This window comes from Kitasatospora sp. NPDC091335, from assembly GCF_044757205.1.
Classification (GTDB): domain Bacteria; phylum Actinomycetota; class Actinomycetes; order Streptomycetales; family Streptomycetaceae; genus Kitasatospora.
This window is the reverse complement of sequence record NZ_JBIVUM010000030.1, coordinates 1-56,470: the sequence shown is the minus strand read 5'-3', so window position 1 is coordinate 56,470 and position 56,470 is coordinate 1. Positions and strand designations below refer to the sequence as shown.

49 protein-coding genes and 1 pseudogene (1 of these 50 cut by a window edge) are annotated in these 56,470 nt (G+C 74.4%); 25 read left to right on the top strand and 25 right to left on the bottom strand.

The window, feature by feature from the left end:
• Positions 1-741, bottom strand: the start of a protein-coding gene (locus tag ACIQOW_RS37875) for a hypothetical protein (RefSeq protein WP_401092375.1). It extends 798 nt beyond the left edge of the window; only the first 741 of its 1,539 coding nucleotides appear in the window; it begins with the start codon at positions 739-741; its stop codon lies beyond the left edge, outside the window.
• 185 nt (positions 742-926) lie between these two features.
• On the opposite strand from ACIQOW_RS37875, the gene ACIQOW_RS37870 reads away from it, so the two are divergent.
• The 5 genes and pseudogenes from ACIQOW_RS37870 (at position 927) to ACIQOW_RS37850 (ending at position 4,966) form a co-directional block, all read left to right on the top strand.
• Positions 927-1,997 (top strand): IPT/TIG domain-containing protein, encoded by a 1,071-nt coding sequence (locus tag ACIQOW_RS37870; protein ID WP_401092374.1) that lies wholly within the window; start codon positions 927-929, stop codon positions 1,995-1,997.
• Positions 1,998-2,170: 173 nt separating this feature from the next.
• Positions 2,171-2,476 (top strand): annotated as a pseudogene (locus tag ACIQOW_RS37865) (hypothetical protein); the annotation flags it as partial.
• A 214-nt stretch (positions 2,477-2,690) separates the two neighbouring features.
• A complete protein-coding gene (locus tag ACIQOW_RS37860; protein ID WP_401092373.1) occupies positions 2,691-3,467 on the top strand; it encodes a LamB/YcsF family protein in 777 nt (258 codons plus the stop codon).
• Entirely contained in the window at positions 3,464-4,090 is a 627-nt protein-coding gene (gene pxpB / locus ACIQOW_RS37855; protein WP_401092372.1) for a 5-oxoprolinase subunit PxpB, read from the top strand. Before ACIQOW_RS37860 ends, pxpB begins: the two co-directional genes overlap by 4 nt.
• A 12-nt stretch (positions 4,091-4,102) precedes the next feature.
• Positions 4,103-4,966, top strand: coding sequence for a biotin-dependent carboxyltransferase family protein (locus ACIQOW_RS37850; protein WP_401092371.1), 864 nt, complete (start codon positions 4,103-4,105; stop codon positions 4,964-4,966).
• A gap of 49 nt (positions 4,967-5,015) precedes the next feature.
• Here the strand turns inward: ACIQOW_RS37850 and ACIQOW_RS37845 are convergent, their stop codons facing one another.
• Together ACIQOW_RS37845 and ACIQOW_RS37840 are read right to left on the bottom strand one after the other, a co-directional pair.
• Positions 5,016-5,939, bottom strand: coding sequence for an aminoglycoside phosphotransferase family protein (locus tag ACIQOW_RS37845; protein ID WP_401092370.1), 924 nt, complete (start codon positions 5,937-5,939; stop codon positions 5,016-5,018).
• 99 nt (positions 5,940-6,038) lie between these two features.
• Positions 6,039-6,824: an alpha/beta fold hydrolase gene (locus ACIQOW_RS37840; RefSeq protein ID WP_401092369.1), complete on the bottom strand. Its 786-nt coding sequence runs from the start codon at positions 6,822-6,824 to the stop codon at positions 6,039-6,041.
• 146 nt (positions 6,825-6,970) lie between these two features.
• On the opposite strand from ACIQOW_RS37840, the gene ACIQOW_RS37835 reads away from it, so the two are divergent.
• From ACIQOW_RS37835 to ACIQOW_RS37825, 3 genes are all read left to right on the top strand, one after another.
• Positions 6,971-7,504: a PadR family transcriptional regulator gene (locus ACIQOW_RS37835; protein ID WP_401092368.1), complete on the top strand. Its 534-nt coding sequence runs from the start codon at positions 6,971-6,973 to the stop codon at positions 7,502-7,504.
• Between the two features lie 207 nt (positions 7,505-7,711).
• The gene (locus tag ACIQOW_RS37830) at positions 7,712-8,407 is read left to right on the top strand and encodes a class I SAM-dependent methyltransferase (RefSeq protein ID WP_401092367.1); all 696 of its coding nucleotides are present in this window, start codon (positions 7,712-7,714) and stop codon (positions 8,405-8,407) included.
• Between the two features lie 259 nt (positions 8,408-8,666).
• Positions 8,667-9,509: an undecaprenyl-diphosphate phosphatase gene (locus tag ACIQOW_RS37825; RefSeq protein WP_188295514.1), complete on the top strand. Its 843-nt coding sequence runs from the start codon at positions 8,667-8,669 to the stop codon at positions 9,507-9,509.
• Between the two features lie 124 nt (positions 9,510-9,633).
• On the opposite strand, the gene ACIQOW_RS37820 is transcribed toward ACIQOW_RS37825, so the two are convergent.
• Positions 9,634-11,145 carry a HEAT repeat domain-containing protein gene (locus ACIQOW_RS37820; RefSeq protein ID WP_401092366.1) on the bottom strand — a complete coding sequence of 504 codons (1,512 nt, stop codon included), beginning with the start codon at positions 11,143-11,145 and terminating at the stop codon, positions 9,634-9,636.
• Positions 11,146-11,434: 289 nt separating this feature from the next.
• On the opposite strand from ACIQOW_RS37820, the gene ACIQOW_RS37815 reads away from it, so the two are divergent.
• Positions 11,435-11,989 carry a hypothetical protein gene (locus ACIQOW_RS37815; RefSeq protein WP_401092365.1) on the top strand — a complete coding sequence of 185 codons (555 nt, stop codon included), beginning with the start codon at positions 11,435-11,437 and terminating at the stop codon, positions 11,987-11,989.
• 91 nt (positions 11,990-12,080) lie between these two features.
• Here the strand turns inward: ACIQOW_RS37815 and ACIQOW_RS37810 are convergent, their stop codons facing one another.
• Positions 12,081-13,562 (bottom strand): hypothetical protein, encoded by a 1,482-nt coding sequence (locus ACIQOW_RS37810; RefSeq protein ID WP_401092364.1) that lies wholly within the window; start codon positions 13,560-13,562, stop codon positions 12,081-12,083.
• 495 nt (positions 13,563-14,057) lie between these two features.
• On the opposite strand from ACIQOW_RS37810, the gene ACIQOW_RS37805 reads away from it, so the two are divergent.
• A complete protein-coding gene (locus ACIQOW_RS37805) occupies positions 14,058-15,299 on the top strand; it encodes an aminoglycoside phosphotransferase family protein (RefSeq protein ID WP_401092363.1) in 1,242 nt (413 codons plus the stop codon).
• A gap of 28 nt (positions 15,300-15,327) precedes the next feature.
• On the opposite strand, the gene ACIQOW_RS37800 is transcribed toward ACIQOW_RS37805, so the two are convergent.
• The 4 genes from ACIQOW_RS37800 to ACIQOW_RS37785 all read right to left on the bottom strand — a co-directional run bounded on the left by ACIQOW_RS37800 (position 15,328) and on the right by ACIQOW_RS37785 (position 18,623).
• Positions 15,328-16,677: an acyl-CoA dehydrogenase family protein gene (locus ACIQOW_RS37800; RefSeq protein WP_401092362.1), complete on the bottom strand. Its 1,350-nt coding sequence runs from the start codon at positions 16,675-16,677 to the stop codon at positions 15,328-15,330.
• Between the two features lie 254 nt (positions 16,678-16,931).
• Positions 16,932-17,015, bottom strand: a complete 84-nt coding sequence (locus ACIQOW_RS37795) for a putative leader peptide (RefSeq protein ID WP_350526312.1) — start codon at positions 17,013-17,015, stop codon at positions 16,932-16,934.
• Between the two features lie 95 nt (positions 17,016-17,110).
• Positions 17,111-17,605 (bottom strand): hypothetical protein, encoded by a 495-nt coding sequence (locus ACIQOW_RS37790; RefSeq protein ID WP_188295628.1) that lies wholly within the window; start codon positions 17,603-17,605, stop codon positions 17,111-17,113.
• A 793-nt stretch (positions 17,606-18,398) separates the two neighbouring features.
• The gene (locus tag ACIQOW_RS37785) at positions 18,399-18,623 is read right to left on the bottom strand and encodes a DUF397 domain-containing protein (protein ID WP_317619965.1); all 225 of its coding nucleotides are present in this window, start codon (positions 18,621-18,623) and stop codon (positions 18,399-18,401) included.
• Positions 18,624-18,944: 321 nt separating this feature from the next.
• On the opposite strand from ACIQOW_RS37785, the gene ACIQOW_RS37780 reads away from it, so the two are divergent.
• Positions 18,945-19,484, top strand: a complete 540-nt coding sequence (locus ACIQOW_RS37780; protein WP_401092361.1) for a PTS-dependent dihydroxyacetone kinase phosphotransferase subunit DhaM — start codon at positions 18,945-18,947, stop codon at positions 19,482-19,484.
• 87 nt (positions 19,485-19,571) lie between these two features.
• On the opposite strand, the gene ACIQOW_RS37775 is transcribed toward ACIQOW_RS37780, so the two are convergent.
• From ACIQOW_RS37775 to ACIQOW_RS37765, 3 genes are all read right to left on the bottom strand, one after another.
• Positions 19,572-20,060 carry an NUDIX hydrolase gene (locus ACIQOW_RS37775; RefSeq protein ID WP_401092360.1) on the bottom strand — a complete coding sequence of 163 codons (489 nt, stop codon included), beginning with the start codon at positions 20,058-20,060 and terminating at the stop codon, positions 19,572-19,574.
• Between the two features lie 10 nt (positions 20,061-20,070).
• Entirely contained in the window at positions 20,071-20,622 is a 552-nt protein-coding gene (locus ACIQOW_RS37770; RefSeq protein ID WP_188295625.1) for a sugar transferase, read from the bottom strand.
• Positions 20,623-20,947: 325 nt separating this feature from the next.
• On the bottom strand, positions 20,948-21,220 hold the full coding sequence (locus tag ACIQOW_RS37765; RefSeq protein WP_401092359.1) for a hypothetical protein: 273 nt from the start codon (positions 21,218-21,220) through the stop codon (positions 20,948-20,950).
• Between the two features lie 404 nt (positions 21,221-21,624).
• Here ACIQOW_RS37765 and ACIQOW_RS37760 point away from each other — a divergent pair, with 404 nt between their 5' ends.
• Entirely contained in the window at positions 21,625-22,707 is a 1,083-nt protein-coding gene (locus tag ACIQOW_RS37760) for a polysaccharide deacetylase family protein (RefSeq protein ID WP_401092358.1), read from the top strand.
• Between the two features lie 355 nt (positions 22,708-23,062).
• On the opposite strand, the gene ACIQOW_RS37755 is transcribed toward ACIQOW_RS37760, so the two are convergent.
• Entirely contained in the window at positions 23,063-23,833 is a 771-nt protein-coding gene (locus tag ACIQOW_RS37755) for a glutamate racemase (protein ID WP_401092357.1), read from the bottom strand.
• An 18-nt stretch (positions 23,834-23,851) separates the two neighbouring features.
• On the opposite strand from ACIQOW_RS37755, the gene ACIQOW_RS37750 reads away from it, so the two are divergent.
• Complete coding sequence (locus ACIQOW_RS37750; RefSeq protein WP_401092356.1) at positions 23,852-25,039, top strand: glycosyltransferase; 1,188 nt, start codon at positions 23,852-23,854, stop codon at positions 25,037-25,039.
• A 42-nt stretch (positions 25,040-25,081) separates the two neighbouring features.
• On the top strand, positions 25,082-25,828 hold the full coding sequence (locus tag ACIQOW_RS37745) for an SAM-dependent methyltransferase (RefSeq protein WP_401092355.1): 747 nt from the start codon (positions 25,082-25,084) through the stop codon (positions 25,826-25,828).
• A 154-nt stretch (positions 25,829-25,982) separates the two neighbouring features.
• Here the strand turns inward: ACIQOW_RS37745 and ACIQOW_RS37740 are convergent, their stop codons facing one another.
• Positions 25,983-26,657: a thiol:disulfide interchange protein DsbA/DsbL gene (locus tag ACIQOW_RS37740; protein ID WP_401092354.1), complete on the bottom strand. Its 675-nt coding sequence runs from the start codon at positions 26,655-26,657 to the stop codon at positions 25,983-25,985.
• Between the two features lie 142 nt (positions 26,658-26,799).
• Positions 26,800-27,984, bottom strand: coding sequence for a glycosyltransferase (locus ACIQOW_RS37735; RefSeq protein ID WP_401092353.1), 1,185 nt, complete (start codon positions 27,982-27,984; stop codon positions 26,800-26,802).
• 446 nt (positions 27,985-28,430) lie between these two features.
• Here ACIQOW_RS37735 and mscL point away from each other — a divergent pair, with 446 nt between their 5' ends.
• The 4 genes from mscL (at position 28,431) to ACIQOW_RS37715 (ending at position 34,170) form a co-directional block, all read left to right on the top strand.
• Complete coding sequence (mscL, locus tag ACIQOW_RS37730; protein ID WP_401092352.1) at positions 28,431-28,877, top strand: large conductance mechanosensitive channel protein MscL; 447 nt, start codon at positions 28,431-28,433, stop codon at positions 28,875-28,877.
• A 409-nt stretch (positions 28,878-29,286) separates the two neighbouring features.
• Positions 29,287-30,090, top strand: coding sequence for a DUF6643 family protein (locus tag ACIQOW_RS37725; protein ID WP_401092351.1), 804 nt, complete (start codon positions 29,287-29,289; stop codon positions 30,088-30,090).
• Positions 30,091-30,366: 276 nt separating this feature from the next.
• A complete protein-coding gene (locus tag ACIQOW_RS37720; protein ID WP_401092350.1) occupies positions 30,367-31,242 on the top strand; it encodes an MOSC domain-containing protein in 876 nt (291 codons plus the stop codon).
• 483 nt (positions 31,243-31,725) lie between these two features.
• On the top strand, positions 31,726-34,170 hold the full coding sequence (locus ACIQOW_RS37715; RefSeq protein WP_401092349.1) for a right-handed parallel beta-helix repeat-containing protein: 2,445 nt from the start codon (positions 31,726-31,728) through the stop codon (positions 34,168-34,170).
• A 261-nt stretch (positions 34,171-34,431) separates the two neighbouring features.
• Here ACIQOW_RS37715 and ACIQOW_RS37710 read toward each other — a convergent pair whose 3' ends face one another.
• Complete coding sequence (locus tag ACIQOW_RS37710; protein ID WP_401092348.1) at positions 34,432-35,658, bottom strand: PLP-dependent cysteine synthase family protein; 1,227 nt, start codon at positions 35,656-35,658, stop codon at positions 34,432-34,434.
• A 157-nt stretch (positions 35,659-35,815) separates the two neighbouring features.
• Positions 35,816-36,991 carry an ROK family protein gene (locus ACIQOW_RS37705; protein ID WP_401092389.1) on the bottom strand — a complete coding sequence of 392 codons (1,176 nt, stop codon included), beginning with the start codon at positions 36,989-36,991 and terminating at the stop codon, positions 35,816-35,818.
• Positions 36,992-37,182: 191 nt separating this feature from the next.
• Here ACIQOW_RS37705 and ACIQOW_RS37700 point away from each other — a divergent pair, with 191 nt between their 5' ends.
• On the top strand, positions 37,183-38,385 hold the full coding sequence (locus ACIQOW_RS37700) for an MFS transporter (RefSeq protein ID WP_401092347.1): 1,203 nt from the start codon (positions 37,183-37,185) through the stop codon (positions 38,383-38,385).
• Positions 38,386-38,551: 166 nt separating this feature from the next.
• Positions 38,552-39,142, top strand: a complete 591-nt coding sequence (locus tag ACIQOW_RS37695; protein ID WP_401092346.1) for a HutD family protein — start codon at positions 38,552-38,554, stop codon at positions 39,140-39,142.
• Positions 39,143-39,239: 97 nt separating this feature from the next.
• On the opposite strand, the gene ACIQOW_RS37690 is transcribed toward ACIQOW_RS37695, so the two are convergent.
• Positions 39,240-40,124, bottom strand: coding sequence for an esterase/lipase family protein (locus ACIQOW_RS37690; protein ID WP_401092388.1), 885 nt, complete (start codon positions 40,122-40,124; stop codon positions 39,240-39,242).
• A gap of 188 nt (positions 40,125-40,312) precedes the next feature.
• On the opposite strand from ACIQOW_RS37690, the gene ACIQOW_RS37685 reads away from it, so the two are divergent.
• Positions 40,313-41,626 carry a PucR family transcriptional regulator gene (locus ACIQOW_RS37685; RefSeq protein WP_401092345.1) on the top strand — a complete coding sequence of 438 codons (1,314 nt, stop codon included), beginning with the start codon at positions 40,313-40,315 and terminating at the stop codon, positions 41,624-41,626.
• Between the two features lie 60 nt (positions 41,627-41,686).
• On the opposite strand, the gene ACIQOW_RS37680 is transcribed toward ACIQOW_RS37685, so the two are convergent.
• Positions 41,687-42,442 (bottom strand): acyltransferase, encoded by a 756-nt coding sequence (locus ACIQOW_RS37680; RefSeq protein WP_401092344.1) that lies wholly within the window; start codon positions 42,440-42,442, stop codon positions 41,687-41,689.
• Positions 42,443-42,747: 305 nt separating this feature from the next.
• Between ACIQOW_RS37680 and ACIQOW_RS37675 the strand changes: the two genes are divergently transcribed.
• A complete protein-coding gene (locus tag ACIQOW_RS37675; RefSeq protein ID WP_401092343.1) occupies positions 42,748-43,509 on the top strand; it encodes a maleylpyruvate isomerase family mycothiol-dependent enzyme in 762 nt (253 codons plus the stop codon).
• Positions 43,510-43,600: 91 nt separating this feature from the next.
• Here ACIQOW_RS37675 and ACIQOW_RS37670 read toward each other — a convergent pair whose 3' ends face one another.
• Positions 43,601-44,374: an enoyl-CoA hydratase family protein gene (locus ACIQOW_RS37670; RefSeq protein WP_401092342.1), complete on the bottom strand. Its 774-nt coding sequence runs from the start codon at positions 44,372-44,374 to the stop codon at positions 43,601-43,603.
• Positions 44,375-44,796: 422 nt separating this feature from the next.
• Here ACIQOW_RS37670 and ACIQOW_RS37665 point away from each other — a divergent pair, with 422 nt between their 5' ends.
• Entirely contained in the window at positions 44,797-47,106 is a 2,310-nt protein-coding gene (locus ACIQOW_RS37665) for a glycosyl hydrolase family 18 protein (RefSeq protein WP_401092341.1), read from the top strand.
• A gap of 101 nt (positions 47,107-47,207) precedes the next feature.
• Here the strand turns inward: ACIQOW_RS37665 and ACIQOW_RS37660 are convergent, their stop codons facing one another.
• Complete coding sequence (locus tag ACIQOW_RS37660; RefSeq protein WP_401092340.1) at positions 47,208-48,491, bottom strand: geranylgeranyl reductase family protein; 1,284 nt, start codon at positions 48,489-48,491, stop codon at positions 47,208-47,210.
• 256 nt (positions 48,492-48,747) lie between these two features.
• On the opposite strand from ACIQOW_RS37660, the gene ACIQOW_RS37655 reads away from it, so the two are divergent.
• On the top strand, positions 48,748-50,112 hold the full coding sequence (locus ACIQOW_RS37655; protein ID WP_401092339.1) for a dipeptidase: 1,365 nt from the start codon (positions 48,748-48,750) through the stop codon (positions 50,110-50,112).
• Here the strand turns inward: ACIQOW_RS37655 and ACIQOW_RS37650 are convergent.
• Both ACIQOW_RS37650 and ACIQOW_RS37645 read right to left on the bottom strand, forming a co-directional pair.
• Positions 50,088-50,960, bottom strand: a complete 873-nt coding sequence (locus tag ACIQOW_RS37650) for a DUF4184 family protein (RefSeq protein ID WP_401092338.1) — start codon at positions 50,958-50,960, stop codon at positions 50,088-50,090. The genes ACIQOW_RS37655 and ACIQOW_RS37650 overlap by 25 nt on opposite strands.
• A 102-nt stretch (positions 50,961-51,062) precedes the next feature.
• Positions 51,063-52,130 carry an NUDIX domain-containing protein gene (locus tag ACIQOW_RS37645; RefSeq protein WP_401092337.1) on the bottom strand — a complete coding sequence of 356 codons (1,068 nt, stop codon included), beginning with the start codon at positions 52,128-52,130 and terminating at the stop codon, positions 51,063-51,065.
• Positions 52,131-52,528: 398 nt separating this feature from the next.
• Here ACIQOW_RS37645 and ACIQOW_RS37640 point away from each other — a divergent pair, with 398 nt between their 5' ends.
• Positions 52,529-53,443: a PfkB family carbohydrate kinase gene (locus ACIQOW_RS37640; protein ID WP_401092336.1), complete on the top strand. Its 915-nt coding sequence runs from the start codon at positions 52,529-52,531 to the stop codon at positions 53,441-53,443.
• 127 nt (positions 53,444-53,570) lie between these two features.
• On the opposite strand, the gene ACIQOW_RS37635 is transcribed toward ACIQOW_RS37640, so the two are convergent.
• Together ACIQOW_RS37635 and ACIQOW_RS37630 are read right to left on the bottom strand one after the other, a co-directional pair.
• Positions 53,571-54,443: a C40 family peptidase gene (locus ACIQOW_RS37635; protein WP_401092335.1), complete on the bottom strand. Its 873-nt coding sequence runs from the start codon at positions 54,441-54,443 to the stop codon at positions 53,571-53,573.
• A gap of 288 nt (positions 54,444-54,731) precedes the next feature.
• On the bottom strand, positions 54,732-56,153 hold the full coding sequence (locus tag ACIQOW_RS37630; protein ID WP_401092334.1) for an acyl-CoA synthetase: 1,422 nt from the start codon (positions 56,151-56,153) through the stop codon (positions 54,732-54,734).
• Between the last annotated feature and the right edge of the window lie 317 nt (positions 56,154-56,470).

Here is a 56,470-nt window from a genome sequence, read left to right as displayed (position 1 = left end):
GACGGCGCGCATCCAGTCGACCGCCCGGACGTTGCGGCGGGTGGCGTCGAGGGCACGGCGCAGCGTCTCCGCGTACTGGACGGTGCGGTAGCGGGCCTGCTCGGCGGCGAGCTGGGCGTCGGCCAGGCGGCCACGGCGGATCAGCACCTCCAGCTTGACCTCGGCGGCGATCTGGGCCGAGGTGACGTCGGTGTCGAGCGCGCCGACCAGGACGTTGACCGCCTCGTCGGTGGTGCGCAGGTAGACGCCGCCGTCGGGGCCGGGGACCTCCTCGATCAGCTTGAAGTCGTAGTCGCGGCGGACGTACTCGCCGTCCGCGCCGAAGGTGCCGTAGACGGCGCGGAAGCCGCGGTCCACGCTGCCGACGTTGATCAGCGACTCCAGCACCCAGCGGGCGACCCGCTCGTGCTCGGTGGCGGGGCGGCCGGCGGCCTGGGCGGCGACCCTGGGCAGCATCCGGGCGAGGACTATCTCGCGGTCGGCCCCGGTGTCGAAGTCCATGTGCAGGGTGACCAGGTCGATCGCGGCGAGGCCGACCTCGGCCATCGCGTAGCCGCCGTACTCGCCGGCCAGGTTGACCTTGCGGTTGTCCAGGTCGTGCAGCGGGGCGGTGCAGGCCAGCGCCTTGAGCCGGCGGGCCAGGCCCTCGTCGGCGGCGGGGCCGGGCGCGGGGCGCACGGCCGCCGGGCCGGCGGGCGGTCGGAGGCCGGGCTCGGTGGGCGGGTCTGCGATGGCGGTCACGGAGGACAAGATTAGGGGTTCGCACCGACATCGACCGAAACGGGCCTTGCGGACGGGTGGAGCGGCAGGTCGGCGAGGGTGCGAGGGGCGATTTCGCAACGCGGTTTCGACGGGATTCCGCCATTCTCGAACCCGCATTCGAGAAAACCGTGAGGACGGCGCGATAGTTCGGTGATGATCGACGCATGATCACCCGACTGGCCAAAGCGGGCCTCGCCGCCGCGCTGTCCGTGACCACCCTCGCCACCGGCGCCGTCCTCGCCACCGGCGCCGTCCTCGCCACCGGTGCGACCGCCACCGCCGCCCCGGCCGGCACTCCGTCGGCCTCCGTCCAGCACGTGACCGTGTCGCAGGGCGGGAACTACCCCGGCGGCTTCTTCACCACCGGCAACATGTCGGTGGGCTGGACCACGTCCGGCACCGCGGACGTGACCGGGCCCACGCACATCACCCTCGACCTGCCGCCGGGCGTCACCACCGACGGCGCGATGTTCTTCCCCACGCCGCCGGACTACACCTTCACCACGGCCCTCTCCCCCGACCACCGCCACCTTGAGGCCGTGTTCACCGCCACCCGGGCTCCCGGGAGCTACAACTTCATGAAGCTCAACCTGGCCACCACGCCCGGCGTGCCGATCGCCGGCACGATCACCGCGACGGTCGCCAACCCGAACGACACCGACCCGACCGGGCACATCTCCGCCTACGACCTCGTCAGCAAGAGCCACCTGCCGGCGACCGTCCAGGCCGCCCCGGCCGTCACCGGCCTCGACACCGCCACCGGCCCGGCCGCGGGCGGCACCGCGGTGACCGTCAGCGGCAGCAACCTGGCCGGCGGCATGGTGCTGGTCGGCGGCCTCCCGGCGCCCGGCCGCTGCACCGACACCGCCTGCACGGTGACCACGCCCGCGGGTTCGGGCAACGCCCCGGTCAGCGTGGTGACGCCCGGCGGCACGGCCGCGGCGCCCGCCGCCTTCGACTACACCGGCACCCCGCCGACCCCGGCCGCGCCGACGATCAGCAGCCTGTCCCCCGCCTCCGGCCCGGCCGCCGGCGGCACCCGGGTGATCGTGTTCGGCAGCAACCTGACGTACGGGACGGTGGCCTTCGGCGGGGTTCCGGCCGCCCACGTCTCCTGCGGCCCGACCGCCTGCACGGCCACGGCCCCGGCGGGCGCCCAGCCCGGGCCGGTGGGCATCACCGTCACCACGGCGGGCGGGCCCAGCGCGCCGGCGACGTACACCTACACGGCGTAACGGCCGTCCGCGGCGCGCGCGCCGCCACCACCGGTGCCCGGGTTCCACGGAACCCGGGCACCGGTGCGTTCCGGGGCCTCCCTTCGACAGGCGTGTTGAACACGTTCAAAGATAGGTCTAGAGTCGGTTCCGCGCAGGCGTGACAAGGCTCCGCCTGCACTTCGACGTGCAACGAGCGCTACCCCTTCCTCGCCTACGGCACCGACTGGCTGGCCTTCGCCCACCTGGTGATCGCCGCCGCCTTCTGGGGGCCGCTCAAGGACCCGGTCCGCAACGTCTGGGTGATCCGCTGGGCCGTGCTCGCCTGCGGAGCCGTCATCCCGCTGGCACTGGTCTGCGGGCCGCTGCGCGGAATTCCGCCGACATGGCGATTCATCGACATGTCGTTCGGGGTCTTCGGCGTCCTACCGCTGCTGATCGTGCTGCGGGCGCTGCGTCCGCTGGAGCGCGCCTTCCGGGAATCGGCTCCCGCGCACTGAACCCGGGCGGCCCCGGCGCACTCACCGACCCGAGCGACCCCTCGCACCCCCTCACGACCCCGTACGGCCCCCGGGGCGGCCCGGCGCGGCGCCGCCCCGGGGCGTGCGCTCCCGGGCACACGCCGCAGCGCCCGCGGGGCACCGGGTCACGGACAACGGCCTTCATCCGCAGGCCCTACCATCTGGCTCAACAGCTGCTGGGAGGCGGACGGGCGTGGCCGATGCGGTGATCGATCTCAATGCGGACCTCGGCGAGGGGTTCGGACGCTGGACGCTGACCGACGACGAGGCGCTGCTGTCCGTGGTGACCAGTGCCAACGTCGCCTGCGGGTTCCACGCCGGGGACCCGTCGACGATGCGTCGGGTCTGCGCACTGGCGGCCGAACGCGGCGTCCGGATCGGCGCCCAGGTCTCCTACCGCGACCTGGCCGGTTTCGGCCGCCGCTCGATGGACGTGCCCCCGGAGGAGCTCGCCGACGAGATCGCCTACCAGATCGGCGCCCTCCAGGTGTTCGCCCGCGCCGCCGGTTCCAAGGTCTCCTACGTCAAGCCGCACGGCGCCCTCTACAACCGGGTGGTCGGCGACTCCGAGCAGGCCGAGGCCGTGGTCGCCGGCGTGCTGCGGGCGGGCGCGGTCTGCGACGGGCCGTTGCCCGTCCTCGGCCTGCCCGGCTCGCTGCTGCTGGAGGTGGCCGAGGGCGTCGGCCTGCCGGTGGTGGCGGAGGCCTTCGCCGACCGCGCGTACACCCGCGCCGGCACCCTCGTCCCGCGCCGCGAGCCGGACTCGGTGGTGGAGGACCCCGGGTCGGTGATCACCCGCGCCGTCGGCATCGCCAGGGACCACGCCCTGGAGGCCGCCGGCGGCGAACGGGTCGCCGTCGAGGCCCGCTCGCTGTGCGTCCACGGCGACACCCCGGGCGCCGCCCAGCTCGCCTGGCGGATCCGCGGCGCCCTGGCCTCCGCCGGAGTCCGGGTGGAGGCCTTCACGTGACGGTGGGGGCGGTGCACCGGGTCGGCGAGCGGGCGCTGCTGGTCGAGCTGCCCGGGACGGCCGAGGTGGCCGCGCTGTACGGCTGGCTGAGCGAGCGCAGGGAGGCGGGAGCACTCGGCGCGGTGGAGGAGCTCGTACCGGCCGCGCGCACCCTGCTGCTGGACGGCGTCGCGGACGTCGACGCGGTGGCGGCGCTGCTGCGCACCGCCCGGCCGGCCGCGGCCGGGGCGGCGCACGGGCCGCTGCTGGAGGTCCCGACCGTGTACGACGGCGCCGACCTGGCCGAGGTCGCCGCACTCTGGGGGGTGTCCGAGGAGGCCGCCGTCCGGATCCACACCGGACCCGAGTACGTCGTCGCCTTCTGCGGCTTCGCCCCCGGTTTCGGCTACCTCACCGGCCTCCGGGAACGGTACGAGGTGCCGCGCCGGGCCACCCCGCGCAGCTCCGTCCCGGCCGGCTCGGTCGCCCTGGCCGGCCCGTACACCGGCGTCTACCCACACCGCTCCCCCGGTGGCTGGCAGTTGATCGGCCGGACGGCGCTGCCCCTCTGGGACGCCGGCCGCGAGCCCCCGGCCCTGCTCGCCCCGGGCACCAGGGTCCGCTTCACGGCCGAACAGGACTGAGGGGAGGCGGAGTTGAACGAGCTGGTGGTGGAGCGCCCCGGCCCGCTGACCACGGTCCAGGACCTCGGACGGCGCGGGGTCGCCCACCTCGGGGTGCCCAGGGCAGGAGCGCTGGACGAGCCGGCGCTGCGCGCCGCCAACCGGCTGGTCGGCAACGAGCCGGGGGCCGCGGGCCTGGAGACCACGCTCGGCGGGGTCGCGCTGCGGGCCGTCGGGACGGTGGTGGTCGCCGTCACCGGTGCGCCCTCGCCCGTGCGGGTGGACGGCCGGCCGGCCGCCTGGGGCGCGCCGGTCGTGGTGCCGGCCGGGGCCGTGGTCGAGGTCGGCGCGGCGACGGCAGGGGTGCGCGGCTACCTGGCGGTGGCGGGCGGGATCGCCGTCCCACCGGTGCTCGGCAGCCGCTCGGCGGACCTGCTCGCCGGGCTCGGACCGGCCCCGCTGGCCGCCGGGGACCGGCTGCCGGTCGGCCCCCCACCGCCGTACCGGGCCCGGCCCGAACTGGTGCCGCTGCCCGCTCCCCCGGCCGAACTGGTGCTGCGGCTGCGGCTCGGGCCGCGCGCGGACTGGTTCACCGCGGAGGCGGTGGCCCGGATCGGCCGCGACCGGTACCTGGTCTCCCCGACCGGCAACCGGGTCGGGCTGCGCACCGAGGGGCCGCCGGTCGCCCGCGCCCGGGACGGCGAACTGCCCAGCGAGGGCATGGTGTCGGGCGCGGTGCAGATCCCGCCGGACGGGCAGCCGGTGGTGTTCCTGGCCGACCACCCGACGACCGGCGGCTACCCGGTGATCGGCGTCGTGCCGGCCGGCGACCTGCCGGCCGCCGCGCAGGCCAGGCCGGGGACGCCGGTGCGCTTCGTGCCGCTGCGGGAACACTGAGCCGCCTGGCCGGGGCCGGGGGGCGCCGAACCGCGCGCCGGCTTCGCGCTCAACGCCCCAACAGCAGTTCGGCGACGGCGCGTTGAGCCGGGTCAAGCCCCGTCTCGCCCTCCTCGGCCGCCCAGACCGCGTTCTGCAGCACCCGGGCGAGCGTCCAGGCCGCCGCCACCTCGCGGTCCAGCTCCAGCACCTCCGTCAGGAGGTCGAAGCGCCGCCGCAGCGCCCGGGCGAGGTCCCCGGTGGCCACCAGGTCCGTCCAGCGGTTGCGCAGCGCCGGGAGCAGCTCGAAGCCGGGGTGGCCGGCCAACGGCTTGGGGTCGATGGCCAGCCAGGGCGCCCGGCCACTGCCCGGGAGCGGCGCCAGCACGTTGCCGTAGTGCAGGTCCCAGTGCAGCAGCCGGTCGCCCGGCTCGGTGCGGGCCTCGCGCAGGGCGGCCGCGCAGTCGGCGAGCAGGCGCCGTTCCGTCGGGTCGGCGAGGGAGGCGGTGACCGCCGGGGCCGCCTCCAGCAGGCGGCCCGCCGCGTCCGCCAAGGTCCTGAGCCCGGACGGAGCCTGATGACTCGTCAGTTCGCTCAGAAGCTCGGCGACCACGCGCAGCGCCGCGAGGTCGTCGGGGAGGTCGAGCAGCGAGCGCGCCGGGTCCAGGCGCTCCAACAGCAGTGAACCGGTGGCTGGTTCGTGATCGAGCAGCCGGACGGCGCTGCCGCCGCCCCACGCCCGCAGGGCGAGCGGCTCGCCGACCGTCTCCTCGTCCACCGGCTGGAGCTTGAGCACGGCCGGCGTCCCGTCGGCACGCAGCACGGGCAGCACCAGCCCGACCACGCCGTGCGCGACCGGCCCGTCCGGGCGCAGCTCCCAGCGGTCGAACAACTCGGCCGCCAGAAGGGGCAGTCCGGCCGTCCAGGCGCGCCCCTCTGCGCCGAGGAACCCTTCCAGGGACGCGGCCAGCGCGGGTGGTACCTCGACGGACATCGGACGGGCTCCTCTCGGGCGGTTCACCTCACCCTACGGCGGACGGCGGCCGGCCCCGCCCGGTCGCCGTCCGCCCGAGCGCCCGATCACCCCGCCCGGTCACCCCAGCCCGAGCGCCTCCGCCGCCGCGGCCGCGAAGCCGTCCGGGTTGTCGAGCATGATGTTGTGTCCGCAGTCGGGCACCGCGACCACCCGCACGCCCGCTGCCCGCAGGGCGTCGGCGCCCGCCGGCTCGCCGTCCGCCACCGGGTGGAGGAAGGTGCGCGGGAGGTCAAGACCGAGCAGCAGCTCGCGCATGGACGGGGCGGTCGCCCGGGCGAGGTGGCGGGCGCTGCGGTGGACCGCCTCCGGACCGGCCAGCCGCATGGTGGACCACCAGAACGGGCCGACCCGCTCGGCGACTTCGTCCCGGCCGCCGGCCAGGAACTCCTCCTCGGTGTAGGCCGCGATGCCGCTGCTGCCGGGGCGGCGCCGGTCGGGCTCGATCCGGTCCAGGTTGGCGTCCACCAGGAGCAGCCGCTCGACCAGACGCGGGTGCCGGTGGGCGAGGACGATCGCGACCGCCCCGCCCATGCTGTGGCCCACCACCTCGACCCGGTCGGGCCCGGCGGCCGCGACCGCCGCCGCGACCGCGTCCGTGTGCTCCTCCAGCGTGTAGCCGAAGTCCGTCGGCCGGTCGCTGAGGCCGAAGCCGAGCAGGTCCAGGAGCAGCGAGCGCCGCCCGGCGAGCAACGGGTGGACGGCGGCGGCCGCGAAGTAGGCCGGCGAGCTGGCACCGAGCCCGTGCAGGTAGAGCCGGGCCGGCTCGGTACCGGGCAGTTCGGCACCGGGCAGCTCGACCCAGCGGATCCGGTCGCCGTTCGGGGTGACGGGGGCCTCGCGCATGCTCACACGCTCCTCTTTCAGGGGTCCCGGCACCGGCGGGCCGGCTCCGGGGGTTCCGGCGGACGAGCAGGACCATACATCGATCCCGAGGTATCGCGATAGCGATATACCCACGCCCCGAGGGACGGATCTGAGAGAGTGACCCCATGCTGAAGCTCGCGATCCTCGGATTCCTGTACGACCGGCCGCTGCACGGCTACGAGCTGCGCCGCCACCTCGCCGCGCTCACCGGCCACGTCCGCCCGATCAGCGACGGCACGCTCTACCCCGCGATCAAGCGCCTGGAGGCCGACGGCCTGCTCGTCCGCGAGACCGAGCCGGGCAGCGCCGCCGCCCCCCGGCACACCCTGCACCTCACCGAGGCCGGCCGCACCGCCCTGCTCGACCGGCTGCGCGAGCCCGAACCGCTCGACGTCAGCGACGAGAACCGCTGGTTCACCCTGCTCGCCTTCCTGCGGCACCTGACCGACCCGGCCGCCCAGGCCGCAGTGCTCCGCCGCCGGCTCGCCTTCCTCGCCGAGCCCGCCGGCTTCTTCTACGAGGGCGACCGCCCGATCCGCGCCGAGGAGTTCACGGATCCGTTCCGGCGCGGGCTGCTGCTGGTCGCCCGCGCCACCACCGAGGCCGAACTCGGCTGGCTGGAGGCGACCCTGTCCGACCTGGAGGGCGCCCCGCGCTAGAACGGCCACTGGTCGGCGTGCCCGTGCTGCTGGTGGTGCTCGTGCCGTGCGGGGTGTGCCATGTCATCCTCCGCTCGCCCCGGCGCCCCGTTCGACGCCGCCTCTCCTGCTCCGTCACTGGTCGAGTTATACCCCCATGGGGTATACCGCAATCCCGTTCCGACGCCCTCTTCCCCCGGCCCGCCCGTCCGTGTTCGGATGAACGGCATGGCAGACGAGCGACGCGAGGGCTACGACGGAACGGGCGAGGGCGCGATCACCCCGGACGGCTGCGCCGTCGAGGTCTGGAGCCGCCTCCCCGTGGGCGACGCCCCGGACGTGATCGAGGCCGCGGTGCCACCCGGCGCCCGCATCCTCGAACTGGGCTGCGGCGTCGGCCGGATGACGCACCCGCTGACCGACCGCGGCTTCACCGTGACGGCCGTGGACGAGTCCGCCGAAATGCTGGCCCGGATCCGCCCCGGCGTCCGCACGGTGCGCAGCCCGATCGAGGAGCTGGACCTCGGCGAGCGCTTCGACGTCGTCATGCTCGCCTCCTTCCTGGTGCACGCCGGTGACGTCGCCGTCCGCCGGGGCCTGCTGGAGACCTGCCGCCGGCACGTCGGCGAGGACGGCTGCGTGCTGGTGCAGCGCGAGGGTGAGGACTGGCACCGCAACGTGCCGCGGGAGAACCGGATCGGCCCGGACGCGTGGTCCCGGCTGGTCTCGGCCACGCCGGTCGGCGACGGCGTCGACTCCGTCCGCTTCGAGTACACCTTCCCGGACGGCACCTGGACCCAGACCTTCCTGTCCCGCCCGCTCGACACCGAGGCGTTCGAGCAGGCGCTCGCGGAGGCGGACCTGGTGGTAGAGCGCTACCTCACCGCGGACCGCACCTGGGTCCGCGCGCGGCCCGTGCTCTGAACCGGCCGCGTGCGGCCCGTGCTCCGAGCCGCCCCTGACACCGGCTCCGGACCGGGACCGGCTCCGCGCGCAACGGTCGAACACAGGGTGAACAAAGAACCGTCACCTTCACCCCGTACCATCAGCCGCGCGCCGTGCTCGCGCGCGGCCCGCGGGCCGGGCGGGCCGCGGCGGCCCCGCCCGCCCTTCCGACCCGCAAGGACCCGCCCATGCCGCCCCTGCCCCACGCCCGACGGATATCCCCGGCGCGTGTCCGGTGATCAACTGGTTCCACGGGGCCGTCCTCGGCCTGATCCAGGGACTCACCGAGTTCCTGCCGATCTCCTCCAGCGCCCACCTGCGGGTCTTCTCCGCCCTGCTGGGCTGGGACGACCCGGGCGCGGCCTTCACCGCCGTCACCCAGCTCGGCACCGAGACGGCGGTGCTGATCTACTTCCGCCGGGACATCGCCTCGATCATCAAGACCTGGTCGCTGTCCCTGTTCCGGCCGGCGCTGCGCTCGGACCCGGACGCGCGGATGGGCTGGTTCGTGATCATCGGAACCCTGCCGATCGGCATCCTGGGCAAACTGTTCCAGGACACCATCGAGACCCACCTGCGCGACCTGCGGATCATCGGCACCACGCTGATCGTCTTCGGCCTGATCCTGGCGTTCGCCGACCGCACCCGGGCCGTCCGCCACGCCCGTCCGATCACCGACCTCACGCTGCCGCACGCGGGCACCTACGGATTGGCCCAGGCGCTGGCGCTGATCCCCGGCGTGTCCCGCTCCGGCGGCACGATCAGCGCCGGCCTGCTGCTCGGCTACAGCCGGGAGGCGGCGGCCCGCTACTCGTTCCTGCTCGCCATCCCGGCGGTGCTCGCCTCGGGGGCACTGGAGCTGTTCAAGATCGGCGAGGGCCCGTCCCCGGCCTGGGGTCCGACCATCCTGGCCACCGTGATCGCCTTCGTGGTCGGCTACGCGGCCATCGCGTGGTTCCTGAAGTACATCTCGTCCCACAGCTTCATGCCGTTCGTGGTCTACCGGGTGCTCCTCGGCGTCCTGATCATCGGACTGGTCATCGGAGGCGTGCTGACCCCGGACGCGGGCGCGGTGAAGTAGAACCGGATTTCAGTACGAGGACCACAGAACGTACGAGAACCGCAGAGCGTACGAGGACCCGCGGAAACAAGTGGGCCGGGACACCGTGTCGGTGTCCCGGCCCACTGAACGTTGTGGGCCGACCCTAACGCCCGTGCTCCCGGGCGGCGGTCAGGCGGCCGCGTACGGCGGCGTGGACCTCGGCCTCCTCGGCCGGGTCGGCGGCGAGCCTGCGCAACCGCTCCAGCACACGCGCGTCGCCCGTGGTGGCGACATGGCGCGCGGCGAGCTCACGCGTGGACTCCTCGCAGTCCCAGAGGCACTCGACAGCGGGCCCCTCGGGAAAGTGCACATCGGTCACGGCGAGCGCGCGGGCGGCGCGTCCGCGCAGCTCCGAGGAGCCGGCCTCCCCGTAGACGTGGCGCAGGACCGGTACGGCGTCGGCGGCGACCAGCCGCCCCGCACCGTCCACCAGCGACCCGAGCCCGGTACCGCTGACCCCGCGCACGGAGATCCAGCGGCGCAGCCCGGCCACCACCAGCGGCGCGTCGCCCGGCTCGCCCGCGTCGGCGAGCAGCTGGACGGCGGCCTCGCCGAGCGCGCTGTCGGCACCGCCGGTGGCCGGGTCGGCCCAGCGGCGGGCCTGCGCCAGCACCTCGGGGCCGCGCATCCGGCCGAGCAGTTCCAGGGCGGCCCGGACGATCCGGTCGTCCACGTCCGCGGCGGCCGTCTCGATCAGCTCGACGGCGGCCGGGTCGCGCTGCTCGACCAGGTGGCGCAGGGCGGCCCGGCGGGCGCCGGGCAGGCCGCCGCGCGCGGCTTCCACCAGCAGCGGGCGGTCCTCGGGCCGGACCACGGCGGTCAGACAGCGGGCGGCCGCGGCGGCGCGGCGGTCCACCGCGTCGGGGCCGGACTGCGGGTCGGTGTCGCGCACGGGCTCGGTGCGGGCGTCGGGCCGGCCGAGGAAGGCACCGGCGCCGAGGCCGCCGAGTTCGCCCTGGTCGGCCCAGGCCAGCACGTCGGCGGTGGACCAGCCGGGGGTGACGCCGCTGCGGTTGATCTGGCGTTGCCACAGGTCGAAGGGTGACTGCTCGCTGGCCGCCGCCACTCTCGGGTGGTAGGAGGCCCACAGCCGCCAGGGCCTGGGCTCGTACGCGTTGCGGATGAACTCGCGCAGCTCGGCGTCGCCCTCGGGGCCCGGCGGGAAGTGGTCCAGCACGGCGGTCCCGAGCAGCAGCAGGCCGCGGTCGTCGTCGCGCAGCGCGAGTTCGTCGAGGGCCCAGGACCAGTTGGCGCCGGTGGCGGCGTACTCGCGCAGCATCAGCAGCGCGTCGCGCCGGCCGTACGAGGCGAGGTGGCCCAGGACGGAGAGGGCGAGGCCGGTGCGGCTCTCGTCGTCGGTGACCAGGTCCTCGGCGGAGTGGAGGTGGTCCTCGATGCCGTCGAGGGGGGCTTCCAGGTCCATGTAGATGCGCGCGTAGTAGAGGGAGCGACTCTCGACCTGCCAGTCGGCTCGCGGGTCCCTGGTGACACACTCCTCCAGCGCGGAAATGGCCTCGGCACGGTCGGCGGCCAGCGCGTGGAGCTGCCCGTCACCACGGCCTCGCTGAAGGAGGCCCAGGAGGCTGGCACTGGGTGCTATCACTGGCTCGAACATGAGGTCAGCATCCGTTGCGGCGGTCGTAGTGGCAACGGGATTTCCGTCGCCGGGGTCTCTGGTCGGGTACTGCGGTGGGCGCCCGGGCGCCGGAATCACCGAAGGTTACCGCCTCGGACCCCCGTCCGCACACAGGGCGACGACGGCTACTGCCACAGTGGCATATGCCAGGGGAACTTTGTCTGCGTTCTGTCCAAATCGCCCGCAAGGGTGACAACGCTGTGCGACAGTCTTCTCACCACCCGAACGGTCCGCACACCGTGGGCCGCGGCCGAGCGATGGGCCCGCCATGAACATGCCGTTAGGTGCCATCCGCCCGCCGGGCGCCGCCACGGTGGACGGCGCCCCGACGGGCGGAACCGGCACGATCGGCAGGGCCGACGGCGACACCTCCGGTGCCGCGGGCGGCGACGGCACGGGCGACGCCGACAGCGGAACGGACGGCAGAGTGGACGGCACGGCACAGGAGCCGTCCGGCCCCTACCTCGGCGACGGCGGCGACCACGACGGCATCGACGGCCTGCTCGGCTCCGCCGAATGGGACCTGCTGACCGACGGCGCCCACTGGAGCCCGGAGACCTACCTCCTCCTCGGCTGCGACCCGGACCACGGCCCGCTCAGCCTCGACCGGCTGCCGGACCGGCTCCCCGAGGCGGACCGGCCGCTGCTGCGGCGGATGATGACCGACGCCCTGGTGCACGGCCGCTCCGCCGCCGGCACCGTACGGATCCGCCGGTCCGACGGACGGCAGGAGGGCGTCGAGTTCGGGGGCGAGCCCGTCCTCGGCCCGGACGGCACCGTCACCGCGCTGCGCATGCTGCTCCGCCCGGCCCGGTCGGTCTGAGCGCCCCGCCCCGATCCCCGTTCCAAGCCCCGGCCCGAGGTCCGCGCATCAGGGGCCCGACCACCCGGGGGGCCGCACCGCGGGGCGCCCGTCAGCTCAGCCGCCGCCGGTTCTTGGCGTCCACCGCCCGCAGCGCCCGGCCCAGCTCCTCCCGCAGTTCGTCCACCACCGGCAGCCCCCGGTACCTGGCGGTCAGCCGGTACATCTCCCGCAGCCGGTCCCAGGTCCGGAGCGAGGAGTTCTGGCCGATCAGGTTCATCACCATCTTGGCCTGGAACCGCGCCGCGTCCGGCTCGCCGGTGATCAGGTGCACCGAGGCCAGGGTGATCCGGTCGAACAGCGCCGACCGCAGCTGCCCGGTGCCCTCCCGCAGGGTGATCACCCGCTCCGCGTGCCTGCGGGCCTCGGGGGCCACCGCCGGGTCGTGCTCGGACAGCGTGCGCAGCACCAGGGCCTGCATGCCGCGCAGTTCGGCTTCGTCGAACACCTGCATCCAGGACGGCGGCGGTTCGGGAGCCTCCTCGGCGAACAGGTCCTCGGCCTCGCCGAGCAGCCGGTAGGTGTCCTGCGAGTGCCCGATCGAGGCGTGCGCCCACGCCTCGACGGTGTTGAGCATGGCGCGCGTCCTGGGCAGCAGCCGCCCGCCGGCCGCCTTGGCCGCCGACATCAGGTCGAGGGCGTCGTCGGCCCGGCCCAGGTGCACCATCTGCCGGGCGGCCCGGGAGATCGCCTCGCCGGCCCGCGGCCGGTCACCGGCCTCCTTGGCCGCGTCGGCCGCGATCATGAAGTACTTCTGGGCGGTGGGCTCCAGGCCCACGTCGTGCGACATCCAGCCCGCCAGCACCGCCAGGTTGGCCGCGACCAGCCACAGCCGCTGCTCCACGGCGGGTGCGTGGCGGTGTGTCAACAGGCCGCCGACCTCGTTCAGTTGGCCGACCACCGCCTTGCGCTGCAACCCGCCTCCGCGGGCCGCGTCCCAGGCCCGGAACACCTGCACCGAGTGTTCCAGCGACTCCACCTCGTCGAGCCCGACCGGGCCCGCGTCGTACACGTCGACCACCGGGTGCGATCCGCTCCCGGCGACCACCTGTCGGGGCCCGGGGACGGAGGCCGCGTAGGCGACCGCGTCCCCGCTCAGCCAGCCCTTCAGCGAGTCGGCGACGACCGCCCCGGCCGTGAGCGCGGCTCCGGCGCCCACCAATCCACGTCGGTTCAGCATGAGGTCCATTCCCGTGAACTCGGTGAGGACCGCGGCTGTTCGATCCGGCGACCATGGCACTGCTGCGGACGCGTCCGCTCCGGACCTGGTGGGCCGGTGTCGTTCCAGACCGAGGTCCTCAGTGGTGACGACACGTCCGAGCCGCTCCGTGAACACGGCCGCCAGCACCCTCGGCACCGGATCGCGCGGGATCTCCCCCTGCTCGATCCAGCGCCGTACCCTCGACGTGTCGGTGGACAGCTGCAGCTGACCCATCGCGGCACCCCGACGGTTGACCAGCCGCGCGAGTTCGCCCTTCGACCATCCGGTCAGGACGAACATGTCGGCCAGTCGGGTGTTGGGTTCCCTGCTCAACGAAGCCCCCAGGTTCCTCGGCTGGTTCGAGGCTAGAGGCTCGGGCAAGTGCCGGGCGAGCATTCGCCACCGTTCGCCAGGGCCCGCCAGACTACTAAGCCAGTGCCCGACGGGTGTGTTGTAGGAGTGCGCCACCTCGCCCCCCGGGTCGGGCGGCGTCCCACCAGCGTCGGGGCCTTCCCCCGACGGTGGTACGGGGCGCTCCCGGTTCTCACCCGAGGGGGTGGCGCGGCCGGGTGGCGCGGGGGCGCCGGGCACGGCCACGGCAGTCCGGCCGACCGCATTCCCCAGGGTGCGGACGGCCGGAGCACTGCCGGACAGGGGTTCCCGACCCCGCGTCCGTGCCCGGCGCCCGCTCACCACCCGCCGCACCGCGCGTGCCGCACCGCAGCACCCGCAGGGCCGCCGTCACGCCAGGAAGCACACGGCACCGGCCCTCCCCCGCCCCCGCGGGGAAGCACCCGCCGACGGACCGGAAGGGACCACCCTCAGCCCATGTACTCCTCAGCGACGACCCCGACGCCCACCGCGACCCGCCCCGCGCTGCGCCCCCCCACCGCAGCCGCCGGCCGCCCCGGCCCCAGGCCGGTGCCGCCGACGAGCCGTCCGGTGGCCCCGCGCGGCGCCGAGGGCCGGGCCACGGACACCCGGGTCGTCCCGGCCGGCCGTACGGCGCTGGGTCCGGCCGGCCGTACCGCGCTGGGGCTGCGCGCCCCCGAGACCGCCCTGCCGGGCGGCGGCCGGATGCCACTGGCCCGGCAGGCCGACGGCCAGGTGCTGCGGGCCCGGCGGCCCGGCCAGCCCGGCGGCGGCCCGGAACGGATCGATCCCTCCGCGCTCCAGACCCCGGCGGTCCGGGCGGCGCTCGCCAGTGTCGCGTGGATATGTCCCGCGTTCACGCCGCGCCAGGTCCTGCGCGAGGGCAGCCGCCACATCCTGGTGGCGGGCACCATCGGACGGGCTCCGGTGGTCGCCAAGTGCCTGGCGCCGCAGGCGGTGCGGAGTGAGTACTTCGAGCAGCTGGTGGCCGACTTCCACCACGAGGTGGCGGTCTACCGGGCGTTCGTCCGGCACCGTCCGCCGGTGCGGCTGCCCCGGCTGGTCGCGGCCGACCACGACCGGTGCGTCCTGGTCATGGAGCGCGTCCCGGGGCGCCCGGCCGCCCGCGAGCGCCACCCGGTCAACGCGCCCACCCCGGGCGAGGTGCGGGCGCTGCTCACCGCGGTCCGCACGCTGAACCTGTGGCGGCCGCCGACCGACGTGTTCCAGCCCCGCCTGGACTACCCCATGGAGATCGCCCGCTACCACTCGGTGGGCCAGCTCACCGACCGGGACGCCGGCGACCTGCGCGCCCTGCTGCACGGCCTCGGCACCACCCCGCTCCAGCTCTGCCACGGCGACGCCCTGCTCAGCAACATGCTGCTGGCGCCGTCGGGCCCGGTGCTGGTCGACTGGGAGCAGGCCGGCTGGTACCTGCCGGGCTACGACCTGGCGGTGCTGTGGAGCGTCCTGTCCGGGGACACCGCGGCGCGCCGGCAGATCAGCCAGCTCGCCCAGAACGGCGGCACGCTGGCCAGGGACGCCTTCCTGGTGAACCTGGTGCTGGTGCTGATGCGCGAGATCCGGCTGTACGACGTGCCGGGCGCCGGCGAGGAGCAGCGGATCATGATCCGCCGGCTCTACGACGACGCGGCACTCGCCCGCCGGGCCGTCCGCGCCGCGGTCGGCACCCGCTGACCGGACGACAGGTACGACCCCGCGGCACTCACGGCCGGGCGCCCCGTTCCAGGGCCGCCCGGCCCGCGGCCTCCAGGACGGTCTCGTCCGGGGCCAGGTGCACCCGGCTGCTGAGCACGTCCCGCAGGTAGCGCTCCAGCGGGTGACGCCGGCTCAGGCCCGGGTTGCCGGTGAGGGCGACGGCCTGCTGGACCACCGCCGTCGCGGCCCGGGTGGCCAGCAGGTGGGCAGGACCGGTCCGGGCGACGGCCCCCGGCTCGCCCCGGTCCACCCGGGGCGCGAGGCCCTCGACCAGTTCCTCGGCGCCGATCAGCTGGGCCTCGATCTCGCCGAGGGCGGTCCGGTAGCGCGGCAGGGTGCCGAGCGGCTCGGTCAGGTTGGCCGGGGTGCGCTGGTTGAGGAAGCGGATCAGCCAGGCCTCGGCGGCCCTGGCGACGCCGATCGCCACCGCGGAGAGGGCCAGGTCGTGCCAGGCGAGCGAGAGTTCGGCCCCCGCGTCGGCATCCTGACGAGCCGTCCGGCGACCGGTCGTCAGACCGAGCGCGAGGTCGGCGGGCACCCTGACCTGCTCCAGCACCACGTCGTGGCTGGCACTGGCCCGCAGTCCGAGCTGGTCCCAGGTCGGGTCGATCTCCAGGCCCTCGCTCTCGCCGCGGACCAGGAAGGTGCCGACCCTCGGCACCTCCTCGTCGGTCCGCGCGGTCACCGCCATCCAGGCGAGCGCCTCGGCACCGGTGCAGTACGTCTTCCGGCCCGTCAGCAGCCAGCCGTCGCCGTCCCGCCGGGCGACCGTCGCGGGCAGTTCCCCCGGGTGGCCGCCGGGCTCCATCCGCAGCGTGTTGACCAGCGCGGGACCGCGCCGGGACTCGGTGAGCAGCCGCCGGTAGCCGGCCGTCGGCCAGTCCGCCCGGCGGGCCTGCTCGGCGTGCCGGAGCAGGGTGAAGGCGGTGACCACGGCCACCGAGGCGTCCCCGCGGCCGAGTTGGGACAGCACCCGGACGGTGTCGGCGAGCGTTCCGCCCGGCCCGCCGTACCGCTCGGAGACGGTGAGGGTGAGCAGTCCGGCCTCGTGGACGGCCTCGATCCCCTGGTAGGGGAAGGTCGCGTCGCGGTCGTGCTCCTCCGCGCGGGCGGCCAGCAGGTCGACCACCCGGGGCAGCCCGGCCAGCGCGGTCTCGATCGCGGTGCGGCCGGGTGCGGAACCGGACGTACCGGCGGTCGCGGCACCGACGGGTTCGGGATGGCCGGAATCGGACCGGCCGGAACTCGCCGACGGCGGGCCGGTCCTGGAGCGGCGACCGGCGGAACCGGTCCTGGCGGTGGTGCTCCTGGCGGTGGCGTCCGCCGCGGAACGGTCGCCGACGGGGAGTTCGCCCACGGGGGCTCCGTCGGCGGAGCGATCGTCGAACGGATGGTCCCCGGACGAACGATCGGCGGTCGAACGGTTGGCGGCGCGGGTCGTCATGATGCTGTGCCTCCGGGCGGCAGCGTGGGCTCGACGGATGCGGGCGGCACGCCGTACGGGCGCGCGGTACCGGTTGGCGGCCCCGGAGGCCAGCTCACAGCCCGCCCCCGGGATTCGGCGCCGACCGGGACCCGGCCGACCACCCGCCGCCTGGGGACGGATCCCCCTCAGCGACCCGGACACGCCGCGCTGGCGGTGCGCCGCAGATCCAGGTGCCTGCGACGGGTCAGCAACGGAAGACGGCACGGCATGTTCGCGACTGTACGAACCGTTGATCGATACCGTCAAGCAGGATCCGGCCACCGGGCGGAGCCGGTCCGTGCCGCCGGAATCGGCCCCTTCGGGGTCAGCCCTGCTGGAACATGTCCGCCGGGAGCGGCTTCAGCAGCTGATAAAGGTCGTCCGAAATCGGTCGGTCCCAGGACGCGATGGTGACCAGGACCCCGTCGCTGCGGCCGAACTGGGCGCAGAACACGCGCTCCTCGCTGACCTTGACCTTCTTCACGATCAGCAGGTCGTCCCCGAGCATCACCGGGAAGTCCTCGGCCGAGGCGAACTCGACCGGCTCGTCGTTCTCCAGTGCCGCGAGCAGCTGCCGCACCTCGAAGGGCACGTCGTCGCCGGTCTCCCGGGCGGGCGAGCCCTCGGGGAGGTTGCCGATGAACATCGCCGGGCCTCTGCCGCCGAACAGGTCGTAGCGCAGGAAGATCCCCTGGCAGGAGCCGTCCGGGCCGGTCATCATGGCCGCACCGAAGTCGCCGGGCCAGTCACCCGGGTCCATCGCGAGCACGTCGAAGTCCGGGCCGGCGGGCTGTCCGGAGCGACGGCGGAGAAAAGACATGGGAACATCGTACGTGTCCGGCACACCCCGCTCGCGAGGTGGGTGGGGCGCCGTCGGGGGGCGGGCGGGAGATCGACGCTCAGAGACCAATGTTGACTCTGAGCAACCGTCCGGGCTACGTTCGGTTCAGCACGACAGCCGTTCCGGGTTTCACCCTCCGGGGGGACGGCATGTCGCAACGCGGCCCTACACGCGTTTCCCTCACTGTGCACACGCGTTCCCTCACTGTGCACTTGTCGTGCCGAACTGCCGAGCACCCGTGCTTCGTCATCGCACACAGCACCAACACACAAGCCAACAGTTCCATGCATCACAAGCCAGATCCGCGGGGCCCCGGCCCGTCGCTCCCGTGGATCTGCTCGGGACGCCGCCGCGTGGGGGCGTGCGGGTCCCGAGCGTTCGGTGCCGTCTCCGAGTCGCTCTCGGTTCCGGCACCAGCCTCCCGGCGACTGCCGGCCCTTCACGGGGCCGGGACCGGCCGACGCACCCCGGTGCGCAGGGGATGACTGGGAGGATGGTCCGGCACCAGTGCCGGACCGCACAGCAGGCGCCGTGTCTGGCCGCGTGGGGGCGGTGGGCACGGCGTCTGCCCGTGCTCATACTCTGAGCTGCGTTTGTCTAACAGTCAACAGAAATTCTGACGGGGCACGCTCAATGGATCATCAGTTGTGATGTTCGGACCCGGAAGAACGCCTGCGGAGCGGGCCCCCTCGATGGGGGACCCGCTTCCGCGACGGGGGCCGGCTCCGTGCCGGGGGCCCCGCGAAGGACCCCCGGAGGGGCCCGGCGAGCCTCAGGTGAGGTCGAACTCGCCGTCCCGGGCGCCGAGCACGAAGGCCCGCCACTCCCCCGGTGTGAAGACCAGGACGGGACCGTCCTCCTGACGGCCGTCCCGCATCCCGATGTAGCCGTCCACGAAGGCGATCTGCACGTCTCCGACGCCCTGGCTGCTGCACAGCCACTCCGCCCCGGTGAAGTCCACCTTGGGCTTCCCGCTCGGCGCCAGCTCCGGCTGCACCTCGCCGGTCTCCGTGTCCGTCCCGCTGTTGGATCCCACTGACCGATCTCCTCCCGACTGCGTTCCCGGGTCAGCCTAGTCACACCTCGCGGCCCCGGTCAGCGGGTTGACGAGGACTCCTCCGGCCCGGGACGGGCATCGCCGGAGGAAGGGTCGAGGCGTGTCCCGACCGGCGGGGGCGGCGGGCAGCTGCCAGAGTGCTGCCAGGGCGCCGTCCTGGCGCCTCCCGGGCGCCGTCCGGGCCCGGGAGCGCGGGAGGGCGAGCCCGTCGGCCGTCCGGGAGCCCGAAGACCCCCACCGATCCGTTCAAGGGAGCAGCCGATGAGCCGCCGGGACGGCACCCGCGCCGACGTCATCCCCATCTCCGACGCCCCCTCGGCCCATCCTCCGGCTCCCCGCACGCCTCCCTCGCCCACCCCGTTGCCCCGGCCCGCCTCCGGCCGGCCCGCCGCGCACGGTCGGGTCGGGATCGTCCTGGTCTCGCACAGCCGGGAACTGGCCACCGCCGTACGGTCCCTCGCGCTGGCGTTGACCGGATCCGACTCCCCCGCGCCGGTCGCGGCGACCGGCGGCGACCTGCCGGACGGGCCCGGCATCAGCGCCGTCCTGGTGGCCGCCGCGACCCGCCGGGTGGACCAGGGCCACGGTGTGGTCGTGCTCGCCGACCTGGGCGGGGCGGTCACCACCGTCCGCGCGCTGCTGTCCGAGGCCGACGAGCACGGACTGCCGTTCCCGGTCCGGTTCGCCAACGCGCCGTTCGTCGAGGGCGCGGTGGCCGCCACCACGACCGCGACGGCGGGCGGGGACCTGGCGGCGGTGCTGGACGCGGCCGAGGAGGCCTACCGGCAGTACAAGGGCTGACCGGACGGGCCGTCGCAGAACCGCCGGCCCACTGGCAGGCGGGCCGGCGGCAGGCGGCAGGCGGCAGGACGCCGTCGGCAGGCGGGCTCAGGGGCGCTCCTTGCCCTCCCAGGTGAAGACCGCCGGACCCTCGCACTCCAGCGCGTGGCGCAGCCGTTCGTGCTCGCTCTCGATCATCGGCGGCAGCTCGTCCAGCCCGAACCAGCCGACCTCCAGCGACTCGTCGTCGTTCACCCGCGCCTCGCCGCCGACCGCACGGCAGCGGAAGGTCAGCACCAGGTACTGCGTCACATCGCCGTTCGGGTAGGTGACCTGGGGCGAGACCGTGACCGAGGCGAGCAGCTCGGGCACGGCCACCACCCCGGTCTCCTCCTCGCACTCGCGCACCACGCCGTCGGCGGGCTGCTCGCCGGGGTCGAGGATGCCGCCGATCGGCGCCCACCGGCCGTCGTCGGCCCGGCGGGCGAGCAGCACCCGGTCGCGGTCGTCCAGCACGACCGCGACGACGGCGCTCAGCCAGAGCGGGCGGGTGCCCACGAGGGCGCGGAGGTCGGCGAGGAAGGGGGGAATGGCCATGGACCGCAGCCTATCGGGGCGGTTCCCGGCCGACCCGGTGCGTCCGGCCGGTGTCGGGGCGCAGCAGGGCCAGCACGGTGCGCCCGAGGATGTGCAGGTCCAGCCGGAGCGAGCGGTGCTCGACGTACCAGAGGTCGAGTTCGGCCCACTCGGGGCGGCTGAGCGGGCGGCGGGTCCGGCCGCGGCCCACGGCGTGCAGCTGGGCCCAGCCGGTGAGTCCGGGCCGTACCGCGAGGCGGCCGTGCTCGCGGCCCGAGTAGCGCACCGCCTGGTCGGGGCTGACCGGCCGCGGCCCGATCACCCCCATCTCGCCGCGTGCCACGTTCCACAGCCGGGGTAGTTCCTCCAGGCCGGTGCGGCGTAGCAGGGCGGGGAGCCGGCCGTCACCGCCGGTCCGGAAGCGCAGGATCTGGAACTCGCGGCCGTGCCGGCCGGTCCGGGTCCGCCGCTGGAGGACCGGGCCGTCGTTGGTGCAGCGGAGCAGGACGGCGATCAGCAGGGCCAGCGGCAGTGCGACGATCGCGGCCAGGGCGGCGACGGCGAGGTCGCCACCGCGCCTCATGAGGCGGCCACGGCACGATCCGGCCTGCCGACCATCGCTCCCCCTCCGCTGCGCTTCGAGCCGGAAGAACGCATTCACAGTAGAGGCGGGATGAAGTCTTCGTCCGGAAATGGTGAAAGAAGGGGCCCAGGGATTGTCGGACTGGACGATATTCGGTCGGTCTGACTAATTTCGCTCGGTCCGCGTTTCGAAATTCCGAAAACGATCGACATAAGGGTGGGGGGACCCCCGGTCGAAACGTGCCTTCCGCACGACCTTCCGCGCGGACCTCCACACGGCCTTCCGCACGACCTTCCGTACGGCCGGTACGCCGGTACGGCTGCCGTCAGAGCGCGGCGCGGCGCCGGTCGCGGAACACGCCGAAGGCGATCCGGCCGAGCAGCAGGACACCGGCGGCCAGGCAGCCGGCCACCGCCATCACCCAGGCGGGACCGTCACTGTCCGGCACGAACACGGCGACCAGGATGCCGAGAGCCAGGCAGGCCAGGCCCACCACGGTCAGCGGGAGCTGGTGGGTGACCAGTGCCCCGCCGCTGCACGCCCGGGCCATCCGGGAGGCCCCGTGGAGGTGGAAGGGGTCACGGTCCGCATCTGCCATGAGCCCAAGGTACCCCGGGGCGGCACCGGAGGCAGCCCGCAGGGAGTGAAGGCCCGGGCACTCTCGGCGACCGGGGGATCGGGGCTGGTCAGGGGCTCGCCGCGGTCAGCCGAGAATGTGTCCAAGGCGTCCGCACGGGCATTTCGGCTCCACAATCAGTCCACGAAAAATCCTCGTCCCCCCGGTACAACCATCCGCCCGGTGCAGCGGTCTCAATGGCATTGAGTGATCCAGGAGCCGTTCGAGGGACGGGTGTGACTCCCCCACCGAGAACAGGAATATCCAAGGGCGGAGCCGCCGCCCCTGGAGTCGGAGGCCGGGCTCCGTCCTCCGGCGGTACCGCCACGCCGCTCGGCGAACGAGGGGGAACCGTGCCGCAGTCCCAGTCCACTACAACGATCTCCATGGCCCGCGCCCGGTCGGTGACCGGCGTGCGCGCCCTGCCGCCGCCCATCGGGTGGGGGGCGGACCGGCACGACGTCGGCCGAGCCGCCGACCGGGTGTACGGCGAGCACGTCCGCAGCGACCGGCGGCACGGCGGGGGCCGTCGCCGGGCGGCCGTCGAACCGGAACAGCAGGACGCCCGGGGCGAGTGGCTGCGGTTCGCCCCCGTCCAGCCGCTGTTCCGGGCCCGCGCGGCCCAGCGGCTCGCCGTGCTCGCGTACCACGGGGTGACCGACCACCGCTCCTTCGGCGCCCAGCTCGACCGGCTCCGGCGGCTCGCCACACCCGTCTCGCTCGGCGCGGTCCTCCAGGCGGTGACCGAGCAGCGGCCGCTGCCGCCCAGGAGCGTCCTGGTCACCTTCGACGACGCCGACCGGAGCGTGTTCACCCACGCCCTGCCGGCCCTCGACGCCCGGGGCATTCCGGCCACCGCGTTCGTCATCTCGGAGCTCATCGGCACCGAACGGCCGTTCTGGTGGCACGAGGCCGACTTCCTCGCCCGGCACGGGGGCCGGGCCCGCTCGCTCGACTGCGGCCACCCGTCCCAGGTGCTCCGCCGGCTCAAGGCCATGCCGGACCCGGACCGCCGGCGCAGCCTGCACGAGCTGCGGGCCAGCGCCGACCGGCGGCCGCCCCGCCAGGAACAGCTGACCCCGGACGACCTGCTCGCCCTGCGGGACGGGGGTGTCGCGATCGGCAACCACACCCAGGGGCACCCGTGCCTCGGGCGCTGCGACGACGACACCGTGCGCACCGAGATCGCCGGCGCCCACGAGGCCCTCACCCGCTGGCTGGGCGAACCGCCGATCGCCTTCGCCTACCCGGACGGCGGGCACGACATCCGTGCCGAAACCGTCCTGCAGGAACTCGGATACCGCCTCGGTTTCCTCTCCGACCACCGGCTGGGCCCCCGTCTCCCCTCCCACCCGCTCCAGATCAGCCGTCTCCAGGTCGACTCCACCACCAGCACCCGCCGGTTCGACACCATCCTCTCCGGCCTCGAACCCGCCTACCGCCGCTGGCGCCGCCAGGCAGTCGCGTAGCCCGGGCAGCGCTCCGCGACGAGGCACACCGCCGGTGGGCGGGGAGCCGGCCCGGGCCGGCTCCCCGCCCACCGGCGGTTCCGGACGAAGGCGGACGGCCAGGGGACGACGGCGCGATCCGCCACGGCGCGCACCGGAAGTCGGCCGGGCCGACTTTCTGCGCTTGAGTCCGGGCGGGCGCTTGTGACCAGCGATTCTTCGGGAGCCGGGCACCGGAAGACCGGCCCGGTCGACTTCCCGCGCGCCGCACAAAAGGTCGGCCTGACCGACTTCTCACGGGCGATGGATCGGACGCGTACTTTCGGGCGGGGATTTATCCGCCACCGGGAGGTCGACCTGTCGACTTCCCGCCGTGTCAGCCGATGAGCGTCGCGAGGGCGTTGCCCTGGGGGTAGCGGGCGGCGGCCGGGGGGAGCTCCGCGCGGGCACCGGCGTGGAGGACCGTGAGGGTGCCGCCGCCCGTACGGGTGGGGTCGGCGACGCGGCGCAGCGCCTGGGCGGCGACGGCGCCGGCGGAGCCGTACAGGGTGAGCGCCGGGGAGGCGGTCGGGGCGACGGCGGCGCGGATGCGGTCGTCGACGAGTTCGTAGTGGGTGCAGCCGAGCACGATGGCGTCGGTGCCGGCCGGCGTACGGGCGGCGGCGTCGGCGATGGCTGCCGTGACGGCCTCGTCGTCGCCGTGCTCCACCGCGTCCGCGAGGCCCGGGCAGGCGACCTCGGTGACGTCCGCCGGACCGCCGAAGTCACGGATCAGCCCGCGCTGGTAGGCGCTGCCGGTGGTGGCCGGGGTGGCCCAGATCGCGACCCGGCCGCCCTGCGCGGCGGCGGGCTTGATCGCCGGGACGGTGCCGATCACCGGCAGCCCGGGCTCCAGCTCGGCCCGCAGGGTGGCGAGCGCGTGGACGGAGGCGGTGTTGCAGGCGACCACCAGGGCATCGGGTTCGAGCGCGGCGGCCGCCCGGCAGCAGCCGAGCGCCAGCTCGGTCACCTCTTCGGGCGTGCGCGGCCCCCACGGCATCGAGGCCGGGTTGGAAGAGAGCACCAGATCCACGTCCGGGCGCAGCTTCCGAAGGGCGGCGGCGGCGGCCAGCAGGCCGATTCCGGAGTCCATCAGTGCGATCTTCACGGGTCAAGACTTTAGTCGATGCGCCCGCCCCGCCCGGTTCTGCGGCAGACTGCCGGGGTGACCGTCCTGCTGTGGATCGCCGCGTTCTCCCTGCTGGTCTGGCTCTGGTTGGCGTGCTGCCACGGCTCGTTCTGGCGCACCGACGTGCGGCTGCCGCCGCGCCGCCCGCCGGTCCGCTGGCCGCGGGCGGCGATCGTGGTGCCGGCCAGGGACGAGGCCGCGGTGCTCCCGGTCAGCCTGCCGACACTGCTCGCGCAGAAGTACCCGGGACGGGCCCGGGTGATCGTGGTGGACGACCACAGTACGGACGGCACCGGCGCGCTGGCGGCGCGGCTGCGGACGGTCGACGGGCTGGAGCTGACCGTCACCACCCCTCCCCCGCTGCCCCCGGGCTGGACCGGGAAGCTGTGGGCGCTGCGGCACGGCGTGGAGCTGGCCGGGCCGGACGTCGAGTACCTGCTGCTGACGGACGCCGACATCGCGCACGGCCCCGACTCGCTCGCCGAGCTGGTGGCCGCCGCCGAGAGCAACGGGCTGGACCTGGTGTCCCAGATGGCCAGGCTGCGGGTGGAGACCGGCTGGGAGCGGCTGATCGTGCCGGCCTTCGTGTACTTCTTCGCCCAGCTGTACCCGTTCCGCCGGAGCAACCGCCCGGGGGCCAGGACCGCGGCCGCGGCCGGCGGCTGCTCGCTGGTGCGGCGCGAGGCGCTGGAGCGGGCGGGCGGGGTGGCGGCGATCCGCGGCGCGGTGATCGACGACGTGTCGCTGGCCAGGGCCGTGAAGTCCACCGGCGGCCGGACCTGGCTGGGCCTCGCCGGCGAGGTGGACAGCGTCCGCCCGTACCCGCGGCTGGAGCAGCTGTGGCGGATGGTGTCGCGCAGCGCGTACGCCCAGCTCGGGCACTCGCCGCTGCTGCTGCTCGGGACGGTACTGGGGCTGGCGCTGGTGTACCTGGTGCCGCCGGCGGCGACGGTGGCCGGGCTGGCGGCGGGAGCTCCCGCGGTGGCGGTCGCGGGCGGGGCGGCCTGGGCGCTGATGGCCGGCACGTACCTGCCGATGGTGCGGTACTACGGGCAGCCGGCGCCGGCCGTGCTGCTGCTGCCCTTCACCGCGGGGATGTACCTGCTGATGACGCTGGACTCGGCGGTGCAGCACTGGCGCGGCCGGGGCTCGGCCTGGAAGGGCCGGACCTACTCCCGGGCCTGAAAATCCCCTGCGCGCCGGACCGCCCCGACCCATACTGCTCGGATGGACCGTCAGCAGATCTCCCGCCTCGCCCATGCCCACCATCCGATCGCGGCCCCGCTGACGGACGAGTCGGTGGCCCGGCTGCTGGACCGGGCCACGGCCGGGACGGAACAGGGCCTGGCGCTGGACCTCGGCTGCGGCGAGGGTGCCTGGCTGGTCCGGACGCTGGCCGCCCGCCCTGGCTGGCGGGCGGTGGGGGTGGACCTGGACGCGGCGGCACTGACCCTGGCCCAAGAGACGGCGACCACGCTGGGCGTCGTCCGCCGGCTCGGTCTGCACCACCTGGACGCCCGGACGTTCACCGCGAAGGAGCCCTTCGACCTGGTGCTCTGTGTCGGCGCCACCCATGCGTTCGGCGGCCTGCTGCCGACGCTCGCCGCGGCCCGCGAACTCCTCGCCCCGGGCGGCCGACTGCTGGTCGGCGAGGGGTTCTGGAAGCGCGAGCCGTCCCAGGCCGCGCTGGACGGGCTGGGAGCGGCCCGGGACGACTACGCGGACCTGGCGACGACCACCGACCGGGTCCTCGCGGCCGGCTGGACACCGGTGTCCGGGTACGTCAGCAGCGAACAGGAGTGGGACGACTACGAGTTCTCCTGGACGGGGGCGCTGGCCGAGTGGGCGCTGGACCTCCCGGACCACCCCGACGCGGTGGCCGTCCGGGCGGCAGCGGACCGGCACCGCGCCGAGTGGCTGCACGGCTACCGGGGGACGTTCGGCTTCGTCACGTACCTGCTGCGCCGCGACTGAAGCGGCTGAAGCGGCTGAAGCGGCGGGGACGACCGAGGCGACTCGATCCGCCGAACCGGATGAACCGCCGGAACGGCATGAACCCCATGAACCCGCCGAACGGGTCACCCAGCCCCCAGAGCACCAGCGTGGGCGGCTGGTCGGCGCGCAGCCCTCAGTACTTCTTCGCCTGCTCCTGCTGCACCAGGTGGTCGAGCGCCTGGGGCATCCCCTCCACGCCGCCGGCCGTACTCGGCGAGGCCCGGTGGTCGCCCTGGACGATGACCGTCGGCAGTTCCTTGATGCCGTTGTCGATGAACGCGGCCGCCGCCTGGTCGACCGACTTCGCCACCCCGGCGGAGCGGTAGGCCTTGCCGAACTGCTGGGCGTCGACGCCCTGGCGCGAGGCCCAGTCGGTGGCGCCGGCCTCGGTCGTGAGGTCGAGCCCCTCGTTGTGCACGGCCCGGAAGGCACCGACCTGGAGGCGGTCGACCAGGCCGAGGCGCTCCAGCGTGTAGTACAGACGGGCGTGGCCGCGCTGGACGGACTCCTCCCGGCTGCCAGGCCAGATCCCCGGGACGCGGCGCAGCGTGACGTCGGCCCGGTGCTTCTCCGCCCAGGCCTGTAGGGGCTTCTCCAGCGCCTGGGAGTGGCCGCAGTCGTACCAGAAGAACTCGACCGCCTCCGTGCGGGCGTTCGCGCGCACCGGTTTCGGATGATCGAGCTGGACGAACTGGAGGCCCTCGGTGGGGGTTTGGTGGGTCAGCGCACCGGCCTGGACGGGGGACGCGGCAATCCCGGCGGCGACGGTGAGCAGGACGGTGGACCGCAGCAGTGACTTCGAGTTCACACCGGGCAGTGTGCTGGCGACGTTTCGCTACCGGCCGGTTGTCGCCGTGCCGACCGGGCCGGATTCGCCCGGACGGCGCAGCGGTCCGGGCGAGCGCGCCGGGGTCGGTGCACTCGGACGGCCCTCGCCGGCGTCGGTGCGGTCAGCGGTCGGCCACCGCGCCCGCCGTCCACACCTCGGCGACCAGCCGCTGCCAGTCGTCCACCACCGCGCCCAGCTCGAAGTGCTCCAGCGCGTGCGCCCTGGCCGCCGCACCGAGGCCCGCGCGGTTGACCGCGAGCACCTTGCCCAGTGCCTCGGCGAGGGCGAGCGGGTCCCCGGGGGCGACCAGCGCGCCGGTGGCACCGTCCCTGACCACCTCGCGCACCCAGCCGACGTCGGTGGCGACGGCGGGCACCCCGGCCAGCGCCGCCTCGATCAGCGCGCCGGGCACGCCCTCGCTGTCGCTGGTGAGCAGCAGCGCGTCGGCGGCGCGGTAGAGCGGGGCCGGATCCGGCAGCGGGCCGAGGAAGTGGGCGCGGGCGGCGGCCGGGTGACGGGCCAGCGTCTCGCGCAGCGGGCCGTCCCCGGCGATCGCGAGCCGGACGTCGGGCAGCCGGTCGAGCACGTCGAGGGCGAGGTCCAGCCGCTTCTCCGGAGCTATCGCCCCGATCCAGGCGACCAGCAGGACGTCGGCCGGCAGGCCCAGCGCGTGCCGCGCGGCGCGCCGGTCGTCCCGGCCGTCGGCGGGCGGATAGCTCTCGGCGGCACGGGAGTTGGAAATCACGTGCACCTTGCCGTCGGGCAGCCGGAACTGCCCCTCCAGGACGTCTCGCGCCTCGTCGGTGAGCGTGGTGACGGCGGCCGCGCGGTGCATCAGCGCGCCGCCGCGCACCCGGCGCAGCCGGTTGGCGGTCCAGTAGCGCGGGTGGCCGACCGAGACGTAGACGAAGGGCGTACGGGTCCCGGCCAGGGCGAGGGCGCAGGCGGCCAGGGTGTCGGAGCCGTGGGCGAGCACCACGTCGGCGGCGCGGGCGGTGGAGCGCAGCGCCCGCAGCGTACTCGGGCGCAGTCGGCCGGGGCCCAGCACGGCGGCGGAGCGCAGACCGGAGGCGTCGGAGCCGTCCTCGGGTCCCTGACCTGCGGAAACTGGGGCCGACTCGACGGGGCTCGGGCGGGCGGCCGGATGCGGGGCGAGGGCGCACAGCGCGGAGGACTGGCCCCGGCGGCTCAGTTCCCGGTGGAGGTCACGGGCGAAGTTCTGCGCGCCGCCACGGCGCGAGTCGCTGATCAGGTGCAGGACACGCGGACGGTTTCCGGCCGGATCGGCCGACATATGGTCGGGCATGGACCGACCTTGGCACAGTGCTCCGCCCGGTACATCCCCTTCGCGCAACCTGGTGGTGGCCCATCCGCCCGCGCCCGTACACCCGATGTGCGCCACGGGCCCGCCGTCGTGCGCCGGATGCGACCTCCGTGCGCCCCGTCTCGCCCCCTGCCGCGCTCCGGTTCACCCCGTCGCGCCGGGTCGGCGCCCACCGCGGACCGGCGCGTGCCGGTGTCAAGTCCGGTTTCACACCACCGGGTTGCCCGAACTGTTCGAGCGTCGAAAGGCCGGTACGCGGAGGGCCCTGGCGCTGCCCGGCCGGACACCGCGGGGCAGGCCGGCCGTTCCCCGGATCGGGTGAACGCGGTTGGACCTCGGCCCCGGCCGGTCGGCAGGATGTCCGGCCGGGGCAGCGCCCGCCGCGCTGCCCCATCTCCCCCTTCCCCGTACGGATTTGGAGTCACCCGGTGTTCAAGGGATTCCGCAGCTTCCTGCTGCGCGGAAACGTGGTGGACCTCGCGGTCGGCATCGTGATCGGCGCGGCCTTCACCGCGGTCGTCACCGGGTTCGTCAGCGCCTTCCTCACCCCGCTGGTCGGTGTCGCCTCCGGCGCCGTCGGCGACTTCACCCAGAAGACCTTCGAGGTGGCCGGCACCCGGTTCCCGTACGGTCTCTTCGTCAACGCGGTCATCGGCTTCGTGCTGACCGCCGCCGTCATCTACTTCGCCGTGGTGCTGCCGGTCGGCAAGCTCCAGTCGCGCTTCGAATCGGCCAAGCCGGAGCCGGCCGCGAAGGCGGACTGCCCGGAGTGCCTGAGCTCGATCCCCGCGGCCGCGACCCGGTGCTCCTTCTGCACCTCCGAGGTCGGCAAGCCCGGCCTGCCGGCGCAGGCCCAGGCGGCCCAGTCGCACTGACCTGCGTCAGCAGCCGACGTCACCGGCTGACGGTGCAGGTCGGGGCGCAGGTCGAGGGCCTGGACCGAGTACCCGGAGAGCTGACGGGAACTTTATTCCCGAAACATTCACGAGCCCCCGTCGCACCCTCGGCGGGGGCTCGAACGCGCCCGCGCACGCCGTGTCCGCGAGAAGTTTCTCCGCGGGGCCCCCGACCGTCCACCGGCCGGTCACCGCACGGCCTCCAGGGCCCTCCGTCCGGCTACTGTTCGACCACTGACGGGGCGCCAAGGTTGTCCGGAACCGGACGCCGGAATGTCCGCCTTTCCTACTTTCGAAACCTTTGTGCGAGCGAAGACTGTGTAAACAGTCGAACTGCTCCCCCTCCCGCTCTCCTCAGCAGGCGCGTTGTGGGCTTACCGTATGGCCCATGACCTCGCCCCGCTCCTACGACGGAGTCGGCTACCCCTCTCCGTCCTTCTCCTCCGGCACGCCGATCTACGACAGCCTCGTGGCTGAGCGCGGCGTCCCCCAGATCGCGCCCATCAACGTGCCGGCCGCCCTGCCCCCGGCACTGTCGTCCGGTTACGGATCCGGCCTCGCGCCGTCCTACGAGAACCGCTACGGCAACGGGTACGAAAGTGCCGGCAGCAACCTCCCCGCGCTGCCGCCCGCCCGCCTCGCCCTGGGCCCCGGCCCGAGCAGCGGCCCCTCCGCCGGCCCCGCCACGGCGTACATCCCCGCGCAGCCCGCGCCGGCGTACGCCGCCCCCCAGCCGCCGGTCCCCGGCTACGGCTCCCCCCAGCCGTACCAGCGACCGCAGCCCGCCACCCCCGCCTTCACCCAGACCGCCAGCGGCGGTTACCAGCCGACCGGCGGCCAGAGCTTCGGCGGCCAGAACACCTTCATCGGCGCCCAGGGCGGCCCGCAGACCTTCGGCGCGCAGCAGCCCGGCGGCCCGGGCGGTTTCGGCCAGGGCCAGCCCACCGGTCCGCAGGGCTTCGGCGGCCAGCAGTCCTTCGGCGGCCAGGCCGCCGGCGGCCCCGGCTTCCAGGGCCAGGGCGGCGACCAGTCCTTCGGCGGCGCCCAGCTGCGCCCGGCCGTGGCGCCGGTCGCGCCGGTCCGCCCGATGCAGCCGCAGCGCCCGGGCCCGTACGGCGAGCCCGGCCCCGGTTCCTTCCAGGCGGGCGGCCAGGGCAACGGCGGCTACCAGCCGCAGGGCCAGGGCTACTGAAGCGCTGACACCCCGAGGCCGTCCCCCCACGCGGCCCGCACCCGCACCACCTGAGCACCACCCGGCGCCCCCCGTACGCCGGGCGAACGGAGAAACGGGTCATCCACGGACCGCCCGGAACGCCCCTCACGGCGTCCCGGGCGGTCCGTGCGCATTCGGGGACCGCCCGTGCGAATGTCCGTTCACGTGTCCGGCGCGGGCGTTCGTCCGGGTGACCGCACACCTCCCCTCCGGGGGCGTTTCCGCAGGCCGGAGGCGGGCTGGCAGGATGGGGGAATGCAGCTCACCGGACTCCACGTCTACCCCGTCAAGTCCATGTACCGCCTGAGCCCGGACACCGCCGTGGTCCAACCCTGGGGCCTGGCCGGAGACCGCCACTGGATGCTCGCCGACGCGAGCGGACGCTTCGTCAGCCAGCGCGAGAACTCCGCCCTCAGCCGGATCCGGGCGGGGCTGCTGCCCGACGGCGTCCTCACCCTGACCGCCCCCGACGGATCCAGGATCGAGGTGCCCGCGCCCGCCGTCGCCTCCGGCGACCCGCTCGTCGAGGTCGAGGTCTGGGGCACCCGCTTCCACGTCGCGGAGGCCTCCAAGGAGGCGCACCAGTGGATCGCCGAGCAGCTCGGCGACTACCGGCTGGTGCACCTGGACAACCCGCGCGCCCGGCCCGTCGACCCCCTGTACAGCGAGCCCGGCGACACCGTCTCGATGGCCGACGGCTTCCCGCTGCTGCTCACCACCACCGCCTCGCTCGACCGGCTCAACGAGCTGATCGCCGCCGAGAACCCGGACGACCCCGAGCCCCTGCCGATGGAGCGCTTCCGCCCGAGCGTGGTGGTCGACGGCACCGAGCCGTGGGCCGAGGACACCTGGCGGCGGATCCGGATCGGCTCGGTCACCTTCAAGGTGGTCAAGCCCTGCGGGCGCTGCGTGATCACCACCACCGACCAGGAGACCGGCGAGCGGCGTGGCAAGGAACCGCTGCGCACCCTGGCCCGGCACCACCGGCTGCTGCGCAAGGCCGCGTTCGGGCAGAACCTGATCCCCGAGCGGCCGGCCGGCGTGGAGGGCGACGCGCTCGGCACGCTGCGGCTGGGCGACGAGGTCGAGGTGCTGGAGGACGGGGCGCCCTGGCCCACCGACGGACACTGAGCGCACGGGCGGGCGAGCGGACGGACGGGCTCACGGGCTCACGTATGGACGGACGGACGGACGCCGGGCTCGGCTCGGTGTCTCGGGACGGCCTGCGTCGACCGCCTGTGCCGATCTGCCGTATCGGCCGGGCCTGACCCGACCCGACCCGACCCGACCTGGCCTGGCCTGGCCTGGCCTGGCCTGGCCCGCCGAAGCGGCCGACGGCCCGTGCCGGAACAGCGGGGCGCGTCGTCAGGCCGACCGGCGCGGAGCGCGTGCCGCGCCCTGGAACCGGCGCGTCCGCGCGGAACCAGTGCCGTGTCCGCTCGTTGAAACAGGTGGTCGGAACCTGTGGTGGCGGTGAGTGCTACCGGTGTCCGCGTGACCGCGGGCGGCCGGACCACCCACGTGGGCGCGCTACGGTGGGCGGGCGGCCCGCGCACCCCCGCGCGTTCGGCCCGTTGATCGCCGGCTAGACGAAGGTGGGGACGACAGACCGTCATGGCTGAGCACAGGGTCCGGGTCACCCAGGACAGCGCATCCCGCTGGCGTCGCCGCGCGGGCGAGTACGACACGCTCGCTGAGGCCCTGGCGGCCGCCGAACCGGGCGACACCGTGGCCGTCCGGCCGGGCACCTTCCGGGAGAACGTGCTGCTGGACAAGCCGGTGACGATCGTCCCGGCCCAGGGGCCGGGAACGGTCCGGATCGACCCGCCCTCCGGGGTGGCGCTCACCGTGACCGCCGCCGCGACCGTGCGCGACCTGGTGATCGAGGGCGGCGACAGCTCCACCCCGGCCGTCCTGGTCACCGGGCCGCAGGCCACGCCCGCCTTCAGCGGCTGCCGGATCGAGACCCGCTCGGCCACCGGCGTCGAGGTCACCGGCGGTGCCCGGCCGACCCTGCGCGGCTGCGTGGTCACCAACCCGGGCGGCCTCGGGCTGCGGCTGCGCGGCGAGGGCACCGCCGCCGCCTTCGAGGACTGCGAGGTCGCCGCCGCCGGCCAGGCGGGGCTGGCCGTCCTCGGCGGCGCCACCGCGGCCCTGGACCGCTGCCGCATCCACCACGCCTCCGGCGCCGGCGTCCTGCTGTCCGACCCCGGCAGTGCGGCCGAGCTGACCGGCTGCGAGATCTACGAGATCCGCGGCAGCGGCGTGCAGGCCGAGGCGCAGGCGGGCGGACGGCTGGTCGACTGCGAGATCCACCGGGTCACCGGCAACGGCCTGACCCTGGACGGCGAGGCCGAGCTGGTGCTCACCGGCTGCCGGGTCCACGACCTGCCGGAGAACGGCGCCGACCTGCGCGGACGCGCCCGGCTCACTCTCTCGCACACCACCGTCCGGGACTTCGGGCGCGGGGCGCTGTCGGTCTGGGACCAGGGCACCGAGGCGGTCGCCGAGTCCTGCCAGATCCACGGCTCGACCGGCGAGTACCCGGCGCTGTGGGTCAGCGACGGCGCCCGGCTGACCCTCACCGACTGCTCACTGCACGACCTGCCGGACGCCCTGTTCGTCCTCGACCGGGACTCCGCCGCCAGCGCCGAGGGCTGCTCGTTCAGCCGGATCCGCAGCTCGGCGGTCTCGGTCAGCGGCGGGGCCACCGTCTCCCTGGCCTCCTGCCGGGTGCAGGAGGCGGGCACCGGGCTCTGGTTCCGCGACCACGGCAGCGGCGGGCTGCTCACCGACTGCGAGATCTCCGACGTGGCCACCGGCGTCATCGTCACCAAGGGCGCCGACCCGGTGCTGCGCGACTGCACCGTACGGGCCAGCACCGATGCCGGGGTGTACGTGTCGGCCCAGGGGCGGGGCACCTTCGAGGACTGCCGGGTCTCCCACGGCAAGGGCTTCGGCTTCCACATCATCGACGGCTGCCGGACGCAGCTCACCCGGTGCCGGGCGGAGCAGAACCAGCGGGCCGGGTTCGAGTTCTCCGAGCCGGGACCGGTGACGGAGGCGTGCGTCTCGGACGACGTCGGGGCCGCTCCGGCCCCGGCCGTTCCGACCGCTCCCGGTGGCGGAGCGGGGCCGGGGCCGTCGTACGGCTCCACCGACGTACCAGCCCCGCGGACCGCCCAACTGACCGCGGCCACCCAGGCGTTGGCATCGGCCGCGGCGGGCTCCGCGTCGATCACTCCGATCCCGGACTGCCGTCCGGCCGACGAGGCGCTCGCCGAGCTGGACTCGCTGGTCGGGCTGGCCACGGTGAAGCAGGAGGTGCGTACGCTGATCGACCTGATCTCGGTCGGCCGGCGCCGCCGCCAGGCCGGGCTCAAGGCGCCCTCGCTGCGCCGGCACCTGGTCTTCACCGGTGCGCCCGGCACCGGCAAGACCACCGTCGCCCGGCTCTACGGCGAGATCCTCGCCTCGCTCGGGGTGCTCCAGCGCGGACACCTGGTCGAGGTCGCCCGGGTCGACCTGGTCGGCGAGCACATCGGCTCGACCGCGATCCGCACCGCGGCCGCCTTCGACCGGGCGCGCGGCGGGGTGCTCTTCATCGACGAGGCGTACGCGCTCGCGCCCGAGGACGGGGCGCGGGACTTCGGGCGCGAGGCGATCGACACCCTGGTCAAGCTGATGGAGGACCACCGGGACGAGGTGGTCGTCATCGTGGCGGGCTACACCGCCGAGATGGAGCGCTTCCTGTCCGCCAACCCCGGTGTCTCGTCCCGCTTCTCACGCACCATCGGATTCCCGGACTACACGGCCGACGAGCTGTTGGAGATCGCCCGGGCGCAGTGCGCGGAGCACGAGTACGCGCTCTCCGAGGAGACCGCGGAGGCACTGCTGGTGCACTTCGGCGGGCTGGAGCGCGGCCCCAGTTTCGGCAACGGGCGCACCGCCCGGCAGGTCTTCGAGACCATGGTCGAGCGGCACGCGGTACGGGTCGCCCACCTTGCGGACCCGTCCACGGAGGAGCTCCAGTTGCTCGTCCCGGCCGATCTGCCGTAGGGCCACTGCCGCGGGGGCACGGCTGCGGGGGCACCGACAGGGGGAACTCGGCGGCCGCGTCGGGCCGTTGAGACGGCTATGGGTGTACTGCTGACGGGCGCGGCGGGCGGTGATCCGGCGGGTGCGGCGGGTGCCGAGTGAGCGGTGACAGCAGCACGGCTGACGGCTGACGAGTAACAGATGACAGAGTTTGAAATCTGTCATCTGTTATCTGTCGTCTGTAGGTTGTCAGCCGTCAGCCGTCGTTCGGGGCCGGCCCAGTCAGCCCGTCCAGGCGTCGCCGGCCAGGAAGGACTCCAGCGCGGCCCGGTAGGGCGCGATGTCGATCCGCTCGCCCGCCAGCCAGTCGTCCGAGTAGTACTTGTCCAGGTAGCGGTCCCCCGGATCGCAGATCAGGCCGACCACGCTGCCCGTCCGCCCGGCCTCCCGCATCTCGGCGACGATCCTCAGCGCGCTCCACAGCCCGGTCCCGGTGGAGGCGCCCGCCTTCTTGCCGAGCACCTGCTCCAGCACCCGCACCGCGGCGATCGACGCGGCGTCCGGCACCTTCATCATCCGGTCGACCGCCCCCGGGACGAAGCTCGGCTCCATCCGCGGCCGTCCGATGCCCTCGATCCGCGAGCCGGTCGCGCAGACGGCGTCCGGATCGTGGCGCACCCAGCCGTCGAAGAAACAGGAGTTCTCCGGGTCCGCGACGCAGATCCTGGTGTCGTACTGCATGTAGTGGACGTACCGGGCGATGGTCGCCGAGGTGCCGCCGGTTCCGGCGGTGGCGACGATCCAGGCCGGCTCGGGGTGCGGCTCCAGGCGCAGCTGGGCGAAGACCGACTCGGCGATGTTGTTGTTGCCGCGCCAGTCGGTGGCCCGCTCGGCGTAGGTGAACTGGTCCATGTAGTGCCCGCCGGTCTCCTCGGCGAGCCGGGCGGAGGCCTCGTACACCTCGCCCGGACGCTCGACCAGGTGACACTCGCCGCCGTGGAACCGGATCAGGTCGATCTTGGACTGGCTGGTGCTCTTGGCCATCACCGCGATGAACGGCACCCCGATGAGCTGGGCGAAGTACGCCTCGGAGACGGCGGTGGAGCCGCTGGAGGCCTCGATCACCGGCTTGCCGGGGCGGATCCAGCCGTTGCAGAGGCCGTAGAGGAAGAGCGAGCGGGCCAGCCGGTGCTTGAGCGAGCCGGTCGGGTGGGTGGACTCGTCCTTGAGGTAGAGGTCGATGCCCCACTCGGCGGGCAGCGGGAAGCGCAGCAGGTGGGTGTCGGCGGAGCGGTTGGCGTCGGCCTGGACCTTGCGCACCGCCTCCTTGAGCCAGGCGCGGTACTCAGGGTCGGAGCGGTCGACGTCGACGGTCGGCTCGACACCACGCCCGGCACCTCGCTCGATGCCGGGCTCCGTGCCGGGCTCCGTGCCGGACTCCAGGCCGGGCTCCAGGCCGGGCTCGACCCCTTGCGCGATCCCGAAGTGGGTGCCGAACTGGGTGCTCATGGGCGCTTCTCCCTCGTCGTGACCCCCCACTGCTCACTACGAGTGTACGAGAGTCACGATAAGTGACTATTTTCGAAGGCCCAGCTCCGCCTTATCGCCCCTGCGGCACCACCGCTCCACCGGCTCCCCTGAGCCCCCGCTCCCACTCCCGCTCCCGCTACACCGGCACCGACTGCGGGTCCGCCAGGTAGGGTCCCCAGCCCAGCTCGGCCGCACCCGCGAGCGCGCTGTGCGCCAGCTCCGCGCCGACGATCGGCACCCGGCCGCTGCGCCCCCACAGGCTGCGCTCGGCGACCACCGACCGCAGCCGGTCGGGCGCGGCCTCCAGCAGGTCGAGGTGCAGCCCGCTGAGGACCACCCGGTCCGGGTTGAGGATGTTGGCGACGCCGGCCAGCCCGAGTCCGAGCCGGTCGATGACGTGCTCCACCGCCGCCCGCGCCCGGTCGTCCGTCACGGCCGCCCGGCACAGCTCGCGCGCCTGGTCGAGCAGCGGTCGGCCCGGCTCGGGGGTGAGTCCGGCGGCGGCGAACAGCGCGTCGGGATCGGTCTCGGAGTTGAGGCAGCCGCGGTTGCCGCACCCGCAGGGCCGGCCCTGCGGGTCCACGGCGAGGTGGCCGACCTCCAGAGCGAGGCCGGCGCTGCCGGTGTGCAGGTGGCCGTCGATGACCAGCGCGCCCCCGACGCCCCGGTGCCCTGAGGTGACGAAGAGCAGGTGGCGAGCACCCCGGCCGGCGCCGTGCCGGTACTCGGCGAGCGCGGCCAGGTTGGCGTCGTTGGCGATCGCGGTGGGGAGCGGACGCAGCGCCTTCGGGCCGTGGTCGGCGCGGCCGACCTCGACGTCGTACAGGTCGGCGACCGGGGTGCCGCTGGGCCAGGCGAAGTGCAGCGCGGCGAGGGCGGCACCGTCCGGCTCGGTGACCGGGTTGGGCAGCGCCAGCGCGGCGCCCAGGCACCGGCGGTCGGTCGCGCGGGCGAGTTCGGCACCCGCCACGGCAACGGCGCGCAGCATCCGGACCGGGTCGGTCGCGGCGGGCAGCGGCAGATGGACGGGTGGGTCGAGCAGCCCGCCGAGGCCGGCCAGGGTGACGCTCAGCCCGTCGGCGTGGATCTGCCCGGCGACCACGACCGGGCCGTGCGGGTCGATCGCGAGCCGGTGCGAGGGGCGACCGCGGCCGCCTCCGGCCGGGCGCGAGTCGACGGTGATCAGGCCGAGCGCCTCCAGCTCGGCGGTGACCGCGCCGGCGGTGGCCCGGGTGACGTCCAGCGCGCGGGTGAGCGCGGAGCGGGTCGGCGTCTGGCCGGTGTGGATCAGGGAGAGCGCCGGGCCGAGCAGCGTCCGGCCTCGATCCGGAGCCGCGCGACGGTGGCCGTCGCGCTGCGCGTCGAAGTCGTTCCCGGTTCCGGGCTTCGGGCTTGATGGTGAGAGCTGCACGCCCCTATTGTGACTTTGTGTCGCTTCGAAACAAAATCGGTTCCCACACCCGACCACACCATCCCTCCCTCCAGTCTCGCAGCACACCTGCGGTGACCGACAGCCCCTGGGGCCCAGCGCGTGTCGCCCTCACCGCGATCTTCGCCGTCGACGGCTTCCTCTTCGCCGCCTGGGTCGTCCGCATCCCGGACATCCGCAGTCAGGTCAGCGCCTCACACAGCGCCCTCGGGCTCGCCCTGCTCTGCCTGTCGATCGGCGCCGTCCTCACCATGCCGATGGTCGGCCGACTCTGCCTGCGGTACGGCTCACGACCGGTGACGGTCGGCTCGCTCGCCCTGCTCAGCGTCGCCGTGCTGCTGCCCGCGCACGCCCACTCGGTCAGCACGCTCGGCGCCGTGCTGCTGCTGTTCGGTGCGGGGTACGGCGGGGCCAACGTCGCGATGAACAGCGTCGCCGTCGAACTGGTCGCACAGCTTCGGCGGCCCGTCATGCCCAGCTTCCACGCCGGGTACAGCTTCGGCGGGCTGCTCGGCACGGGTGTCTGCGGGCTGCTCGCCGGATCGCTGAGCACCGCGTGGGCGCTCTTGCTCAGCGGGGTGCTGGGCATGGCCGTCACCGTCGGCGCGGGCGCGGTACTGCTCCGCAGCCCGGCGGCGGCACCGGTCGCACCGGCCGCGCCGGGCCGCACGGACCGTACGGCGAATCAGTCCGGCAGGGCGGGGGCGGACGCGGGCCCGGCCCGTTCGCGTACCCGGCTGCTCGTCGTGCTGCTCGGCCTCACCGCGCTGTGCACCGCGTACGGCGAGGGCGCGATCGCCGACTGGACCACGCTCCACCTCACCGACGACGTCCACGCGAGTTCCGTGGTGGCCGCCACCGGCTACGGCGCGTACGCGTTCGCGATGGCCGCCGGGCGGGTCAGCGGCACCTGGCTGTCCATCAGGCTCGGCCAGACCCGGCTGATGCTGCTCGGTGGGCTGACGGCGGCCGTCGGCATGCTGGTCGCCGCGCTGGCCCCGGCGGTGCCGGTGGCGATCTGCGGGTTCGTACTGGTCGGCCTCGGCCTGGCCAACCTCTTTCCGCTCTCCATCGCCCGAGCCGGCGCGGCGGGCGGACCGCAGGGCGTCGCGTTCGCCTCCTCCCTCGGCTACGGGGGGATGCTGATCGGCCCGGTGGTGATCGGCTTCCTGGCCGACGCGGCCGGACTGCCGCTCGCCCTCACCACGGTCGCGGTCGCGGCCACGCTGGCGGCGCTCCTGCCGCTGTCGGTCGGGCGGCGGCTGGGCGTCGAGTGACGGATGACGGATGACGGATGACGAATGACGGGCGACGGCGAACAGATGACAACTGTTGAAATCTGTCACCTGTTCGCTGTTATCCGTTCGCCTCCCGCCCCCGCCACACCCCCGCCCCCGCCCCCACCCGGACACAGCCGCCCGGCCGGTGGCAGGATGCGAGGCCATGACGACCAGCGAACGTTTCCAGGTACTGCGGGCGGGCGAGCGCCCGGCGACGGCGTGGCTCAACGGGGGTGGGGTGACCAGGGAGGTCGCAGGGTTCCCGGCCGGCGCGGGGCTGGACGCCTTCGACTGGCGGGTCAGCCTCGCGGACGTCGCCACGGCCGGGCCGTTCTCCCCGTTCCCCGGGATCGACCGGGTGATCACCCTGGTCGAGGGCGCCGGCATGACGCTCACCGTGGACGGTGACGAGCAGCTGGTCGACGTGCCGTTCCGGCCGTTCGCCTTCTCCGGTGACGCCACCACCGACTGCCGCCTGTCGGCCAGCCCCGTGGTGGACTTCAACGTGATGACGCGCCGCGGGCGGGTCGAGGCCACCGTGGACCTGGTCGTCGCGACCACCGCAACCGCCCCGGCCACCACGCTCGACGTCCCGGACGGCAGCACCGTCCTCCTGGTCTGCCTCCTCGGCACGGCCCGCCTCGACGGCGTCGGACTCGCCCGCTACGACGCCGCGTTGCTCGACGGACCGGGCGGCTACGAGCTGTGCCCGGACGGCACCACCGCCGTCGTCACCTTCCGCTCCGCAGGCTGACGGCCGACGCGCCTGCGCCCCCGCACCCGCGCACGGCACTCCCGCCCCGGACCGGACCACCCCGGCCCGGCCCGGAGGCAGGAGCGCCGTCGCCGCGTCAGCCGCAGAGCACCGGTGTCGCGTGCGCCGGATCCAGGGCATTGGTCACCAGGTGCAGAGCCGTCGGCGAGAACGCGATCCCGACGTGCTCCACCAGCGAGACCGGGCAGTGCTGCTGCACCACCTCGTTGTCGACGTCCGGACCGCTCAGGAACTGGGTCCGCCACGGTGTCACGACCTCGTCGAAGACCGTCGAGACCACGGTGTAGCTCACACCGGGCACGGTGTCCGGCCGGGACGCCATCACCTTGTTGAACCCGGAGCCCACCGCCTGGTCCCGGCAGGCCTGGCAGACCGTGTAGATCAGGTCCGCGACTCCCGGGAAGTACGGCACCAGGTTGGTGATCCCGTCGAGCGTGGTGCCGTGGTTGGACGGAGCCAGCCCGACCAGCCGGCCGACCTTGGACGCGCCACCGAGGAACTTGAGGTAGTAGTTCGGCAGCATGCCGCCCTGCGAGTGCCCGACGATGTCGACCTCGGCCGCACCGGTCGCGTTCCGCACCAGGTCCACGAACCGGGCGAGTTGGGCCGCCGACTCCGGGACCGGCCCGAGGCCGCCGATCGGCAGCAGCAGACCGCTGCCGCTGGAGGTGACACCGGGGACGGTCCCGTAGTCGAGGGCGAAGACGCAGTACCCGAGGCCCTTCAGCAGCGGGGAGAGCGTCAGCCAGTTCTCGTAGCGGTTGGCGAAGGTGCCGTGCACCAGGACCACCGGCCGGGGGTGCGCGGCGCCCGGCCGGCAGTTCCAGTCGTTGGCACCGGGCGGTGAGGCCACCGTGTCACCGTCGGGCGGCAGTTCGGCAGCGACCGCGGGTGCCACCGAGGGGGGCGGTGAAGCGCTCGCGGGCGCCGCCGCCGCGCCGGCCAGCAGCGCCCCTGCCAGGAGCAGCACACCCAGCGCGCCACCGAGCCCGCCGCGCCGGGAAGTCGCGGAGAAGCGGAGAAGTGGGGTTCTCAACTGTTGCCTCCACAGCGGAAGTTTGTTACCAACAGGTAACCCGAGGGCTCCATCATGCGGTCACCCTTCCGGCCCGGCCCTTGGGCGTCCCCCAGACCTGGACGGTGTTCTCTGTGACCGGTCACAACGCGCCCCGCCACACGCCCCCGAACACCTCCGACCTGACACCGGACTGGCGCGCCCCGGTGATCGGCGGGCTCCCGGCCGACCAGCGACTGATCGGCGGCGTACGGGAGTTGGCCGAGGCCGTGGTCGCCGCCCTGCTGGAACGGGTACCGGTCTACCGCCGGCTGCCCCGCGAGCAGCTCACCGGCGAGCTGACCCGGGACGCCGAGCGCCGCATCCGCGCCCTGGCCCACACCGTGCGGACCGGACTGCCCGCCCCCGCGGAGGAGTTCGCCGCCGTCCGGGAGGCCGCCGCCCGGCGCGCCGAGGAGGGCCTGCCGCTGGACGCCGTCCTGCTCGCCCACCACCTCGGGCTGGAGGTCTGCTGGGAGTTCGCCACCCGGCACGCCCGGGACGGCGACGCCGCCGACCTCCTCGTCCTCAACCGGCTGCTGCTCGACCAGCTCCGCCAGGCCGCCACCGCCGCCGGAGCCGGCTACCTGGACGGCCGGCGCCCGGCTGGCGGCCGCCGGGACACGGCCCGGCAGTCCCTGCTCAGCGCGCTGCTCGCGGGCACCTCCGCCCAGGCGGCCGCCTCCCGTGCCGGGGTCCGGCTGCCCGCCGGGTACGCGGTGCTCTGCCTGTCCGTCGCCGGCCACCCCGACGAACACTCCCCCGGGGTCGACCCCGGCGTCGCCGCCCACCGCAAGCTCCGCCGCTTCGAGGCCGAACTCGACCACCGCACCCGGCAGTCCGCGCTCGCCGCCCTCACCCCCACGGGCGGCCTGGTGCTCATCCCGTTCGGCTCGTCACCCGGACCGGCCGAGGTCGACACCGCGGAGGCGCCCTGGCCGCTGCTCGGCGCCACCCTCGCCGCGGCCGCCAGGGCGGCCGGTGCACCCGTACTGGCCGGGGCCGCCTCGGCCACCCCCGCCGAGGTGCCGGGTGCGGCCGCCCTCGCCTGCGAAGTCCTGGAGGTGGCACAGGCGTTCGGCCGGCCACCGGGGCTGCACCGGCTGGACGACATCCTGCTGGAGTACCAGCTCACCCGGCCCAGCCAGGCCCGCTCCCGGCTCGCCGCGCTGCTCGAACCGCTGGCCGACACCGGGGAGTTGCTCACCACGCTGCGCACCCACCTGGCCGGGGGCCTGAACCGTCGGCACACCGCGAGCGCCCTGCACCTGCACCCGAACACCGTCGACTACCGGCTGCGCCGGATCGCCGCGCTGACCGGCCTGGATCCGACACGCCCCGCCGACGTCCCGCTGATCACCGCCGCCATCGCCGCGAGCGCCGCCGAACAGGCATTCCTGGCGGGGTAGTTCACGCCTTCATCCGAAGCGCGGCATCGGCACCACGACGCGGGCGCCCGACCGGCGACGTCAGCCCTGCTCCCCCGGCAGCCGCAGGTCCCAGCCGACCAGTGCACGCAGCTGCTCCGCGCTCACGCCCTCCGGCACCGGCTGCGGAGCGTCGTGGCGCAGCGGCGGCTGCCAGCCCTCCTCCTCGGTCCAGCGACGGACCACCTTGGCCGGCGCCCCGGCGACCACGCTGTGGTCGGGCACCTCGCCGCGCACCACGGCGCCCGCCGCGACCACCACGTTGCGGCCGATCCGTGCCCCCGGCAGGATCACCGCTCCGGTGCCGATCCAGCTGCCCGCGCCGATCTCCACCGGCTCGTTGCGCGGCCACTGCTTGCCGATCGGCAGCTCGGTGTCCCGGTACTCGTGTGCCTGGTCGCTGATGTACACGCCCGGCCCGGTCCACACGTCGTCACCGATGACGATCGACTGGTGGCCGACGATGTGGCTGTCCCGGCCGATCACGCAGCCGCCGCCGATCCGCACGATCGGCTCCGGCCCGAGGTCGAGCCCGGGCAGGAACCCGGCGCTGATGGTGACCCGTTCACCGATGATCGAGAACGGCCCGATGGTGATCCACTGTTCGTTGAACACCGCCCCGAGCGGAAAGCCGAGGGTCGTACCGTCCCCCAACTCGCCGAACCGGTACGGGCCGGGGTTGCGGTTGGTGACCGCGCCGGTCCGCTGCACCCAGCGCCAGCCCCGGTGAACCAGGCGTCCGGCGGCACGGCGGCCACCGGCCCGGACGGCTGAGACGAGGGATCGGGATATCGGCATGCGATCACGTTACCGGCCCGTAGCGTCCGCCCGTCGGCCGGGAGGCCGACGTCACACCGGCCGCTTCCGCCCCGGTCGCCACACCGGCCGCCGGCACCGGCCGGCCCCTTCGGCACGGACGAAGGCCGCGCCCCGGAATGCTCTGATCAGTCGAAGGCCGCGCCCACAAGGGCCGAGCCCCGGAAGACCCCGACCGCCCGAAGACCGTGACCGTCCGAAGGCCCCGGCCACCGAACACCCGGGCCACTCGAAGAAATGTACGAAATCCGCGACCGGTGGCCGACCCCGGTGGAAGACTCCGACCCATGGAGATCACCGAGCACATCGACGCGCTGCGCCACGAGGGCACCCGGCTCGCCGACGCCGCGGCCCGCACCGAGCTGACCGCCCCCGTACCGACCTGCCCGGAGTGGCAGCTGGCCGACCTGCTGCGGCACATCGGCTACGTCCACCGCTGGGCCGCCACCATCGTCTCCCGGGGCCTGCCGGCGCCGCTGGACGAGGCGGGTGCCCAGGCTGCCGTCGGGCCGATGCCCTCGGACGGCGCCCTGCTCGACTGGTACCGCGAGGGCCACGCCGCCCTGCTGGACACGCTCACCACAGCGCCCGCCGACCTCGCATGCTGGAGCTTCCTGCCCTCGCCCCGCCCGCTGGCGTTCTGGGCCCGGCGTCAGGCGCACGAGACCGCCGTCCACCGGTACGACGCCGACGCGGCCGCCGGGGTGCCGGGACCGGTCGTGGACACCTCGCTCGCCCTGGACGGCATCGACGAACTGCTGAGCGGCTTCATGACCAGCGGTCGCTCCAGGCTGCGCAGCGAGCAGCCGCGCACCTTCCGGATCCGGGCGACCGACGGGGCCGGCTCCTGGCACCTGACAGTCACCCGGGAGCCGGTGGTCGTCATCGACGGCGAGGGCCCCGAGCCGGCCGACCTGACGCTCACCGGCCCCGCCCGCGAGCTCTACCCGCTGCTGTGGAACCGGCTGCCCGCCGGACAGGCCGGCGAGGTCAAGGCGGTCGGCGACGAGGGGCTGCTCGGCTTCTGGAACGACGCGGCGGCGATCTGATCCCCGTGCCCGGGGAACGGTCGTGACCACCCGGGAACGGCGATGGCCCCGGGTGTGGCGTCCGGACGCCGCACCCGGGGATCCGCCGCCGTCAGCGCACCCAGCGCGCGGGCCGCTTCTCCAGGAACGACCGCATCCCCTCCTGTGCCTCGGCCGAACCGAACAGCCGCGCCGACAGCTCCACCAGCTCGTCCGCGTCCCGCTCGAAGGAACGCACCACATCGGCGTTGGCCAGCCGCTTCGACTCCGCGAGGCCCTGCGGGGAGCCCAGGCGCAGCGCGTCCAGCAGGCCCTTCAGCACCACGTCGGTGGACTCGGCGGAGTCGGTGGCACTGGTGATCAGGCCGATCCGGGCGGCCTCGGCGCCGTCGAAGACCTCGCCGGTGAGGTAGTAGCGGGAGGCCGCGCGCGGGTCCAGCTTCGGGCGCAGCGGCAGCGAGATGACCGCGGGCGCGAGGCCGAGCCGCACCTCGGTGAAGGCGAAGGTCGAGGCCGGTCCGGCGACGGCGAGGTCCGCCGCGCCGACCAGACCGAGGCCGCCGGCCCGGACGTGCCCGTCGATGACCGCGATCACCGGCTTGGCGCAGTCCACGATCGCCCGCTGGAGTTCGACCAGACCGCGCGGCCCGACCGTCGGGTCCGCGCCGGTCGCCTCGGAGAGGTCCGCGCCCGCACAGAACACCTTGCCGGCGTGGCCGAGCACCACCGCGCGGACCTCCGGGTCGGCCGCCGCGGAGGCCAGCCCGGCGTGCAGCTCGGCCATCAGCCGGGTGGAGAGCGCGTTCCGGTTGTGCGGCGAGTCGAGGGTGAGCGTGGTGACGGCGTCGGCGGTGCTGACGCGGACGAGGGGCGCTGCGCTGGTCATCGGCGGGGCCTGCCTTCCGGCTGAGGGTGGGTCGGACTGCGGGGCGCGGTCCGGGGCCTGCCCGGACGACGCCCGGACGACTCTGGCACGCCCACCCTCCCCTCGGCCAGAGCCGACCTGTCCGTCGGCACGAGAGGCCACTTCTTCCAGTCCGTCCGGACCGACAGCGAACAGATGACGGATGACAGATGACAGATGTTGAAATCTGTCATCTGTTCGCCGTCATCTGTCATCCGTTCGCCCACCCACTCCCCGCCCGCACCAGCCGCCCAATTCCCAAGTGGTACAGACCTGTTGACGCATTGGTCCAGTCCTCCTACAGTTCCCATGCCTCGCCTCCCCACGGCGCAGGCATCGATCGCACACGGATCAACCAAGGTTCTACGTCACCCTGTTCAACCCCCACAGCCACAGGGAGAACCATGTCCGCTCGATCCCGGGCCTGGCGCCCGCGTCTGCGCAGCAGACTGCTCGCGCTGCTGTCCGTTCTGCTCCTGCCCCTCGCCGTCCTGACCGCGCTGGCCGCCCCCGCGAACTCGGCCGCCGCCGGCAAGCTCACCGCCACCTTCACCACCGCCAACAACGGCTCCTGGTGGCAGGGCACCTACATCGTCCACAACGACAACCCGACCGCGGTGAGCGGCTGGAGCCTGGAGTTCGACCTCCCGGCCGGCGTCACCATGGGCAGCACCTACAACGGCACCGCCACCGTCAACGGCCGGCACGTCACCGTCGCCGCGGCGTTCTACAACTCCACCGTCAACGCCCACGGCACCACCGAGCCGTACAGCTTCTGGTTCGTCGGCAACGGCCCGGTCACCACCCCGCTCAACTGCCGGATCAACGGCGACAAGTGCGACGGCACCCCCGACGTCCCGCCGTCCGCGCCGGGCACCCCTACGGTCACCGAGTCCACCGCGCACACGCTCGCGCTCAGCTGGCCGGCCGCCACCGGCGGGGACTTCCCGGTCGCCTCCTACGACGTGCTCAGCGGCAGCACCGTGCTCGCCTCCAGCCCGACCACCACCGTCCTGGTCACCGGCCTCACCCCGGCCACCTCGTACACCCTGACCGTCCGGGCCAAGGACAGCCGCGGCAACACCGGTCCGCTCGGCGCGCCCGTCACCGCGTCCACCTTCGACCCGTCCACCGACACCTCACCGCCCACCGCTCCGTCCAACCTCCGCTCCACCGGGGTCAGTTCGACGGACGTGAAGCTCGCCTGGAACGCCGCCACCGACAACGTCCGGGTCGCCGCGTACGACATCTACCAGGGCGGCACCCTGGTGGCCACGGCCTCCGGCAGCACGCTCGCCGCGACCATCGGCAACCTCTCGCCGTCCACCACCTACACGTTCACCGTGAAGGCCCGCGACGCCGCCGACAACGCCTCGCCCGCCTCCGCGGCGCTCACCGTGACCACCTCGGACCTGGTCGGCGCCGGGAAGTACGCCCGGGTCGGCTACTTCGTCCAGTGGGGCATCTACGGCCGCCAGTACTTCGTCAAGAACCTGGACACCTCGGGCGCCGCCGCCAAGCTCGACGTCATCAACTACGCCTTCGAGAACATCGATCCGGTCAACCTGACCTGCCTGGCGGGCGTCACCAAGGGCACCACCGGCAACCCGGAGGACCCGGACCAGGGCACCGGTGCCGGTGACGCCGACGCCGACTACGCCCGCCCGATGAGCGCCGACCAGTCGGTCGACGGCGTGGCCGACGACGGCTGGGGCAAACTCCGCGGCAACCTCAACCAGTTGAAGAAGCTCAAGGCCAAGTACCCGAACCTGAAGGTGGTCGTCTCGCTCGGCGGCTGGACCTACTCCAAGTACTTCTCCGACGCCGCCGCCACCGACGCGTCCCGCCAGAAGTTCGTCAAGTCCTGTGTCGACACCTGGATCAAGGGCAACCTGCCGGTCTACAACGGCGCCGGTGGCGACGGCGTGGCGGCGGGCATCTTCGACGGCATCGACCTCGACTGGGAGTGGCCCGGCTCCGCCGACGGCCACCCGGGCAACCACTGGAGCGTCAACGACAAGGACAACCTGACCCTGCTGCTCGCCGAATTCCGCAAGCAGCTGGACGCGTTGGGCGGTTCCCACAAGCTGATCACCGCCTTCACCCCGGCGGACCCGGCGAAGGTCGCGGCCGGCTGGGACCTCTCGAAGATCTTCAGCTCGCTGGACATCGCCAACGTCCAGGGCTACGACTTCCACGGCTCGGGCAGCGACAACTCCTGGGAGCCCAACCGCACCGGCCACGCCTCCAACCTCTTCCAGGACCCGAACGACCCCTACACCACCCACTTCAGCATCGACACGGCCGTCCAGACCTACCTGAACGCCGGAGTCAACCCGCGCAAGCTGACCATCGGCTTCCCGTTCTACGGGCGCGGCTGGCAGACCGTGGCGGACGGCGGCGCGAACGGCGCCTGGCAGTCGGCGAACGGCGCCGCACCTGGCCAGTTCAGCGACGAGGCCGGTACCCGCGGGTACAACAACCTGATCACCAGCCTCACCAACCTCAAGGTCTACCACGACACCAAGTCCATTGCGACGTACGGCTACACGGGAGCCGGCGGCCAGTGGTGGACCTTCGACGACGCCTGGTCGATCGCGCAGAAGACGGCCTACCTCAAGTCGAAGAACCTCCTCGGCGGCATGATCTGGGAGATGTCGGGCGACACCCCGTCCGGCACTCTGATGTCCGCCCTGGACACCGGACTCAAGTAGCCGACGCACGACGGTTCCGCGAACCGCGTCGCACCGAGAAGGGGGCCGGCGTCCCTCCCCTCACCGGGGAGGGGCGCCGGCCCCGCGTCGTGACGGCCGCCCTACCGCGAGGCCATCGCCGTCAGCCGCCGCGCGGCGCGGTGCTGCCGCAGCACCTGGGAGAAGGTGGTGTGCCCCTGGGTGTTCCGGGCGAAGGCCCGCCAGGCCGGCGGCACCAGGCAGACCGCCGCGTGGAACAGGTACGGCCGCCGCTCGAAGGCGCCCAGCAGCTGCTTGCCCGCGCGCATCTCCACGCCGAGCCCGGCCTTGACGGCGAAGGCGTAGTTCAGCGCCTCGCGCCGCACCGCCGCCGCGTCACCCGCCTCGGCGACCTGCACCGCCCACTCGCCGGCCAGCCGGCCCGAGCGCAGCGCGTACGAGATGCCCTCGCGGGTCCACGGCTCCAGCAGCCCGGCCGCGTCGCCGGCGACCAGGACCCGGCCGCGGGAGAGCGGCGAGTCCTCCGTCCGGCAGCGGGTCAGGTGTCCGGACTCGACCCTGGGGGTGAACCCGGACAGGCCCAGCCGGCGGATGTAGTCGGCGAGGTACTGCTTGGTCCGCTCGCCGTCGCCGCGCGCCGAGATGACGCCGACGGTCAGGCTGCTGGTCTCGGTCTTCGGGAACACCCAGCCGTAACTGCCGGGCAGCGGGCCCCAGTCGAGGTGGATCCGGCCCGACCAGTCCGCGGCGACCTGCGGCGGCACCGGGATCTCCGCCTCCAGCCCGAGGTCGATCTGGTCGAAGGTGACGCCGACGTGCCGGCCGATCCGGCTCGCGCTGCCGTCCGCGCCGACCACCGCGCGGGCCTCGAAGGTACGCCCGTCGGCCGCCGTCACCAGGGCCGTCCGGTGCGCGCCGCCGCGCTGCTCGACGCCGGTGACGGTCACTCCGGTGACCAGCACCGCCCCGGCCTGCTTGGCCGCCTGCACCAGGCGCAGGTCGAACTCGTCGCGGTTGACCAGGCCGAACAGCATCCGCTTGGAACGCCGCGTCCGGGTGAACTTCCCGTCGTACGCGAAGGTCACGGCGTGCACCCGGTCCTGCAACGGCAGCCGGAAGTCCGGCGGCAGGCTGTCCCTGGAGGGGCCGATGATGCCACCGCCGCAGGTCTTGTACCGGGGGTGTTCGGCCTTGTCGAGCAGCAGCACCCGGCGGCCCTGGACCGCGGCGGCGTGTGCGGCCGAGGAGCCCGCCGGTCCGGCGCCGACCACCACGACGTCCCAGACGCCGTCCGGCGGCGAGGCCGCGTCGTCGACCGGGCCGTCGACCGGGCCACCCTCGATCTGGCCGTCCTCGATCGGGCGGTCGAGCGGGCTGCGGGAATCGAAGCTTCCGGAGTCAGTCACGTTGAGCAATCCTATGCGTCCGCCCGCACCCGACAGACGCACCGGCCCGCGCCCGGCGGACGCGTCCGCCGACTCCCGACGGACGCACGACCCCGTGCCCCTCGGACGCACCGCCCCGCACCCGGCCCCCTCACCCCCGGTACCCACCAGCCCCACACCCACGGAACCCCGTGTTCCGCGCCGCCTATGATCGGCAGTACCCCAACCACCAGATCCGCCCGCCCACCCGAGGGCGGACCGTCACCCCGGAGCCCCGATGTCACAGCCCCTGGCCGACGCCGTCCGGTCCCTGATGGACCGTGCCCGCACCGACCTCGCCGAACTGGTCGCCTTCCCGTCGGTCGCCGACCCGCGTCAGTTCCCGGTCGAGGAGTGCGAGAGGGCCGCACGCTGGGTCGCCGATGCCTTCGCCGCCGAGGGCCTGACCGGCATCCGGCTGCTGGACACCCCGGACGGCACCCAGTCCGTCTACGGCGAACTGCCCGGCCCCGAGGGTGCCCCGACCGTCCTGCTCTACTCCCACTACGACGTCCAACCCCCGCTGAACGAGGACGACTGGCTCAGCCCCGCGTTCGAGCTGACCGAGCGCGACGGCCGCTGGTACGGGCGCGGCGCCGCCGACTGCAAGGGCAACATCCTGATGCACCTGACCGCCCTGCGGGCGCTGCGTCAGGTGTACGGCGACGCCTACCCGGTCGGTCTGAAGATCATCGTCGAGGGCTCGGAGGAGCAGGGCACCGGCGGCCTGGAGCGCTACGCCGAGGCCCACCCCGAGCTGCTCGCCGCCGACGCCATCGTCATCGGCGACACCGGCAACTTCGCCGCCGGCCTGCCCACCGTGACCGCCTCGCTGCGCGGCATGACGGTCGTCGAGGCCACGGTCACCACGCTGGCCGGCAACCTGCACTCCGGTGCCTTCGGCGGCGCCGCCCCGGACGCGCTCCAGTGCCTGGTCCGGGCGCTGGCCTCGCTGCACGACGAGAACGGCGACGTCGCGGTGGCCGGCCTGACCGCCGACCAGACCTGGACCGGCGTGCAGTACCCGGAGGAGCAGTTCCGCTCCGACGCCAAGGTGCTCGACGGCGTCGCCCTGACCGGCACCGGCACCATCGCGGACCGCCTCTGGGCCCGCCCGTCCGTCACCGTCCTCGGCATCGACGCCCCGCCGGTGATCGGCGCCACGTCGTCCGTCCAGGCCACCGCCAAGGCCCTGATCAGCCTGCGCATCCCGCCGGGCACGGACGCGGGCGCCGCCCAGGACGCGCTGGTCGCCCACCTGGAGGCGCGGGTCCCGCTCGGCGCCCGGCTCACCGTCCAGCGCCAGGGCACCGGCTCCCCGTTCCTCGCCGACACCAGCGGCCCGGCGTACGAGGCGATGGGCGAGGCGATGGCGGAGGCCTTCGGCACCGGGATGGTCGCCTCCGGCGAGGGCGGCTCGATCCCGCTCTGCAACACGCTGCGCACGCTCTACCCGCAGGCCGAGATCGTGCTGATCGGCGTCGAGGAGCCGACCACCCAGATCCACGCGGTCAACGAGAGCGTCGACCCGCAGGAGCTGGAGCGGATGGCCCTCACCGAGGCGCTGTTCCTCCGCCGCTACGCCGAACTGCGCTCCGTCTGACGGAAGTCCGACCGGCGGTCCGCCCCGAGGTCCGGCGCGACCTCGGGAACGGCCGTCCGAGGGGCCGCCGGCCGCCCGCCGCGCAACCGGCGGGCGGCCGCGACCACGGCCGCGTAACCGACCGCACCCACCGCGAGCCCGGCCCCTGCCCCGAAGCACACCTCCGGCACCAGGTTCCGCCGCAGCGGGGCGACCCGGTGCGCCACCCCGGCGGCCGTCGCCGCGCCCAGCACCGCGACGGCCGTCCACCGGGCCCGGGGCGCGAGCCGCACGGCCGGCCGCACCGGCTCGACGGCCCGCACCGCACGCGCCGCCCAGCCGCCCATCGCCGCCAGGGCGAGCGCCGAACTGCCGTACTGCAGGGCCTCGTACAGCGGGACGCCGGCCACCGGCCGGTCCAGTACGGGCAGCAGCCGTACGCCCAGCCGGTCCCCGTGGGTGAACGCGTCCCAGCCGACGTGGGTGGCCGCGCCGATCGCCGCCGACGCCGCGAACCACGCCGCACCGGAGCCCGCGGAGCCGCCGGTGACTCCGGCCCGTCGGGCCGTCAGCGCCTCGGCACCCCCGGCCCACCGCTCGGGCAGCAGCGCCACCACCGGCCCGCGCAGCAGCCCGTGCCAGCCCGCCACCAGCGCACCGGCGATCGCCACGTCCAGCGTCGGCACCGCCCACCACCGGTGGGTCAGCCCGCCGTGGCCGTACACCCCGGGCAGCAGGGACTCGGCGAAGAACGGCACGTCCGGCGCCATCGACCCGGCGACCAGAGCCGACGCCACCAAGGGCCCGCGCGCCCCGGCGGCACGGAGCAGGGGCAGGACGGCGGCGGGATGGCTCAGCGTGAACGGCATGCCCCCATCCTCGCGCCCGCCGCCGCCCCGCCGCGAACCGGGAGGCGCCCCCGTCCCAGCGCGGCACCGCGCCGCGAACCGCGAGGCGTCCCCTGCCCGCCGCTACGCCGCGTCCGCCGTGCTCGCCAGCCCGACCGCCACCCGGCGCCCCGCCTCCAGGTACCGCAGCTCGCCGCTGCGCCGCGCGTCCAGCGCGGCCGCCAGCCGCCGGTAGCGCCCCGGGGGCAGCAGTTCGCCGGCCTCGTCCAGGGTGACGAAGCGCCAGCTGCGCAGTTCCTCCTGCTGGAGCAACAGGTCCTGCCGGCCCTCCGCGTCGAGCAGGCCGCCGTCGTACATCAGCCGCAGACCGCCACGGCGCGGGCCGGTGCGCGGCTCCCAGTCGACGGCGAGCAGGCGCAGTGCGGACGGTTCCAGGCGCAGGCCCAGCTCCTCGGCGGTCTCGCGCAGGGCGGCATCGGTGGGGGCCTCGCCGCGTTCGACCACGCCACCGGGGAAGTCCCAGTCGGGCTTGTAGACCGGGTCGACGAGCAGGACCCGGTCCTGCTCGTCGAAGAGCAGGACGGCGGAGGCCACGGTGTCCCCGGTCGGGTCCGGGGTCTGGACGATCGGGCAGCGGGCGGCGCCGACCCGGAGCAGCTCGGCGATCCGGTGCGCGGTCTCCTGGGGGGAGAGCCTTCCGGTGTCGATCATCCGGGCGTCCCCGACCAGCCAGCGCCGGGCGGCCCGGTAGCGGGGCAGGTGTTCGAGGCACCATTCCCGGACCCGCTGGCTGGCCTCCGGATCACCCGGACACTCCTCGCGGTGGGCGATGCGGTCACGCAGGATCGTTTCTTCAGGGTCCAGCACGAAGTGGTGCACCGAGATCCCGTGCGCGGCCAGGTCCCCGAAGATCTCGTCCCGGTAGTCCTCCCTGAGCAGGGTCATCGGGACCACCAGCGGGCCCCCGACCTCGCCCAGCAGCGCCGCCGCCGTCTCCGCGACGAGCCGGCGCCAGGCCGCCAGGTCCTGGAAGTCGGACACCGTCGCCAGCCGGTCGGCCGGGAGCATCCGACGCAGGCCGAAGCCCACCAGCTCGGGATCGAAGAGCACGCTCCCGGGCAGCAGTTCCACCAGCTCGCGGCAGGCGCTCGTCTTGCCCGCCCCGAATGTGCCATTGACCCAGACGATCACAACGTCCCCTGCCCTCGACTTCCCCCGATGCCGTTCGCACCGGGCAGCGCCCCCGTCAGCCGAACCAGCGCCACCCGTGGTGGTACCCGCGCCACGCCGCTCCCCATGCCTCCGGGGCGCGCCCGCCCCTGTGCCCCGGCCTGCCCCGTGACAGCGGCATGTGCCCAGGTCAGGCGCCCGCGCACGGGAATATGCAGACCGGTCTACATCAAAATTGCACCCTGCCACCACTGTGTGGGCACAGGACGTCAGCTGGGTCGACTTCCCGCGCACGCCCCGCTCGTGCGCTGCTCGCGCCCCTGCCCGTGCGCTCCCGCACGCCCTCGTGCACGCTCCGCACTCGACTGCCACCGCCCGCCCGCTTGCGCGGCCCGCACCACGGCGCGTACAGAGGAACGATGAAGCTGCTGCCCGTCGGCCGCGTCGTCGTCATCGGCTCGGTCAACACCGACCGGATCCTCCGCTGTCCCGCACTCCCCTCCCCGGGCGAGACCGTCCTCGCCACCGCCGCCACCCGGGGCTTCGGCGGCAAGGGTGCCAACCAGGCGGTGGCGGCGGCCCGGATGGGGGCGGCGGCGCACCTGGTCGCCAAGGTCGGGGGCGATGCCGAGGGCGAGGCGGCACGTGCCGATCTGCACGGCGCGCAGGTCGAGACGGGCTCCGTGCTCACCCACCCGGACGAGCCCACCGGTCATGCGGTCGTCCTGGTCGACCCGTCCGGTGAGAACAGCATCGTCGTCGTCCCCGGCGCCAATGCCCACCTCGCCCCGGAGGAGGTCACCGCCGCGCTGGCCCGCCTCCGTCTGCTCCCCGTCGACGTGCTCCTGACCAGCAACGAGGTCCCCGCGGAGTGCATCCGCGCGACCGCCGCCGCCCTGCCCGCCCTCGGCCCCTCGGGCGGCACCCGCTGGCTGCACAACACCGCGCCCGCCGGCGCCCTGCCGAAGGCCGGCCCCACCGGACGCCGTCCGCTGGTCGTCGCGAACGCCGTCGAGGCCCGCCAGCTCACCGGCGCCACCGACGTCGCCGAGGCGGCCCGGGCCCTGGCCCGACGCGCCGAGGGCGCCGTGGTCACCCTCGGCGGCGAGGGCGCGCTGGTCGTGGTGGACGGAGCGCTGACCCGGCTGCCCGCCCCCGCCGTCCGGGTGGTCGACACCACCGGCGCCGGCGACGTCTTCTGCGGCGCCCTCGCCGCCGCGCTCGCCCGCGGCGCCGGACCGCGGGAGGCGGCCGCCACCGCCGTCGCCGCCGGGGCCTTCGCCGTCACCGCCCTCGGCGCCCGCGGCGCCCTCCCCCGCCCCTCGGACCTCTGACCCCCGCGCCGGCCCCCTCCCCTTCGTCTCTGCCCGGGCGTCGGAATCCACCGGCCCCGGCGCGGAGAACGCCCGTCGGGGGCGCCGGGCGGACCCGGCGCCCCCGACGGGCGGACCGACGGCCTCGCTACGGCCGCCCCATGAACGACGGGTAGTAGCCGCTGCTGATCCCCGAGATCCGGACGTTTGTCCCGGGCCGCGCCGCCTCGACGTACTTGTTGTCGCCCAGGTAGATCGCCACGTGCTGGATGCCCCTGGCCGTCCCGTCCGGCGACCAGAACAGCAGGTCACCGCGGCGCAGCTGGCTCGCCCCGATCGGCGTGGTCGCCGCGAACTGGTCGTTGGCGACGCGCGGCAGGGAGATCCCGCCGCGCCGGAAGGACTGCTGCACCAGGCCGGAGCAGTCGTAGCCGTCCGGTCCGTTGCCCGCCCGGCGGAACGGCACGCCCTGCTGGGAGAGCGCGAACTGCACGGCGGTCTCGACGTCCCGGTCTTCCGCGACCGAGTCGTCGGAGTAGTGGCCCTGCCCCGCGGAGTCCGAGGAGGAGCCGCCCCCGGTGTGCGCCAGGTAGACGTCGTGGTGCGAGGTCCAGCGCCACTGCCCCTGACTGTTGCGGAACCAGTAGCGCGAGCCGTCCCAGCCCTGCTCGATCCCGCCGGAGGATCTGGTCGTGGACCTGGCGGCGGACGAGGTGCCACCGCCGGCGCGGGCCGTGTACACGTCGTAGTGCGAGGTCCAGCGCCACTGCCCCTGACTGTTCTTGAACCAGTACCGCGAGCCGTCCCATCCGGCGTGCGCCGGGGCGGGCTCGGCGGCCGCGGGGCTGACGCCAGTGCCGAGGCCGATCACGCCCGCACCGGTCGCGATCACGGCCACCATGCCTATCCCCCGACGGAGCCGCGCGGTGCGGGACGGACGGGGGGTACGAGCGATGGCAGCGTCCTGCTGCCCGGTCGGTTCGCCGGCGGACTCCGGCGCACCGGTGTTGACGGTGGTCATCGTGCTGACTTCCTTCACTGCTGCGGATTGCTGCGAATTGCTGTGACCGGCCAGGACTGGCCGTGCTTGTCGGCAGAGCCCCCGCCCGGCACGCCGCGGCTTCCGGTCCTGCGACCGGGAGCCGCGGCGTGTCGTCCGGGTATTCGGTTCTGCCTGCGTGTCACGTTAGGCACGCGTCCGCTCACGGCGCGCAGTGGAGTGCGCCAATGGAAGGGTCACGGGTGGTGAGCACCGACGGCGCATCAGGGTGAACACCCGTCATCCGGGGCGCCGTCCGACGCCCCCTCATCACCGGCCGCCGGCCTCCGCCAGGAGCTGCTTCTTCAGCACCTTTCCCAGGGCGTTCCTGGGCAGTTCGGGCACCAGGACGACCCGGCGCGGCCGCTTGTGCACCGAGAGCCGCTCCGCCACGAAGGCCGTCAGCTGGTCCCCCGTCACGGCGCCGTCCGGAATGACGTACGCCACGATCGCCTGTCCGAGATCCTCGTCCGGCACGCCGACCACCGCCGCGTCGGCGACCGCCGGGTGGTCGCGCAGCGCGGCCTCCACCTCGCCCGCGCCGATCCGGTAGCCGCCGCTCTTGATCAGGTCGACCGAGGCCCGGCCGACGATCCGGTGGAAACCGTCGGCTCCGATCACCGCGACGTCACCGGTGCGGAACCAGCCGTCCGCCGTCCACGCCTCGGCGTCCGCGTCCGGCCGGTTGAGGTAGCCGCTGAACAGCGTCGGGCCGAAGACCTGGAGCTCGCCGACGCTCTCCCCGTCGGCGGGCACCAGTGCGCCGTCCTCGCCGACCAGCCGGGTGCGCACCCCGTCCAGCGGCAGCCCGACGCTGCCCGGGCGCCGCTCGCCGTCCGCACGGGTGCTGACGGTGATCAGCGACTCGGTCATCCCGTACCGCTCGATCGGGGCGTGCCCGGTGAGCGCCGCCAGCTTCTCGAACACCGGGACGGGCAGCGGCGCGCTGCCGGAGACCAGCAGCCTGGCCGGGGCGAGCCTGGCCGCCGCCTCCGGGTCCGCCGCCAGCCGGGACCAGACGGTGGGAACGCCGAAGTACAGACTGCCGCCCGCCGCCGCGTACCCCTCCGGAGTGGGCCGCCCGGTGTGCACCAGCCGGCTGCCGGTGCGCAGGGCGCCGAGCACGCCGAGCAGCAGCCCGTGCACATGGAACAGCGGCAGGCCGTGCACGAGGGTGTCCTCGGCGGTCCACTGCCAGGCGGCGGCCAGGGCCTCCAGGTCTGCGGCGATCGCCTCGCGCCGGATCACCACGCCCTTGGGCGCGCCGGTGGTGCCAGAGGTGTAGAGCACGAAGCCGGTCGACGCGGCGGCCGGCTCGGCGTACGAGGTGGCGGAGCGCTGCCCGGGATCGACCGGCAGCCCCGCCACCGACGTGTCCTGCGACGGCTCGTCCCCGACCGCGTGCGCGAGCAGCGCCGCGCCCGAGTCGCGCAGGATGTGCTCGCGCTCCTTGGGGCCGGAGTCGGGCGGCAGCGGGACCACGGGAACGCCTGCCAGCAGACCGCCGACCACGGCGATGACGGTCTCGACGGTGGGCCGGGCGAGCACCGCGAGCGCCGGCGCGCCCGCCACCCGGTCGGCGACGGCGGTCGCCGCGCCCACCAGTTCCTCCCGGGAGAGCGTCCGACCGTCGATCCGCAGCGCGTCCGCCGCGTCGCCGAAACCGCCCTGAAGTGCCGTCAGCAGTGCCATGCCACCGTCCTCGCCTCGTTCCAGCCGGCGCGCCGCGCCCGTACGCCGCGCGCTCGCCGCGCGTGCCCGCCTCCGCGTCACGCGCCGGCGCCGACTCTACGGGCCGCCGCCCGGCCCACCGCGCGCCGGGGAGGACGGGACGCGACTCGGAGGGCGGAGGGCGCCCGGCAACGACGCAGGGCGGAGGACACCCGGGAACGGCGGGGGGGGGGGGGGGGCCCGGGGGGGCGGGGCCCCCCCCCCCCCCCGGGGGGGGGGGGGGGCGGGGGCCGGGGGGGGGGCCGCGGGGGGGGGGTGGGGGGCGCCCCCCGGGGGGT

Excerpts from the sequence above, each read along its gene's own strand:
- ACIQOW_RS37630 (WP_401092334.1), bottom strand. The coding sequence starts at position 56,153 with ATGGCACTGCTGACGGCACTTCAGGGCGGTTTCGGCGACGCGGCGGAC.
- ACIQOW_RS37650 (WP_401092338.1), bottom strand. The coding sequence starts at position 50,960 with ATGCCGTTCACGCTGAGCCATCCCGCCGCCGTCCTGCCCCTGCTCCGT.
- ACIQOW_RS37750 (WP_401092356.1), top strand. The coding sequence starts at position 23,852 with ATGCGCCCGCCCCGCCCGGTTCTGCGGCAGACTGCCGGGGTGACCGTC.
- ACIQOW_RS37720 (WP_401092350.1), top strand. The coding sequence starts at position 30,367 with ATGCAGCTCACCGGACTCCACGTCTACCCCGTCAAGTCCATGTACCGC.
- ACIQOW_RS37820 (WP_401092366.1), bottom strand. The coding sequence starts at position 11,145 with ATGTTCGAGCCAGTGATAGCACCCAGTGCCAGCCTCCTGGGCCTCCTT.
- ACIQOW_RS37680 (WP_401092344.1), bottom strand. The coding sequence starts at position 42,442 with ATGCCGATATCCCGATCCCTCGTCTCAGCCGTCCGGGCCGGTGGCCGC.
- ACIQOW_RS37830 (WP_401092367.1), top strand. The coding sequence starts at position 7,712 with ATGGCAGACGAGCGACGCGAGGGCTACGACGGAACGGGCGAGGGCGCG.
- ACIQOW_RS37655 (WP_401092339.1), top strand. The coding sequence starts at position 48,748 with ATGTCACAGCCCCTGGCCGACGCCGTCCGGTCCCTGATGGACCGTGCC.
- ACIQOW_RS37805 (WP_401092363.1), top strand. The coding sequence starts at position 14,058 with ATGTACTCCTCAGCGACGACCCCGACGCCCACCGCGACCCGCCCCGCG.
- ACIQOW_RS37845 (WP_401092370.1), bottom strand. The coding sequence starts at position 5,939 with ATGTCCGTCGAGGTACCACCCGCGCTGGCCGCGTCCCTGGAAGGGTTC.
- ACIQOW_RS37795 (WP_350526312.1), bottom strand. The coding sequence starts at position 17,015 with ATGCCGTGCCGTCTTCCGTTGCTGACCCGTCGCAGGCACCTGGATCTG.
- ACIQOW_RS37725 (WP_401092351.1), top strand. The coding sequence starts at position 29,287 with ATGACCTCGCCCCGCTCCTACGACGGAGTCGGCTACCCCTCTCCGTCC.
- ACIQOW_RS37770 (WP_188295625.1), bottom strand. The coding sequence starts at position 20,622 with ATGAGGCGCGGTGGCGACCTCGCCGTCGCCGCCCTGGCCGCGATCGTC.
- ACIQOW_RS37675 (WP_401092343.1), top strand. The coding sequence starts at position 42,748 with ATGGAGATCACCGAGCACATCGACGCGCTGCGCCACGAGGGCACCCGG.
- ACIQOW_RS37835 (WP_401092368.1), top strand. The coding sequence starts at position 6,971 with ATGCTGAAGCTCGCGATCCTCGGATTCCTGTACGACCGGCCGCTGCAC.
- ACIQOW_RS37780 (WP_401092361.1), top strand. The coding sequence starts at position 18,945 with ATGAGCCGCCGGGACGGCACCCGCGCCGACGTCATCCCCATCTCCGAC.
- ACIQOW_RS37765 (WP_401092359.1), bottom strand. The coding sequence starts at position 21,220 with ATGGCAGATGCGGACCGTGACCCCTTCCACCTCCACGGGGCCTCCCGG.
- ACIQOW_RS37710 (WP_401092348.1), bottom strand. The coding sequence starts at position 35,658 with ATGAGCACCCAGTTCGGCACCCACTTCGGGATCGCGCAAGGGGTCGAG.
- ACIQOW_RS37640 (WP_401092336.1), top strand. The coding sequence starts at position 52,529 with ATGAAGCTGCTGCCCGTCGGCCGCGTCGTCGTCATCGGCTCGGTCAAC.
- ACIQOW_RS37665 (WP_401092341.1), top strand. The coding sequence starts at position 44,797 with ATGTCCGCTCGATCCCGGGCCTGGCGCCCGCGTCTGCGCAGCAGACTG.
- ACIQOW_RS37695 (WP_401092346.1), top strand. The coding sequence starts at position 38,552 with ATGACGACCAGCGAACGTTTCCAGGTACTGCGGGCGGGCGAGCGCCCG.
- ACIQOW_RS37840 (WP_401092369.1), bottom strand. The coding sequence starts at position 6,824 with ATGCGCGAGGCCCCCGTCACCCCGAACGGCGACCGGATCCGCTGGGTC.
- ACIQOW_RS37815 (WP_401092365.1), top strand. The coding sequence starts at position 11,435 with ATGAACATGCCGTTAGGTGCCATCCGCCCGCCGGGCGCCGCCACGGTG.
- ACIQOW_RS37760 (WP_401092358.1), top strand. The coding sequence starts at position 21,625 with ATGGCCCGCGCCCGGTCGGTGACCGGCGTGCGCGCCCTGCCGCCGCCC.
- ACIQOW_RS37735 (WP_401092353.1), bottom strand. The coding sequence starts at position 27,984 with ATGCCCGACCATATGTCGGCCGATCCGGCCGGAAACCGTCCGCGTGTC.
- ACIQOW_RS37635 (WP_401092335.1), bottom strand. The coding sequence starts at position 54,443 with ATGACCACCGTCAACACCGGTGCGCCGGAGTCCGCCGGCGAACCGACC.
- ACIQOW_RS37870 (WP_401092374.1), top strand. The coding sequence starts at position 927 with ATGATCACCCGACTGGCCAAAGCGGGCCTCGCCGCCGCGCTGTCCGTG.
- ACIQOW_RS37715 (WP_401092349.1), top strand. The coding sequence starts at position 31,726 with ATGGCTGAGCACAGGGTCCGGGTCACCCAGGACAGCGCATCCCGCTGG.
- ACIQOW_RS37775 (WP_401092360.1), bottom strand. The coding sequence starts at position 20,060 with ATGGCCATTCCCCCCTTCCTCGCCGACCTCCGCGCCCTCGTGGGCACC.
- ACIQOW_RS37745 (WP_401092355.1), top strand. The coding sequence starts at position 25,082 with ATGGACCGTCAGCAGATCTCCCGCCTCGCCCATGCCCACCATCCGATC.
- ACIQOW_RS37670 (WP_401092342.1), bottom strand. The coding sequence starts at position 44,374 with ATGACCAGCGCAGCGCCCCTCGTCCGCGTCAGCACCGCCGACGCCGTC.
- ACIQOW_RS37790 (WP_188295628.1), bottom strand. The coding sequence starts at position 17,605 with ATGTCTTTTCTCCGCCGTCGCTCCGGACAGCCCGCCGGCCCGGACTTC.